47 protein-coding genes and 3 pseudogenes (2 of these 50 only partly in view) are annotated in these 57,518 nt (G+C 71.3%); 17 read left to right on the top strand and 33 right to left on the bottom strand.

The window, feature by feature from the left end:
* From A8W25_RS27905 to A8W25_RS34170, 9 genes are all read right to left on the bottom strand, one after another.
* Positions 1-532 carry the 5' portion of a TatD family hydrolase gene (locus A8W25_RS27905; protein WP_067166423.1) on the bottom strand. 317 nt of this gene lie to the left of the window's left edge, so the window shows 532 of its 849 coding nt (coding positions 1-532); it begins with the start codon at positions 530-532; the stop codon falls past the left edge of the window.
* 2 nt (positions 533-534) lie between these two features.
* A complete protein-coding gene (locus A8W25_RS27900; protein ID WP_067166421.1) occupies positions 535-1,143 on the bottom strand; it encodes an EboA domain-containing protein in 609 nt (202 codons plus the stop codon).
* Positions 1,144-1,145: 2 nt separating this feature from the next.
* Positions 1,146-2,012 carry a sugar phosphate isomerase/epimerase family protein gene (locus A8W25_RS27895; RefSeq protein WP_067166418.1) on the bottom strand — a complete coding sequence of 289 codons (867 nt, stop codon included), beginning with the start codon at positions 2,010-2,012 and terminating at the stop codon, positions 1,146-1,148.
* Positions 2,009-2,965 carry an SCO3242 family prenyltransferase gene (locus A8W25_RS27890; protein ID WP_199831843.1) on the bottom strand — a complete coding sequence of 319 codons (957 nt, stop codon included), beginning with the start codon at positions 2,963-2,965 and terminating at the stop codon, positions 2,009-2,011. Before A8W25_RS27890 ends, A8W25_RS27895 begins: the two co-directional genes overlap by 4 nt.
* Positions 2,962-4,104, bottom strand: coding sequence for an inositol-3-phosphate synthase (locus A8W25_RS27885; protein ID WP_067167331.1), 1,143 nt, complete (start codon positions 4,102-4,104; stop codon positions 2,962-2,964). The genes A8W25_RS27890 and A8W25_RS27885 overlap by 4 nt, the downstream gene beginning before the upstream one ends.
* Before the next feature lie 251 nt (positions 4,105-4,355).
* Positions 4,356-5,411, bottom strand: a complete 1,056-nt coding sequence (locus A8W25_RS27880; RefSeq protein WP_079126439.1) for a ParB/RepB/Spo0J family partition protein — start codon at positions 5,409-5,411, stop codon at positions 4,356-4,358.
* Positions 5,412-5,963: 552 nt separating this feature from the next.
* Positions 5,964-6,332 carry an antibiotic biosynthesis monooxygenase family protein gene (locus A8W25_RS27875; RefSeq protein WP_067166415.1) on the bottom strand — a complete coding sequence of 123 codons (369 nt, stop codon included), beginning with the start codon at positions 6,330-6,332 and terminating at the stop codon, positions 5,964-5,966.
* 38 nt (positions 6,333-6,370) lie between these two features.
* Positions 6,371-7,876 carry an FAD-dependent monooxygenase gene (locus A8W25_RS27870; protein WP_067166412.1) on the bottom strand — a complete coding sequence of 502 codons (1,506 nt, stop codon included), beginning with the start codon at positions 7,874-7,876 and terminating at the stop codon, positions 6,371-6,373.
* 124 nt (positions 7,877-8,000) lie between these two features.
* Positions 8,001-8,219, bottom strand: a complete 219-nt coding sequence (locus A8W25_RS34170; protein WP_158942752.1) for a hypothetical protein — start codon at positions 8,217-8,219, stop codon at positions 8,001-8,003.
* Between the two features lie 155 nt (positions 8,220-8,374).
* Here A8W25_RS34170 and A8W25_RS27865 point away from each other — a divergent pair, with 155 nt between their 5' ends.
* The 3 genes from A8W25_RS27865 to A8W25_RS27855 all read left to right on the top strand — a co-directional run bounded on the left by A8W25_RS27865 (position 8,375) and on the right by A8W25_RS27855 (position 10,680).
* Entirely contained in the window at positions 8,375-8,830 is a 456-nt protein-coding gene (locus tag A8W25_RS27865) for a VOC family protein (RefSeq protein ID WP_067166409.1), read from the top strand.
* A 251-nt stretch (positions 8,831-9,081) separates the two neighbouring features.
* A complete protein-coding gene (locus A8W25_RS27860) occupies positions 9,082-9,909 on the top strand; it encodes an NAD(P)H-binding protein (protein ID WP_067166406.1) in 828 nt (275 codons plus the stop codon).
* A gap of 6 nt (positions 9,910-9,915) precedes the next feature.
* Positions 9,916-10,680: a gamma-glutamyl-gamma-aminobutyrate hydrolase family protein gene (locus A8W25_RS27855; protein WP_324616341.1), complete on the top strand. Its 765-nt coding sequence runs from the start codon at positions 9,916-9,918 to the stop codon at positions 10,678-10,680.
* Positions 10,681-10,914: 234 nt separating this feature from the next.
* Here the strand turns inward: A8W25_RS27855 and A8W25_RS27850 are convergent, their stop codons facing one another.
* From A8W25_RS27850 to A8W25_RS27840, 3 genes are all read right to left on the bottom strand, one after another.
* Positions 10,915-11,787 carry a sigma-70 family RNA polymerase sigma factor gene (locus A8W25_RS27850; protein WP_067166403.1) on the bottom strand — a complete coding sequence of 291 codons (873 nt, stop codon included), beginning with the start codon at positions 11,785-11,787 and terminating at the stop codon, positions 10,915-10,917.
* A gap of 165 nt (positions 11,788-11,952) precedes the next feature.
* On the bottom strand, positions 11,953-12,717 hold the full coding sequence (locus A8W25_RS27845) for an SDR family oxidoreductase (protein ID WP_067166402.1): 765 nt from the start codon (positions 12,715-12,717) through the stop codon (positions 11,953-11,955).
* A 176-nt stretch (positions 12,718-12,893) separates the two neighbouring features.
* Positions 12,894-15,083, bottom strand: a complete 2,190-nt coding sequence (locus A8W25_RS27840) for an MMPL family transporter (protein ID WP_079126437.1) — start codon at positions 15,081-15,083, stop codon at positions 12,894-12,896.
* Between the two features lie 239 nt (positions 15,084-15,322).
* Here A8W25_RS27840 and A8W25_RS27835 point away from each other — a divergent pair, with 239 nt between their 5' ends.
* The 7 genes from A8W25_RS27835 to A8W25_RS27805 all read left to right on the top strand — a co-directional run bounded on the left by A8W25_RS27835 (position 15,323) and on the right by A8W25_RS27805 (position 23,986).
* On the top strand, positions 15,323-16,258 hold the full coding sequence (locus A8W25_RS27835; RefSeq protein ID WP_067166399.1) for a sigma-70 family RNA polymerase sigma factor: 936 nt from the start codon (positions 15,323-15,325) through the stop codon (positions 16,256-16,258).
* An 818-nt stretch (positions 16,259-17,076) separates the two neighbouring features.
* Positions 17,077-17,427 (top strand): 4Fe-4S dicluster-binding protein, encoded by a 351-nt coding sequence (locus A8W25_RS27830; RefSeq protein WP_067166396.1) that lies wholly within the window; start codon positions 17,077-17,079, stop codon positions 17,425-17,427.
* Positions 17,424-19,343 carry a hypothetical protein gene (locus A8W25_RS27825; protein WP_067166394.1) on the top strand — a complete coding sequence of 640 codons (1,920 nt, stop codon included), beginning with the start codon at positions 17,424-17,426 and terminating at the stop codon, positions 19,341-19,343. Before A8W25_RS27830 ends, A8W25_RS27825 begins: the two co-directional genes overlap by 4 nt.
* 33 nt (positions 19,344-19,376) lie before the next feature.
* The gene (locus A8W25_RS27820; RefSeq protein WP_079126436.1) at positions 19,377-20,756 is read left to right on the top strand and encodes an amidase; all 1,380 of its coding nucleotides are present in this window, start codon (positions 19,377-19,379) and stop codon (positions 20,754-20,756) included.
* Between the two features lie 3 nt (positions 20,757-20,759).
* On the top strand, positions 20,760-22,262 hold the full coding sequence (locus A8W25_RS27815; protein ID WP_067166392.1) for a glutamine synthetase family protein: 1,503 nt from the start codon (positions 20,760-20,762) through the stop codon (positions 22,260-22,262).
* Positions 22,263-22,314: 52 nt separating this feature from the next.
* On the top strand, positions 22,315-23,601 hold the full coding sequence (purB, locus tag A8W25_RS27810; protein WP_079126499.1) for an adenylosuccinate lyase: 1,287 nt from the start codon (positions 22,315-22,317) through the stop codon (positions 23,599-23,601).
* A complete protein-coding gene (locus A8W25_RS27805; protein WP_067166390.1) occupies positions 23,585-23,986 on the top strand; it encodes a GNAT family N-acetyltransferase in 402 nt (133 codons plus the stop codon). Before purB ends, A8W25_RS27805 begins: the two co-directional genes overlap by 17 nt.
* A 293-nt stretch (positions 23,987-24,279) precedes the next feature.
* On the opposite strand, the gene A8W25_RS27800 is transcribed toward A8W25_RS27805, so the two are convergent.
* The 16 genes and pseudogenes from A8W25_RS27800 to A8W25_RS27725 form a co-directional block, all read right to left on the bottom strand.
* On the bottom strand, positions 24,280-25,080 hold the full coding sequence (locus A8W25_RS27800) for a response regulator transcription factor (RefSeq protein ID WP_371655131.1): 801 nt from the start codon (positions 25,078-25,080) through the stop codon (positions 24,280-24,282).
* A 715-nt stretch (positions 25,081-25,795) separates the two neighbouring features.
* On the bottom strand, positions 25,796-26,092 hold the full coding sequence (locus A8W25_RS27795; protein ID WP_234386600.1) for an acyl-CoA carboxylase epsilon subunit: 297 nt from the start codon (positions 26,090-26,092) through the stop codon (positions 25,796-25,798).
* A 28-nt stretch (positions 26,093-26,120) separates the two neighbouring features.
* Complete coding sequence (locus A8W25_RS27790) at positions 26,121-27,701, bottom strand: acyl-CoA carboxylase subunit beta (RefSeq protein ID WP_067166384.1); 1,581 nt, start codon at positions 27,699-27,701, stop codon at positions 26,121-26,123.
* A 59-nt stretch (positions 27,702-27,760) separates the two neighbouring features.
* Positions 27,761-28,432: a 4'-phosphopantetheinyl transferase family protein gene (locus tag A8W25_RS27785; RefSeq protein ID WP_067166381.1), complete on the bottom strand. Its 672-nt coding sequence runs from the start codon at positions 28,430-28,432 to the stop codon at positions 27,761-27,763.
* Positions 28,429-29,718: an MFS transporter gene (locus A8W25_RS27780; protein ID WP_067166378.1), complete on the bottom strand. Its 1,290-nt coding sequence runs from the start codon at positions 29,716-29,718 to the stop codon at positions 28,429-28,431. The genes A8W25_RS27785 and A8W25_RS27780 overlap by 4 nt, the downstream gene beginning before the upstream one ends.
* A gap of 12 nt (positions 29,719-29,730) precedes the next feature.
* Positions 29,731-30,609: an alpha/beta hydrolase family protein gene (locus tag A8W25_RS27775; RefSeq protein ID WP_067166375.1), complete on the bottom strand. Its 879-nt coding sequence runs from the start codon at positions 30,607-30,609 to the stop codon at positions 29,731-29,733.
* Between the two features lie 145 nt (positions 30,610-30,754).
* Entirely contained in the window at positions 30,755-32,257 is a 1,503-nt protein-coding gene (locus A8W25_RS27770) for an FAD-dependent monooxygenase (protein ID WP_067166372.1), read from the bottom strand.
* A gap of 93 nt (positions 32,258-32,350) precedes the next feature.
* On the bottom strand, positions 32,351-36,043 hold the full coding sequence (locus A8W25_RS27765; RefSeq protein ID WP_067166369.1) for a ThuA domain-containing protein: 3,693 nt from the start codon (positions 36,041-36,043) through the stop codon (positions 32,351-32,353).
* A gap of 254 nt (positions 36,044-36,297) precedes the next feature.
* Positions 36,298-37,316, bottom strand: a pseudogene (locus A8W25_RS27760) (sugar phosphate isomerase/epimerase family protein).
* Positions 37,316-38,557: a Gfo/Idh/MocA family protein gene (locus A8W25_RS27755; protein ID WP_067166366.1), complete on the bottom strand. Its 1,242-nt coding sequence runs from the start codon at positions 38,555-38,557 to the stop codon at positions 37,316-37,318. Before A8W25_RS27755 ends, A8W25_RS27760 begins: the two are co-directional and overlap by 1 nt.
* A gap of 56 nt (positions 38,558-38,613) precedes the next feature.
* The gene (locus A8W25_RS27750; RefSeq protein ID WP_067166364.1) at positions 38,614-39,660 is read right to left on the bottom strand and encodes a substrate-binding domain-containing protein; all 1,047 of its coding nucleotides are present in this window, start codon (positions 39,658-39,660) and stop codon (positions 38,614-38,616) included.
* Between the two features lie 65 nt (positions 39,661-39,725).
* Positions 39,726-40,763 (bottom strand): ABC transporter permease, encoded by a 1,038-nt coding sequence (locus A8W25_RS27745; protein WP_067166361.1) that lies wholly within the window; start codon positions 40,761-40,763, stop codon positions 39,726-39,728.
* On the bottom strand, positions 40,760-42,322 hold the full coding sequence (locus A8W25_RS27740; RefSeq protein WP_079126435.1) for a sugar ABC transporter ATP-binding protein: 1,563 nt from the start codon (positions 42,320-42,322) through the stop codon (positions 40,760-40,762). The genes A8W25_RS27745 and A8W25_RS27740 overlap by 4 nt, the downstream gene beginning before the upstream one ends.
* 76 nt (positions 42,323-42,398) lie before the next feature.
* The gene (locus tag A8W25_RS27735) at positions 42,399-43,580 is read right to left on the bottom strand and encodes an ROK family transcriptional regulator (RefSeq protein ID WP_067166357.1); all 1,182 of its coding nucleotides are present in this window, start codon (positions 43,578-43,580) and stop codon (positions 42,399-42,401) included.
* A gap of 172 nt (positions 43,581-43,752) precedes the next feature.
* Positions 43,753-44,433: a GntR family transcriptional regulator gene (locus A8W25_RS27730; protein WP_067166354.1), complete on the bottom strand. Its 681-nt coding sequence runs from the start codon at positions 44,431-44,433 to the stop codon at positions 43,753-43,755.
* 144 nt (positions 44,434-44,577) lie between these two features.
* Complete coding sequence (locus A8W25_RS27725; RefSeq protein WP_067167320.1) at positions 44,578-45,516, bottom strand: beta-ketoacyl-ACP synthase III; 939 nt, start codon at positions 45,514-45,516, stop codon at positions 44,578-44,580.
* A gap of 233 nt (positions 45,517-45,749) precedes the next feature.
* Between A8W25_RS27725 and A8W25_RS33685 the strand changes: the two are divergent.
* The 3 genes and pseudogenes from A8W25_RS33685 to fdhD form a co-directional block, all read left to right on the top strand.
* Positions 45,750-45,896: pseudogene (locus A8W25_RS33685) on the top strand (oxidoreductase); the annotation flags it as partial.
* A 16-nt stretch (positions 45,897-45,912) separates the two neighbouring features.
* Positions 45,913-46,122, top strand: a pseudogene (locus tag A8W25_RS27720) (Fe-S-binding domain-containing protein); the annotation flags it as partial.
* A 32-nt stretch (positions 46,123-46,154) separates the two neighbouring features.
* Positions 46,155-47,003 carry a formate dehydrogenase accessory sulfurtransferase FdhD gene (gene fdhD / locus A8W25_RS27715; protein WP_067166350.1) on the top strand — a complete coding sequence of 283 codons (849 nt, stop codon included), beginning with the start codon at positions 46,155-46,157 and terminating at the stop codon, positions 47,001-47,003.
* An 87-nt stretch (positions 47,004-47,090) separates the two neighbouring features.
* On the opposite strand, the gene A8W25_RS27710 is transcribed toward fdhD, so the two are convergent.
* A complete protein-coding gene (locus A8W25_RS27710; protein ID WP_067166349.1) occupies positions 47,091-47,546 on the bottom strand; it encodes a MarR family winged helix-turn-helix transcriptional regulator in 456 nt (151 codons plus the stop codon).
* Positions 47,547-47,653: 107 nt separating this feature from the next.
* Here A8W25_RS27710 and A8W25_RS27705 point away from each other — a divergent pair, with 107 nt between their 5' ends.
* Positions 47,654-48,586: a quinone oxidoreductase family protein gene (locus A8W25_RS27705; protein ID WP_067166346.1), complete on the top strand. Its 933-nt coding sequence runs from the start codon at positions 47,654-47,656 to the stop codon at positions 48,584-48,586.
* On the opposite strand, the gene A8W25_RS27700 is transcribed toward A8W25_RS27705, so the two are convergent.
* Entirely contained in the window at positions 48,570-49,604 is a 1,035-nt protein-coding gene (locus A8W25_RS27700) for a bile acid:sodium symporter family protein (protein ID WP_067166344.1), read from the bottom strand. The genes A8W25_RS27705 and A8W25_RS27700 overlap by 17 nt on opposite strands.
* Positions 49,605-49,750: 146 nt before the next feature.
* On the opposite strand from A8W25_RS27700, the gene A8W25_RS27695 reads away from it, so the two are divergent.
* Positions 49,751-50,620, top strand: coding sequence for a LysR substrate-binding domain-containing protein (locus tag A8W25_RS27695; protein ID WP_067166341.1), 870 nt, complete (start codon positions 49,751-49,753; stop codon positions 50,618-50,620).
* On the opposite strand, the gene A8W25_RS27690 is transcribed toward A8W25_RS27695, so the two are convergent.
* Complete coding sequence (locus A8W25_RS27690) at positions 50,595-51,563, bottom strand: Lrp/AsnC family transcriptional regulator (RefSeq protein WP_067166339.1); 969 nt, start codon at positions 51,561-51,563, stop codon at positions 50,595-50,597. The genes A8W25_RS27695 and A8W25_RS27690 overlap by 26 nt on opposite strands.
* Positions 51,564-51,677: 114 nt before the next feature.
* Between A8W25_RS27690 and A8W25_RS27685 the strand changes: the two genes are divergently transcribed.
* Both A8W25_RS27685 and A8W25_RS27680 read left to right on the top strand, forming a co-directional pair.
* Positions 51,678-53,162: an MFS transporter gene (locus A8W25_RS27685; RefSeq protein WP_067166337.1), complete on the top strand. Its 1,485-nt coding sequence runs from the start codon at positions 51,678-51,680 to the stop codon at positions 53,160-53,162.
* A 242-nt stretch (positions 53,163-53,404) separates the two neighbouring features.
* Positions 53,405-55,204, top strand: a complete 1,800-nt coding sequence (locus A8W25_RS27680; protein WP_067166334.1) for an AMP-dependent synthetase/ligase — start codon at positions 53,405-53,407, stop codon at positions 55,202-55,204.
* 61 nt (positions 55,205-55,265) lie between these two features.
* On the opposite strand, the gene A8W25_RS35480 is transcribed toward A8W25_RS27680, so the two are convergent.
* Both A8W25_RS35480 and A8W25_RS27670 read right to left on the bottom strand, forming a co-directional pair.
* Complete coding sequence (locus A8W25_RS35480; protein ID WP_079126434.1) at positions 55,266-57,344, bottom strand: PQQ-dependent sugar dehydrogenase; 2,079 nt, start codon at positions 57,342-57,344, stop codon at positions 55,266-55,268.
* A 20-nt stretch (positions 57,345-57,364) separates the two neighbouring features.
* Positions 57,365-57,518: the 3' portion of a glycosyl hydrolase family 8 gene (locus A8W25_RS27670; RefSeq protein ID WP_107470803.1), read on the bottom strand. 1,112 nt of this gene lie beyond the right edge of the window; only the last 154 of its 1,266 coding nucleotides appear in the window; the start codon falls outside the window, past its right edge — the gene reads right to left on this strand; its stop codon occupies positions 57,365-57,367.

Here is a 57,518-nt window from a genome sequence, read left to right as displayed (position 1 = left end):
CCTTGGCCTCGCGGACCGTCGTCTCGTTGAGGTGGTCGAGCAGCACCCGGTCGGTGGCGAGCGCCGACTCGCGTACGACGTCGATGGTGCGGCGCAGACCGGTGAGCTTGTCGCGGTGCGGGGTGTGCACCATGGCGGGCAGCCCGTGCTCGGCGGCGAGCTGGAGCTGGGCGGCGAGCGCGTGGTCCTCGGCGGGCGTCATCGAGTCGTAGCCGATCTCGCCGACCGCCACCACGCCGTCCTTGACCAGATAGCGCGGCAGCTCGTCGATGACGGGCGTACAGCGCGGGTCGTTCGCCTCCTTGGGGTTGAGGGCGATCGTGCAGTGGTGGGCTATGCCGTACTGCGCGGCCCGGAACGGCTCCCAGCCGAGCAGCGCGTCGAAGTAGTCGAAGAAGCTCGCGGGCGAGGTACGGGGCTGGCCCAGCCAGAACGCGGGCTCCACGACCGCGCGCACGCCCGCCGCGTACATGGCCTCGTAGTCGTCGGTGGTGCGGGACGTCATATGGATGTGCGGGTCGAAGATGCGCATGGTCAGGACTCCTCGGCCCCGGTGAGGGCCAGTACGCGGTGCAGGTCGTCGGGGACGGGGCGGGCTGCGGCGATACGTTCCTTCGCGTAGTCGCCGAGCATCCGGGCGAGTTCGGTGTCGCCGTGGGCGCGCTCCCGCAGGGAGGCGACGGCGTCCACGGGCACACCGGTGAACAGGCACTTCAATACGGCGTGCCGCCAGGCGTGCGGGTCCAGGTGGGCCGCCGCGTAGGGGCCGACGGCCGCCGCCACCAGACGGGTGTCGTTGGCGCGCAGCGCGTCCTCGACGAGCGGCACCCCGGCCGCCGCGTCCAGGCCGAGGTCCGCGAGGGCCAGCAGGACGGCGCGGCGCTCGGCGGCGGTGCCCTGCTGGTAGATCCGGGTCGCGGTGGGCGCGTCCACGCGGGCGGTGTGCAGCAGCAGGACACGGGCGTCGTCCACGGCGTCGGCGCCGAGGTGGCGCCCGGCCGAGGCGAACCGCAGCTCCCAGGGGGCGGCGCCGTACCCGGCCACCGGGCGGGCGGCGCTGTGGGCCGCCTCGGCGAGCGCCTCGTCGAGCCAGGCACGGGCGGCACCGCCCAAGCGGGCGTCGAGTTCCGCACGAGGTATCACGGCTAGGCTCCCTTCGGGGGCGAGGCGGCACCCGCGATCAGCGGGCGCAGGAACTCCATGGAACGACGGGCCTGTTCGGGGCCCGCGTGGGAGTGGCGGGGCAGCTCGACGACGGTCAGACCGCCGTATCCGGTGGCGGCCAGCGCCTCCAGGACGGGCGGGAAGTCGATCTCGCCGTCCCCGAACGGCAGATGCTCGTGCACCCCGCGCCGCATGTCCTCGATCTGGACGTGCCGCAGCCAGGGCGCGGCGGCGCGTACGCACTCCGCGGGCGAGAGGGGCTCCAGGCACTGGCAGTGCCCGATGTCCAGGGTGAGCCCCAGCGGTTCCGGGTCTCCCAGCTGCTCGCGCAGCCGGTGGAAGTCCGCGAGGGTGGCCAGGAGATGGCCGGGCTCGGGCTCGATCGCCAGCGGAACGCCCGCGTCCGCGGCCGCGTCGAGGACCGGCGCGAGGGCCTCCCCGAGGAGCTTCCAGGCGGTGTCGTCGTCGGTGCCGTCGGGGGTGATGCCGCTGAAGCAGTGCACGGCGTGCGCGCCGAGGTCGGCGGCGACGCGGACGGCCGTGACGAGCAGCTCGGTGCGCCGGGTGCGGGCGTCCGGGTCCGGGTCGAGGAGCGACGGGCCGTGCTTGCGTCCGGGGTCCAGAACGTACCGGGCGCCCGTCTCCACGGTCACGCCGAGGCCGAGCTCACCGAGGCGGTCGGCCACCTTGCGGGTGCGGGCGGCCAGTTCGGGGGCGAGCGGGTCGAGGTGCATATGGTCGAGGGTCAGTCCGACGCCCTCGTACCCGAGGTCCGCCAGCAGCCCGAGGGCGTCGTCGAGACGCAGGTCGGTGAGGCCGTTGGTGCCGTAGCCGAGTCGGAGGCTCATGTGGGGCTGACCTTTCGTGCGAGCTTGCGGGCCACGGGGATCAGACCGGTCAGAGCTGCGGCGGTACGGAGGGATCCGGCCCGCGCCGCGAGCGCCGCCTGGAGCGGGATCATGGCCTTGATGCCGCCGCCGACCGCGCGTTGGGTGAGCGGGGGCGAGGGGTTGAGGGTGGCGTGGAAGTAGGGCTTGGCGGCGGTGCCCACGTAGACGGCGGCGAGGGCTGTTCGGGCCAGGTCACGTGGCGCGACCGGGGCTCCGCCCGGGACCCGGCTTCGGCTGCGGGCCGCGGGTGGGTGGTGCCCACCCGTTCCTCCCTGCCGAGCGCCCGGCCACAGGTGGTGGGGACGGCTGGCGAGGGCGCCCAGCACGGTGGTCAGCCCCAGCGCCGCCAGTGGTGCCCCCGCCACACCCCCCTGCGTCTCGTTCCGCGACACCGTCGTCACCGCATAGGTGTGCGCGCCCAGGGCCGCGGCCGGGAGCAGGGCCGGCTTCGCCACCTTGCCGCCGGTGGCCGTCGCGCCCAGGAGGAGGTCCAGGGAGCGGGCCGCGGCCATCGCCGCCGGGCCCGCGGCCGTGTGCTTCAGGCGCAGGTCGTACGCCCACACCGTGCCCGCGAGCGCCGTCGCCACCAGCCCGGCCGGACGGCCCGCGCGGTAGGCGAGTGCCAGGCCCGCGCCGGTGAGGCCGGCCGCCGCCGCCAGGGCCGCGGCGGGCTTCACGCGGCCGGACGGGATCGGGCGGTGCGGGCGGTCGACGGCGTCCTCCTCGCGGTCCGCCCAGTCGTTGAGGGCCATGCCCGCCTCGTAGAGACAGAGGGAGGAGCCCACCGCGAGCGCGGTGCGCGTGTTGGGCCGCAGCCCGGCGGACGCCGCCCCCGCGAGGGCGTCGCCGGGCACGGTGAACAGGGCCGAGACGCGCAGGAGTTCGGCCCAGTCGCGCAGCACCGGCTTCACCGGGCCTCCCGCAGGCGCTCGGCGAACGCCAGCAGGGCCGCGTACTGCTCGGCGAGCGCCGAGGAGCCGCCGTCCGGGTCCTTGAAGTAGAAGCCCAGCTCGGGGCGGGGGCCGCCGAGTCCGGCCTCGTGGGCGCGGGCGGTCAGCCGGGCCAGGTCCAGGACGAGCGGCGCGGCGAGCGCCGAGTCGCAGCCCTGCCAGATCGTCTGGAGCACCATCCGCGAGCCGAGGAAGCCCTCGAAGACGATGTGGTCCCAGGCGGTCTTCCAGTCGCCGAGCGCCGGGACGTCGTCGATGTGCACCTCGCCCTCGGGCAGCGTCCCGAGGTTGTCCTCCAGGACGCGGTTCTTGCCCGCGTTCTTGGCCGCCGCGGCCGCCGGGTCGGCGAGCGAGGCCCCGTCGCCGCCGCCGAGCAGATTGCTGCCGGACCAGGCCCGTACGGCCAGGGCGCGCTGGCGGAACATCGGCGCGAGCACCGCGCGGAGCAGGGTCTGGCCGGTCTTGCCGTCGCGGCCCGCGTACGGGACGCCGGCCGCGTCGGCCGCGGCCTCCAGGCGGGGGTGGCGCAGACCGGTCGACGGAGTGAAGTTGACGTACGCGCACCCGGCGCGCAGCGCGGCCGCCGCGTACAGCGAGGAGGCGGGCAGCCGGGTGTCGCCCTCGGCGGGCGCGGGCTCGGTGGAGGAGACGTTGACGACGACCGTGCGGGCCACGCCCGTGCGGCGGGCGAAGTCGGTGAGGTCGGCCGCGAACGCGGCGATCAGCTCCTCGTCGTCGCGGGTGTCGCCGGGCAGCGGGCCGCCCATGCGTATCTCCTCGTCGGCGGCGGCCAGTTCGGCGCGCACCGCGGCGGGCAGACCGTGCGGGAGCACTCCCCCGGCGGCCAGCTCCTCGGCCCGCTTGGGCAGCGGGCTGCTGGCCACGTCGTGACCGCCGAAGACGAAGGACGACAGCTCGGGAAGGCCGGTGCCCGCGAAGTCGGGGGTCTCGGTGACCATGCCGGTGGCGGGCTGGAGCCCGGCGGCGACGGCGGCGCATCCGGCGACCGCCGTGGTGGCGACCGAGCCTCGGGCTCCGATGAACCAGACCCCCGTCCGAGGGCCTTGGTCGCGGGTATCTGCGTAAGGGGACACGGACAGCCTCCTGGTTACGTCAGCGCGTTGAAGCCTTTCCAACCTGACGTTAGTGGCGGCTGGTTGGGCAGCTGTTCGAACGTATCGATGATCCGCCCGCCGACGGACGGATGCGGGTGTGCCGCAGTTGCACGGGCGAACGGGCGGAGTGCCGGCGCGGGCTTCGGGCCCACGACCAGCACTCCCCCCTCGTCGCTCGTCACCTGTGCGCGGTGTTCAGCGCTCACCGGCGCTGTCACGGCCGGCGCCCGGCCGGCTCACTCGGCCCGCTGCTGGAGCTGCTCGGCAAGGGTCTGCCAAGCGGCGGCGCAGCTGCGCGCGAGGTCGGCGACCTCGGGTGCCCAGTGCCCGGGCAGACCGCGGCCCAGGCTCTCCATGCCCTCGCCGTCCACCGTGTAGTGGTGGAGCCAGCGCAGGGTGCGCCGGCCCGCCTCGTTGAGCCGCAGCGAGGGGTCCTCGCTCAGCTTGGCGAGCAGCTTCTGGCGGTCGACGGAGGTCTCCCGCCGCTCGCTGCGGGCGCTCACCGCGCGCTGCGTCTGCCGGGGCACCACGGGGGTGCCCGGCGCCGGGCTCTGACCCGCGGCCGCGCGGTAGCGGCCCGGTACGGGGTCCTCGCCCCGGTCGATGCGCTGGCGCACGTCCCGCACGGTGGCCGGCGAGAGGCCGGTCGCCCGGGCCACCTCGCGCAGTCCCGCGGTGGGCCGCTCGTGGATCATCGCGGCGGCCTGCTGTCGGCGGTATCCGCTGTCCAGCGGGCGCAGGCGGCCGTCGCGGCCGAGGCGCGCGTTCGACTGCGGAGCGTCCGCCGAGGAGCGGGACCGGATCCGGGAAATGGTCTTGTCGGAGAGGCCGACGGCCGCGGCGACGGCGCGGTCGGACCACTGCGGGTGGGTCATGATGATGCGCGCGGCGGCCACCGAGCGGTCGGACCGCGAGAGCGGCAGACCGTGGGTGACGTTGGCCTTGACCGCGAGGACGTATGCGGCGCCCTCGTCGCAGTCGACCATCCGTGCCTGGATGCTCGTACGGCCGTTGAGGAGCGCGGCGCGCACCCGGTGGGTACCGTCGATGACGCGCATCGACGGACGGTGGACGGTGATCGGCGGCAGCGAGTCGCCGGCCTCGGCCAGCACGCGCACATGGTCCTCGTCCGCGCCGCCCAGACGGGGCGAGTCCTCGAAGACCAGGGAGTCGATGCGTACTTCACCGGCGGGATGCGACTCGATCCAGACCATGGAGGTCACGACCTCGTCGAGGTCCGCCGCGTGGATCTTCAGTAACTGATCGTCAATCGATTGCTCGGCCAGACTCACTTTGCGCCCCCTCGCAATGAATCGGAACCGGAATCCACTTCCGGTGTGCGAAATGAAAGGCGACGGGCGAAGCCTTGTCAACCACTCCGGAGCCGGTTCGCGAGGCCCGGATTCCCGTACCGGACAAGGTCGTTCACGCGCGCGCGAGCATCGCGCAGGGCAGCCTCAAGGACCCCCGGAGCGGTGCGTACCGCACTGCTGTACGAGGGCAAACGCCGGACCGCCAGAGCGGAAGTTCAGGTTCCGTCAAGCGCGGACAACCTTCTGTACCGTCGAAGGTGAACAGGCGGGGGAATCGGCCCACCGAGTGGGGCCGGACGTCAGGGACCGTCAGAAGAGGGGCCGGAATCACACATTCCGGCCCGCTGATCGGCTTCGCACTCGTGATGCGCCCGGGGCGGTCGCCCACCCCCGGGGTAACCGCCGGTCGCACTTCCGGCGCGAAGCGTCGGGGCAACTCCACCCCACTGGCGTGAAGTTGGCCGGTTTATTGGCCGAGAACAGACCCGGAACCCGTCACACCGGCGTGACGGGCCCCGGGCCTGCGAAGCGTCAGTCGGCGCAGATGCCGTCGACCGCGACCTTCTCGTACAGATGGGGCGAGACGGTGCACCCCTCCGGGTAGCCCTCACCGCCCGGACGGAACTCGGGGTTGCTGTGCGCCGCCGCCAGATGGGCGGCGGACTGCCAGACCGCGACGTTCACCAGGATCCGGCTGCCGGCGATGCCCCGGTGCATCTGCGTGGAGACGAAGCCGGGCTGCCGCGTGAAGTATGCGGCGTCCCGGCGCCAGAGCGCCAGGAACTCCTCGGCCCGGCCCTGCGGCACGGTGAACGTGTTGACGAGCACGACCTGGCCGGTCCGCTCCTTGAGTTGCTGTGTATAAGGAGTGGTCTCGTCGGCCTCCACGAATTCGATCACGGCACCTCCTGCGGGCCGGCGGGATGTGCGGTGCCGGGTCAGCGGGGCGAGCCGAACCAGCGGGCGAGCGCGTCGAGCAGCTCGCCGCCGTCCGGCGAGACCCAGGCGACGTGTCCGTCGGGACGGAGGAGGACGGCGTCGGGCGTCGTCCCCTCGGCCGTGTCCGCCGGAACCCAGCCGTCCGGGACGATGTCCACCCGGTCCGACCAGCTCGCGTCCGTGACGATGTCGATCCGGTCGGACCAGCCCGCGGCGAGCTTGGCCGGCCCGGTGCTGCCGTCCGCGACCACGAGCACACCGCGCGCCGGGTGCAGCAGTTCGGACACCCGGGTGGTGGAGCCGTCCCCGAGCTTGACCTCGCGGTCGGGCATCCGCAGCCCGAGCAGCGGGTGGCCGGTGGCGCCGCCCATGTCGTACCGGATGCCGAGCCCGCTGACGTGCCCGGCGAGGCGCCGCGCCGCCTCGGGCGAGCGCACCAGCTCGCGCATCACCTGGCGCATCGGCTCCATCTCGTCGCCGGTGAGATAGAGGGACGCCTGGGCGAGGGTGTTGCGCAGTAACTTCTCGCCCACCGGGTGCCGTTCGGCCTGGTACGAGTCGAGCAGGCCCTCGGGAGCCCAGCCATTGACGGTGGCGGCCAGCTTCCAGCCGAGGTTCACCGCGTCCTGGACACCGACGCTCAGCCCCTGGGCGCCGGCCGGGATGTGGATGTGGGTGGAGTCACCGGAGAGCAGGACCCGGCCGCGCCGGTACTCGGCGGCCTGGCGCGTGGCGTTGGTGAACGCGCTGACCCACTTGGTCTCGGCGCCGTGCAGCGACTGCCCGGTGAGCTCCTGCCAGGAGTCCGCGATCTCCTTGAACGTCAGCTTGCTGTTGTCGCGGGGAGTGAGCTTCGCCGGGTGGATGATGATCCGGGTCACCCCCTCCTCCAGGCGGATCGCCATCACCATGCCGCCGTCGACCCGCTCGCCGATCACCCGGGGCTTGATGTCGGGCCGGTCCACGATGTCGGCCACGTACATACCGCGAGTGGCCTCGCGCCCGGGGAACTCGATGCCGGCCAGCTTGCGGATCCTGGAGCGCCCGCCGTCACAGCCCACCAGGTACTGGGCGGTGTGCTCGGCACGGCCGTCCGGCCCTTCGACCACCACCGTGATGTCGTCCGGCCCTTCCCGGAAGTCGACCACCTCGTAGCCGCGGCGCACGTCCACGCCGAGGTCGAGGACCCACGCCTCCAGGATCTCCTCGATGCGGTACTGGGCCACTCCGCGGATGCCGAAGTGGTTGTCCTCCAGGGCGGTGAAGTCGATACGCACACCACCGAAGTGGCCCTCGTTGCCGATCTCGATGTTCCCGAAGCGGGCCAGCAGTCCGCGCTGGTGGAAGACCTCGGCGGCACGCCGGGTGAAGCCGACTCCGCGCGACTCACCGCTCGGGGTGGCTCTCTGCTCGTAGACAACGACGTCGACGCCGTTCAGCCGGAGTTCGCCGGCCAGCATCAGCCCGACGGGTCCGGCACCGGCAATGATCACGCCAGTTCCCATTTTTCGCCCTCCTGGATGAGATATGCGAGATCGAATTCAGCACTTCGGGAATCAACTCGCAGCGCCTCTCGATGCCGCTCAATCGGCCTACCGAGATCAAAAACGGAGCGTTACGCGATCATGTTCAGTGGCTCACCGAAAAGACCTTTCGGGCCGCCGAAGAAGTCTGCAACTCGTCGATCAGGGGCGTCAAGGGGAATGAGTCCTGCTGTTTTTCGCGATCTTTTCCTTGATCCCCATCCACCACTCGGGCAAGACTTATTGAAATGCGCACCAGATCTTGCCCATTGATCATTTTCCGCCCCTCGGAAAATGTCGGTGAAACGGAATAGGAATGGGCCATTCAGGAGACCGTAGTGCCTTGTTCCGGATAGCTCATGAGGTAGAAAGATCCACTGAGCCGCTCGACATCGACTTTCCGCGGTTGCCCTCTTGACTCGGAGAATTGGATGTTGGAAGGGTGATCCACGCAGAACACCAGACTTAATAAGGAGAGCGATGTCCTCCGCAGCCACCCAGAAGCTCACGGTTTTTCTGGCGTTTCCGCAGGATGCCGAGGAGGCGGTGACGTTCTACACGTCCCTCTTCGACGACTCCGAGGTGATCAACACCATTCGCGCCCGGGCCGGCGAGCCCGGCTGGGTGGAGGGGACCCTGCAGCACGCGATCTTCACCCTCGCCGGCCAGCAGTTCATGTGCATCAACATTCCACCGGACGGCGCCCGGGGCTCCGACCACGCCCCCTGGGCCAGTTACGCGTTCTCTCCCGCGATGGCCGTCTATGTGCAGTGCGACTCGGACGAGGAGTTCGACCGGGTCTTCGAGGGCCTCTCCGAGAAGGGTGAGGTGATCATGCCGATCGGCACCTACGGGTTCAGTGCCAAGTTCGCCTGGGTCAACGACCGCTTCGGGGTCTCCTGGCGGATCAACCTCTCCGAGAGCAAGGTCAAGTAACCGCACTCCCCCGCTTCACCGTCGGCCATGAGGCACTGCTGCCTCATGGCCGACACTTCCCTGCGAAAACGTTTTTCCAGATAGCTATTACTTACCAGTCAGTCACTTGAACCCGGCATCCACGACACGGTCGACATATGTCCGTCGGTCGACCGCGCGCTTTCCCCTGCCCGGATTATCCGCCCGTTGGTATTGCCTTCGCAAAATGCAAGACATCCGTCGGACGTCCCCCCTTGACCACGGGAGAACACATGATCTTGGTAACCGGCGCGACCGGGAACGTCGGCAGAAACATCGTCGACGAGCTGCTCAAATCGGGGGAGCAGGTGCGGGCCATCGCACGCGACCCCGCCAACTCCGCCCTGCCGAGCGAGGTGGAGGTCGTGGCCGCCGACCTGAGCCGGCCCGAGACCCTGGCCCGGGCGCTTCAGGGGGTGGAACGCCTCTACCTCTGGCCGGTGTTCGGCGAACTCCGGGGAGCGGTCGACGCCATCGCGCAAGCCGGGGTGCAACATGTGGTCATGCTGTCTTCCGAGGCGGTCACCTATGCTGCCGAAGAGCCACACATCGCGTGCGAGAAGGCAGTTGTCGAGTCGGGAATGTCGTGGACGTTCCTGCGGCCGAGCGCGTTCATGTCCAACGACCTCCTCTGGATACCCCAGATCGCCAAAGACGGAGTGGTGCACGGCGTGTACGGAAGTTCCGCGATGGCGCCGATCCACGAGCGCGACATCGCGTCGGTCGCGGTGAAGTCCCTGCTCGCGGCGGAGTCCGGGAGGATCCATGCGATCACCGGGCCCCAGTCGCTCAGCCCGCAGGAGCGCGTGCGCATGCTCGGTGCCGCGCTCGGCATCCCCACCCGCTTCCAGGAAGTGCCGCGCGAAGCGGTCCGCGCCCAGATGGTCAAGTACCTCTCCGGGTACGTGGCCGACCAGATCCTCGACCGGCGCCGCGCGCAGCAGGGCGAGGACGCGGAAGTGCTGCCCACCGTCGACGTCATCACCGGCCGGCCGTCCTACACGTACGCCGAGTGGATCACCCACCACGAGGCGGAGTTCCGCCCCGTACTCCAGCTCTGACACTTTGTGAGGTGCACTGTGCATTCCGCCGTCAATGAGACCTTGAACTCGCTGGACCGCACACCTCGGCCCGTCATCGGTATCACGGCCGTCGTGACCCAGATCAAATTCGCGATCTTCGAGATGGACGCGACGTTCGTACCCCAGACGTTCGTCCAGAAGGTCGCCGACGCCGGCTGCATACCGGTGCTGCTCGCTCCGCAGCCCGGCGTGGAGCAGACCATCGGCGGGCTCGACGGTCTGCTGCTGCTCGCGGGTCCCGACGCGGACCCCGCGCTGTACGGGCAGGAGAAGCACGAGAAGACCGGTTGGAACGACACCACCCGCGACCGGGCCGAACTCGCCCTGATCGAGGCCGCTTTGGAGGACAACCTGCCCACGCTCGGCATCTGCCGGGGCGAGCAGCTGATCAACATCCTCCGTGGCGGCACGCTCCAGCAGCACCTGCCGGACGTCGTCGGCCACGACAACCACTCCCCCGGCGGTAAGGAGTACGGACAGCAGAAGGTGCGGCTCGAACCGGGCAGCCACCTCGCCAAGTTCCTCGCCAAGGACGTCGTGCCCTGCCATCACCACCAGGTCATCGACGAGGTCGGCGAGGGCCTGACGGTGACGGCCTGGTCCGAGGACGGCACGGTCGAGGCCATCGAGGTCAACGACCACCCGTTCGCGGTCGGCGTGCAGTGGCACGCCGAGGAGTCCGACGACGACAGCCCGTTCACCGCGCTCGCCGAGGCGGCGCGCCAGCGGATGTCGGTACGGCGCGGATGACTCGCGGCGGATTCCCGGCCGATGCGCGCGGCGTGCGCACCGGCTAGGAATCCGCTCAAGGAACGACAGAGGCGCAGCACGGCCCGATGGCCGCGCTGCGCCTCGTGGTGTTGCATGGAACGTGTCGCGTGGAGTGGCGTTTCGGGGAGCAGGCACCCCGGGAAACAGGGAGCTTTCCCGGTTTCGCGGCTCCTTCGACGGCTGCTCCTACGCCACCCGCCGGGGCACGGGCCGCTACTCCGTCAGCACCTTCACGTCCATTTCGTCCAGGTACTCAGGGTCGGCGAGCATGTCGATCGCGGCGATCCGCCCGTCCACGACGATGAAGTCGAACACCACCTTCACGCTGCCGTTCGGTGCCCAGACCATGCCCGGAGCCCCGTCCACCAACGCGAGTTGGGCAACCTGGGCCCGGCCCGAGAACGTCTTGGCCACCGCCTGGGCACCCAGCGCGCCGCTCGCGCCCATCGCCAGGGCGGCGCCGTCGACGCGGACCACGACCTCCGGGTCGAGCAGGGCGAGCAGTTCGTCGAACCGGCCGCCGCGCGAGGCGGCGAGGAAGGCGTCGACGATCTGCCGCTGGCGCCCACGGTCGACGGTGGGGGCGGCCTCGGCGCCCTGCACCCGGCGCCGCGCCCGGCTCGCGAGCTGCCGGGTCGCGATGGTCGAGCGCCCCACGACCGGGGCGATGTCGTCGAAGGGCACGGCGAACATGTCGTGCAGCACGAACGCCAGGCGCTCGGCCGGGGAGAGCGTGTCGAGCACCACGAGCAGCGCCGGGCCGACCGAGTCGACCAGCACCGCCTCCTGTTCGGGGTCGGCGCTCTCGTGCGCACCGTGGTGGACGGGCGGTGGCCGCTCGCCCAGCAGGTCCTCGCGCCGCGACTCACGCGAACGCAGCATGTCCAGGCAGACGCGCGCGACGACCGTGGTCAGCCAGCCGCCCAGGTTCTCCACCGCGCTCACGTCCGAGCGGCTGAGCCGGAACCAGGACTCCTGCACGGCGTCCTCGGCCTCGCTCAGCGAGCCCAGCATCCGGTAGGCGACGGCCCGCAGATGGGGGCGGTACGCCTCGAAGCGCTCCGCCAGCCGTTCGGTCTCGTCCATGGGTCACATTCCTCCACCGGGCCCGTCGTCACACACTGCGAAACCCAGCCTATGGGACAAGTCACATCAAGTTCAGATCTTGGATGTTCGGTATCCAGTTCGGTTATTTCCTATGAAATTGTCTGAATAGGGGGCATGGCCCGATGTTCGCTGTCCCCGGCGCCGTCAGCCGAGCTTGGCGGTCAGGAACTCCTCCCAGGTCACCCGGGCCGTGTCGTACCCGTCCGCCGGGCCCTTCGGCAGCAGCCCGCCGGAGCGGATCCTGCCGATGCCGGGCATCCACACCGGGACCACCGGGGAGCTGCGGTGGACGGCCTTCAGATAGGCGCGGATCATCGCGACCGCGTCGGTGGCCTCGGGCCCCACCAGGTCGGGAACGCGCCCGGCCGGCTTGTCCAGGGCCAGCTCGGCGAGCCGGACCGCCACCTCCTCGGGGTCGATCGGCTGGACCTTGAAGCCCGAGGGCACCGGGACCAGCGGCAGCTTCTTCGCCTTCTGGGCCCCGCCCAGGATGAAGTCGTAGAACTGGGTGACCCTCAGCAGCGTCCACGGCACCGCGGACTCGGTGACCACCCGCTCCGACTCCAGCTTGGACTTGAAGTAGCCGAAGGAGACGTCCTCGACGCCCACGATGGAGATGTAGACCAGGTGCGTGACCCCGGCCGCCTCGGCCGCGCGGACCAGGTTGCGGGTGGCGTCGGCGTCGCCCTTCTTGTCGCTGGCGCAGTGCACGAGTGACCGGACGCCGTCGACCGCGGGGCCGATCCCCTGGTCCTTGGCCAGGTCGCCGGTCACATACGTGACGCCGTTCTCGGCCGGGCGGCTCTTCCTGCTGAGCACCCGGACGTCGGCGCCCGCGTCCCGCAGCCGTGAGACGACCAGTCGTCCCAGCGTGCCCGTGCCGCCGGTCACCAGAATGGGCGACGTCATGGCTCCTCCTCGGTTGAAGTGTCGCCACACTGACGAGGCGGCCCGCGAAAGTGTGACGCGGCGGTTCCGCACCGGCCCCGGACATACGCACGGGCGCACCGCTCCCGCTGGGGAAGCGATGCGCCCGCGATCGAGGACCGCACGTACGAGCCGGTGCGTGTGTCGTACGTACGGGGTCAGCCCAGCCGCGCCGATTCGGCGCGCGGCCTGACCGGAAGGTCCGCCTCGTCGCGCTCGGGATGCCCCGGGCGCCAGAACTTCGGGCCGAGCTCAAGTGCGAGCGCCGGGATCAGCAGGCTGCGGACGATGAACGTGTCCAGCAGGATGCCGACCGCGACGAGCAGGCCCTGCTGGAGCGAGGCCACGGTCGGGATCGCCGCGAGCACGCTGAAGGTGGCGGCCAGGACGAGGCCCGCCGAGGTGATCACCCCGCCGGTGACGGTGAGGCTGGTGAGGATGCCGTCGCGGTGGCCGCGCTTGCCGACCTCCTCGCGGGCCCGGGTCATCAGGAAGATGGTGTAGTCGACACCGAGGGCGACCAGGAACAGGAAGCCGAACAGCAGCAGCCCCCGGTCGATCCGCGGATACCCGACCGCGTGGAAGAGCAGCGCGGCGGCTCCGACGGCCGCGGTGTACGAGAGCACCACCGACAGCAGCAGCACCAGCGGCGCCACCAGCGCCCGCAGCAGGATGATCAGCATGATCAGGACCACCGCGAGGATGAGTGGGATCAGTACCTTCTCCTCCTTGCCCTGGGCGTCGGAGGTGTCCAGCGCGATCGCGGTCTGCCCGCCGACCACCGCGTCCCGGGCCTCACCGGAGGCGTGGTCGAGCGCGGTGCGCATCCGCTCGATGGTCTGCTTGGCGGCCTGGGTGTCCGGGGCGTTCTTCAGGACGGACTCGATATGCGTCCAGCCGTTCCTGGTGTCCACGGTGGTCGCGCTGGTGACACCGGACACGCCCTGGACCGTGGAGAGCGCGGTGGCCGCGCCGGCGTCCTTGACGTACACGTCGGCGGGCGCCGAGGAGCCGGCCGGGAAGTGCTGGGCGAGCAGCTCCTGGCCCGCCACCGAGTCGACCTTCTTGGTGAACTGCTCGGCCTGGGTCTGGCCGGTGGACAGCGACATCGCGCCGAACGCCAGGGCGGCGAGGACCAGCACCGTACCGATCCAGATCGGGCGCGGCCGGCGGCCGACGAAGCCCGCGATGCGGCCCCAGAAGCCGTGCTCCTTCTCGACGCCGGCGTCCACGTACTCGGTCGAGTAGCGCGGGGTGAAGGGCCAGAACACCCAGCGGCCCAGGATCACCAGGAAGGCGGGCAGCAGCGTGACCATCGCGAAGTAGACGATGACGACGCCGAGCGCCACCACCGGGCCGAGGCCCCGGGTGGAGTTCATCGAGCCGAACACCAGGCAGATGGTGGCGATGCCCACGGTCGCCGCGGACGCCGTGATGGCGGGCAGGCAGCGCTGCAGCGCGTACACCATCGCCTCGTGCTTGTCCTCGTGGCGGTGCAGTTCCTCGCGATATCGGGCGATCAGCAGCAGCGCGTAGTCCGTACCGACGCCGAGGACCAGGACGATCAGTACGTAGGCGCTCATTCCGTTGACCGTCAACCCGGCGTGCTTGGCCAGGAGGTAGACGACGGCGCTGGCGACCTGGCTGGCCACGAAGACCGAGATCAGCGGGATCAGCCAGAGGATCGGGCTCCGGTAGGTGAACAGCAGGAAGATCGCGACGAGTCCGATCGTGGCGCCCATCAGCGCGCCGTCCATGCCGGAGTAGACATCGATGAAGTCGGCGATGCTGCCGGCCGGGCCCGCGATCTTGACGTCGAGGCCGTCCGGCGCGTTCGCCTGTGCCGCCTTGCGCAGGTTCTTCACACCGTCGCCGAGGACCTTGTTGTCACTCTTGTCCGACTTGATGGGCACGCTGAGGAACGCGGCCTTCTTGTCGGCGGCGACCGTGACCGGCGGGATCTCCGCCGCCGCGATCCTGTCCGTGACGAACCGGCCGCGGTCGGCGTTCACCTTGGCCAAGTCGGCTTCGGTGAGGCCGTCTTCGCGCGCGTAGACGAGGACCGCGCCGAGGCGGCCCTTGTCCTGGAAGTAATCCTCGGCGATCTTCACCGCCTTGGTGGCCTGCGCGTTCTTCGGCAACCAGGTCTGGGACTCGTTGTTCTGGACGTCACCGAGCTTGGCCGCAAGGGATCCGCCCACGCCCATGAGCAGCACCCAGAGCACGAGGACGGCCCATTTGGAGCGGCGGCCGGCCACCGCTCGCGCGAACTTGTGGGCGAACGAGGACGTGGGTGGGGGCGGCGGCTCCTCGGTGGACTGCCTCGGTGATGGAGGATGCGTCGTCATGACTGCTCGCTAAGGGTCGGGAGTCCTGCGCGGCCAGTGCGGCGCTCAGGGCTCGGTCGAACTCTGGTTGTTCGAGGGGCCTCCCCTGTACGACCCGATCGCCTCGACTCGATCGGGGTACCTCTTCCTGTCACATGAGCTGGGTTTTGTTCGTCACTGCTATGACGGAACGTGGCCAGAGGGTGTGACCGTGACGCGTTCGTCACTCACTGACGGAGCGCGACGGAGGAATGTGACCGATGGACGACGGCGAATGGCTGGCGCGGCGATTCGAGGAGAACCGCCCGCATCTGCGGGCCGTGGCGTACCGGATGCTGGGGACGCTGAACGAGGCCGACGAAGCCGTCGAGGAAGCGTGGTTACAGATCATCGACAGCGGCGACGACGCCACGGACGAGGGTGTCCGGGGCCTGCCCGCCTGGCTGATGACAGTGGTCGCGAACGTCTCCCTTGACCGGCTGCGCACGCGCAGAACGGTTTCCCCGGCCGCTCCCCTGCTGCCGCGGGTGCCCGCGGCGCGCCGGGCGCCGGACGACCTGGAGGCCCCGCTGCCCGACGCGCTGGCGGCGGACCTGTCCCGGATGGGCCCGGTCCACGAGGAGTTGCTGGCCGACTCGGTGGGCCTGGCGCTCCTCGTCGTCCTGGAGACGCTGGACCCGGCGGAGCGGATGGCGTTCGTCCTGCACGACCTCTTCGGTCTGCCGTACGAGGAGATCGCGCCGATCGTCGGCGTCGCCGGGCCGGAGGCCGCCCGTGGCCTCGCGGGCCGGGCGCGCGTACGGGTGCAGAGCGTCGACCCGCTGCCGGACGACGGCCCGGACCGGCTGCGGCGGATAGTGGACTCATTCCTGACCGCCTCGCGCGGCGGCGACTTCGACACCCTGATCGCGATGCTCGACCCGGACGTGGTGCTGCACGCCGACCCGGAGGCGGTGGCGGCGGGCGCGCCGACGGAGGTGCGGGGCGCGCCCTCGGTGGCGCGGACGTTCTCGGGGCGGGCCCGCTATGCCCGACTGGCGCTGGTGGACGGGTCGGTGGGCGCGGTGTGGGCGCCGCGCGGCCGGCCGAGGGTCGTCTTCGGCTTCACGATCGTGGACGAGCGGATCACCGGCATCGACATGCGGGCCGCTCCGGACCGGCTCAGCCGGACCGATCTGACGATCCTGGGCGAATGAGGAGGGACGACTCCGCGTACCGCGGCCCTCGTTGAGGTGACGTCCGGCACCACCGCGGCGCGCCACCGGGTGTTCGACCCGGTGGCGCGCCGCTTGCGCGCGCCTCGAACACCGCTCGCGTCCGCGGCTCCCCCGGGCCTCGCCCGCACTTCGCTCTCGTTGAACAATTGACGTCCCGGGAAAATCCCCACCCGCCCGTCGACCGCATACCCGAGCGCCTCTTACCGGGTGGCGTCGATCACCTTTTGGACCGCGTCGATCACGGGATTCCTTTGCCTCACCCATAGGCCGGTGAAGCGGAAATGCGCACCGGAATGGATAACGGACACCAAGCCCAAAAAACGGTAAGGTGACACCAGTAAGCAGCCGCGCGTGAAGTTGCCGCGCGGCGCGGCGCGCACAAGGTGTTCGACTGCGAAAGTTCCGCGGTTGCACGGACGCGCTTCGCGTATACCTTCGTGCGTCGTGACCCCCAGGCCCTCGGCCGACCGGCCGCCGCCCCGGCTCACACTCCCAGATCCTCGCAGGTCAGATGGCCCATCGCGGGGTCCTTCGGGCCGCCGTACCAGCGTCTGCGGCGTGCTGACTTGAGCATATTGCGTCCCCTTGCGGAACCGGGGATTATCAAGAGTCCGCGCGATTCAAGATTCCCTCCAGCAGGAATCCACCACACGTTTTGATCCGCGCCTGCACACCGCTCGCCCGCCGTTCCCATGAAGCGGGCCTCCGTGTAATTCTGGCCGACGTCGCCGAAGTGCGGCGCGCTATTGATGCTCTCTTACGTGGTCACGAGCGAAACAGGACAAGAGGGGGGCCACATGCCCACGAATACTTCGGACGACTCACTCGACGAGGTGGAAGGCTCGGTATCCGGGCGCAACAAGGTGATCGCCGAGCGACAGCGCAGCGAGACGTGGAAGAAGCCGCCGCGCCGCATCGAGCGGGCCGAGTGCATCACCTGCGACACCTGCCTGCGTGCCTGCCCGCCCGAGTTCAACGCCATCTTCGACAACGGGCTCGACGTCGTCATCATCCCCGAGCTGTGCTCGGGCTGCCCCAAGTGCGTCCTGGAGTGCCCCGTCGACTGCATCTACGTGGACGAGGACTGGACCCCGACGTCCGACGAGATGTGGAACCACATCGGGCTTACCGCTGAGGGTGTGTCATGACAAGTTTCGCTGAGCGCAACGGCACTTCGCGCCGGGCCATCAACGCCAAGAAGCGGCAGAGCCGCCGGCCCAGCCGCCTGGGCGCGGTGGCCGGCGCCACGCCGAAGCCGGACCGGCTGAAGGACGAGGAGGCCGGTTTCCCCACCCTCCTCAAGCGCGCCTGGGAGAAGGCCGTCGACGCCCCCGATCTGCGGACGGCGGTGAACGCGCTGCTCACCCTGGACGGCCATGTCCCCGGCGACGTCCAGCTGCGCGCGCTGCGCACCGCCGACGAGGCGGCACTCAAGGTGCTCTGCGGCATCTCGTGGCGCGAGGAGGACCTGCCCGCCCCGGTGCGTGACACCAAGGAGCGCCCGGCGTTCCTGGGTGAGCTGGGTCTGACCACCACCGGCCGCATCGTCATCCGCGTCCCCTCCCAGGGCTCGCTCGCCGACGAGGAGAACCTGGTCGACGGCGTGATCGACGTGCCGTGGTCGGCGCAGGACCTGCTCGACTACGAGAGCGAGGTCAACCGCGCCGCCGCCCGCTACGCCGACCAGGTCGTCGACTGCCGCCAGTGGCTGGCCGCGCTCGGCACCCCGGCCCGCGACGAACTCCTGGAGACGGTACGGGAGTCCGCGCTGCGGACCGCCCCCTTCGTCCTCCACCAGGAGGGGAAGCTCTACACCAACTTCCGCGAGGGCAACAACCTCATCGGCAAGACCCTCTGGGCCGGCCACCCCAGCGAGACGTTCAGCAGCCTGCTCGGCGTCGAGATGGAGCGCTGGTCCGACCACGACGCGATGCTGGTGGTCTGCCTCACCCTGCTCGTGCGGTCGGCGGGCGCCGGCCGGATCGAGGAGGCCAACGGCACCCAGCTCACCCTGGACCACCTGGCGTTCATGCTGGAGCGCACCCGCGGGAACTACAACGCGGTGCCCGGCGGCGAGCCGGTCCCGGCCGCCCCCACGCACCGCGTCGAGGCGCTCAACTCCCTCGCCATGGCGCTGCGCGAGCGCCGCGTCGGGCACGTACTGCCCAACGCCCAGCTCTACCGCGAGATCCACGGCGCGCTGATGCACAAGATCGAGCGCCTGGCCGGGCCGTACGGCGAGGCATCGAAGCAGCGCGAGGCGGAGCTCAGCGAGCGCCTCAGCGAGCGGCTGCCGGTCACCGGCGCCACCTTCGAGGAGCTGAGCGCGAGCCTGGCCGCCTCTCCCGGCTGGCTGGCGCGGCCGCACGGCGACTTCGGCACCGGGCTCGAAGCCCTGGTGTACGAGACGGTGGCCGGTGCCACCGATGTCTTCGAGGCCGACTTCGCGATGAGCCGGGGCATGCGTTCCATCCCCGAACTCATGCGAGCCCTGCGCGAGCAGAGCTGGACCGAGATCACCAAGTGGGACATCACCGACTTCTTCTGCTGCGTGGTGCCCGCCCCGGCGGCCAAGCGCCACTACGAGGACTCGGTGCTCCAGCTCGCCGACAACGCCTGGGCGATGTCGTCGCGGATGCAGTACAACTCCTGGCACTTCATCGCCGGCAACCTGCCCAAGGTGCCCGCCGTGGTGGAGCGGGACCACTTCATCCCGCCGACCATCCCGGACGTCGCCTTCTACTCCGACCAGCACCACCACGGCCATGTCGCCACCAAGGTGCGCTTCAGCATCCGCAGCCCGCAGTCGGTCGAGGTGATGGACCGGAAGTTCAACGGGTTCATGGACCTGCGCCTGCTGCGCTGCGACGGCCGGCCGTTCGACGAGAGCGACCTGCTCGCCGCCCACCGGACCTCCGGGTTCATCGCCGGCGCCATGAGCGCCGCCGCCGCGCTGGTGGCCGAGGGCGAGGACATCGAGGTCACCGCCTTCGACTCCGAGTGGCACCTCCAGTCGGTCCAGGCCGCGGCGGCCAACGCCAGGCAGCCGCACCAGGTGTCGTGACCGGCGTCCCACCTGTCCTTGCAAGGAGATCCGTTGACCTCCATCGGTGACATACGCGAGCTCCTCGCCCGGGGCGAGCTCACCGCGGCCGAGCACGTCCAGTCGGTCCTCACCGCGATCCAGAAGACCGACATCGAGCTCGGGGCGTTCGTCTCGGTCGCGGGCGACGAGGCCGTACGGGAGGCCGAGCTGGCCGACGCCCGGATCCGCGAGCTGGGCCGGGCGGCGTTCGAGCGGCAGCCGCTGCTCGGGATCACCGTCTCGGTGAAGGACCTCATCCAGACCGGGGACCTGCCCACCGCCCGCGGGTCCCTCCTGGAGAACCGGCGGGCCCGGGCCGACGCGCCCTCGGTCGCGCGGCTCCGGGCCGCCGGTGCGATCGTCGTGGGCAAGACCACGACGTCGGAGTACGGCTGGAGCGCCTCCACGGTCAGCCGGGTGGCGCCGCCCACCCGCAACCCGTGGGACCCCGACCTCACCGCCGGCGGCTCCAGCGGCGGCGCCGCGGCCGCGGTGGCCGCGGGCCTCGGCTCGGGGGCGCTCGGCACCGACGGCGCGGGCTCGATCCGCATCCCCGCCGCGTTCTGCGGCGTGGTCGGCTACAAGCCGTCCTTCGCCAAGGTGCCCTATGTGCCCGCCTGCGCCGACCGGCTCTCCCACCAGGGGCCGATCGCGCGGACCGTGCCGGACGTCATCGAGCTCGCCTCGGTGATCACCGGCGGGCACCCGGGCGACCCGGACTCGCTGATCGGCGCGGCCGACGTACCGGGCGAGCGCCGCTCGCTGCGGATCGGCTGGATCGAGTTCCCTGGCACCTCGCCGGAGATCCGCCGGGTCAGCGAGCAGGCGTTGCCCGCGCTCGCCTCGCAGGGCCATCACGTCGAGCGGATAGAGGTGCCCTTCCGCGACCCGTATCCGGCCCTCGTCGACATCCTCGCCGCCAGTGACGCCGCCTCCACCTCGCCCGCCGACGAGGAGTGGTGCGACCCGGGCCGCCTCGCGATCGTCCGGCACGGGCGCACCCTCAGCGGCGCGACGGTGATGCGGGCCGAGGAGGTGCGGCTCGCGCTGCGCACCAGACTGCACGAGATCTTCGACCGGTACGACCTGCTGGCCATGGCCACCGTGCCCATCGAGCCGTTCGACCCCCACGCGATCGGCCCCCAGTGGGCGAACCGTCCACAGGACCTGCTCTGGCTGGCGTGGACACCCGCCACGTATCCCTTCAATATGACTGGCCAGCCGGCCGTTTCCCTCCCGGCCGGACTCACCCGCGCCGGTCTCCCGGTGGGGCTCCAACTCGTGGGCCCGTTCGGGGCGGACGATCTGGTCCTGTCAGCCGCACGCCGTCTTGAGGCGGACCTCGGGCCCCTGCCGGCCGCACCGGACCGAGTAACCGAAAGGATCCTGTAAACCATGTTCTCCCGGTCGTGGTCCAGCCCCTTCTCCGAGTCGGGCGGTGTCGGACGCCCCGCGTTCGTCACCGAGTTCGGCCTGTGGACCGATGAACAGGCCGCCGCCGCCGAGCAGATCGAGGCGTCGCTCGACGAGGTCGACCTCGTCCGCCTGGTCTTCGGCGACCCGCACGGTCTGGCCCGCTCCAAGACGCTCACCGTCGACGCGTTCCGCTCGGTCCTGCGCAACGGCATGGACTTCAGCTCGGGGCCCTTCATCTTCGACACCGGCCACGCGGCCGCGCTCGACTACCTCTCCGACCCGGGCGTCGGAGTCGACGAGATCGCCGGCGCGGGCAGCTTCGTCCTGGTGCCGGACCCGCTGACCTTCCAGATCCTGCCGCACGAGGGCCCGCGCACCGCCTGGGTGCTCGGCGACGAGTATCTGCGCGACGGCTCCCCGCACCCGCTCTCCGCGCGCAACGTGCTGCGCCAGGTGATCGCCCGGTACGCGGCCCGCGACCTCACCCCGGTGCTCGGCCTTGAGGTCGAGTGGTACCTGACGAAGCGTCTGCCCGGCCCTCCCGGGAACGCGGGCAACGGCTTCGGCCTCCAGGGCGCGGCCCCCCAGGTCGAGGCGGTGAACGCGGGCTACCAGTTCAACCTGGACTCCAACTACGACTCGGTCGCCCACTTCACCAGCCCGCTCGCCCTCAAGCTCCTCGAACTCGGCCTGCCGCTGCGGTCGATCGAGCACGAGTCGGGCCCGGGTCAGATCGAGACGACCTTCAACCCGATGCACGCGCTGGACACCGCCGACGCGATGCTGCTGTTCCGCACCATGGTCAAGCAGACCGCGACGCGACAGGGCTACCACGCCACCTTCATGTCGCTGCCGCGCGTCGACAGCTTCGACCCCAGCGGCTGGCACCTGCACCAGTCGGTGATGGACGCGGCCGGCCGCAACATCTTCGCGGCCGAGGGCGGCGGCATCTCGGACCGGGGCAGGGCGTACATCGACGGCCTGCTGGCCCGCGCCCGCGACCTGTGTCTGCTCTCGGTGCCGACGATCAACGGCTACCGCCGCCTCAGCTCGGAGTTCACGCTCTCGCCGACCCGGATCGGCTGGAGCTACGAGGACCGCAGCGTGATGCTCCGCGTGGTCGGCGGCGGCTCCGCGACCCACATCGAGAACCGGACCGGCGAGCCCACCGCCAACCCGTACCTCGCCATCGCGGCCCAGCTCTCGGCGGGCTTCGACGGGCTCACCGCCACCCCCGGCGCGGCCCCGCGCCCGGCCGGCGGCGAGGGCGTGTACGAGACCCTGCCGCAGTCGCTCGACGAGGCCCTGGAGGCCTTCCGGGCCGGTCAGGGCGCCGAGCTGCTCGGCAAGCCGCTGGCCGCCACCCTGGCCAAGCTCAAGGAGAGCGAGGTCTCCCGCTTCGAGGCCTGGCGCGCCCAGGAGCGCCCGGCCGAGGGCCAGGTCACCGAGTGGGAGCAGCGCGAATACTTCGAGGCCTACTGATGCCCCGTCCGAACCACCTGTCCACGAGCTCACCCTGGGGGTGCTGGCCCACATGATTCCCCGCTATACCCTGCCCGCGATGGCGGACATCTTCTCGGACCAGGCGCGTTACGCGACCTGGGTACGGGTGGAGATCCTCGCCTCCGAGGCCCAGGTGCGCCTGGGCCGGGTGCCCGAGGACGCCGTCGAGGACATGCGGCGGGCCAAGGTCCCGACGCCCGAGCGGGTACAGGAGATCGAGCGGGAGCGGGACCACGAAGTGCTCTCGTTCCTCGCCGCCTACTGCGAGGACATCCCCGACGAGTCGGCCCGCTGGGTCCACCTCGGCATGACGAGCTACGACCTCGTCGACACCTCCCTCGGCCACAACCTGGCCCGCGCCACCGACCTGGTCCTCGCGGCCGGCGTGGAGCTGCGCAGGACCCTGGTCGAGCGGGCCCTGGAGCACTGGGAGACGGTCATCGTCGGCCGCACCCACGGGGTGCACGCCGAGCCGACGTCCTTCGGCCACAAGCTGGCGCAGTTCGCGTTCTCCGTGGACCGCTCGCTCACCCGGCTCAAGGCGGCCCGCAAGGCCGTGGCGGTGGGCACCATCTCCGGTTCGGTCGGCACCTACGCGCTGATCGACCCCTCGGTGGAGGCCTACGTCTGCGAGGAGCTCGGGCTCGGTGTGGAGCCGGCCCCCAGCCAGGTCGTCGCCCGCGACCGGCACGCCCAGCTGCTCCAGGCCATCGCCCTGCTCGGCGCGAGCATCGAGCAGGTCGCCCTGGAGCTGCGGCTGCTGCAGCGCACCGAGGTCCGCGAGGTGGAGGAGCAGCGCACCTCCGCGTACCAGGGCTCCAGCGCCATGCCGCACAAGCGGAACCCGACCACCAGCGAGCGGCTGAACGGTCTGGCCCGGCTGCTGCGCGGTTACGCGGCCACCGCCCTGGAGAACGTGGCGCTGTGGCACGAGCGCGATCTGGCGCACCAGTCGGTGGAGCGGGTGATCCTGCCGGACGCGCTGGCGGTGGGGCACTTCCAGGCCACCATGGCGACCCAGCTGGTCCGTGACCTCAAGGTCTTCCCGGACCGTATGCGGGCGGGCATCGACCGCACCGACGGCCTGGTCTACAGCTCCGCCGTCCTCGCCGACCTGCTGGCGGACGGGGTGGAGCGGGAGAAGGCGTACCGCACGGTCCAGGCCGCCGCGAACCGTACGATCGCCACGGGCGAGCACTTCGGGGACACGCTGCGCCAGGAGGGCATGGACATCGGCCAGCTGCGCCCGGAGCGTTTCCTCGTCAACCACGGCGTGATTCTCGATCGATTGGAGCAACTTCGTGACCTGGAAGATTGAGCGTGTGGAGGGTGCGGACCTGGACCTGGAGGAGGTCCTTGAGGTCTACCGCTCCTCCGGGCTCGGTGAGCGCCGTCCGATCGAGGACGTGACGCGGTTCGCCGCCATGGTGCGGAACGCCAATCTCGTGGTCGTGGCCCGTGCGGAGGGCAGGCTGATCGGCATAGCCCGCAGCATCTCCGACTTCAGCTACGCGACGTACCTCTCCGACATCGCGGTGAGCGGCGACTACCAGCGCTCGGGCATCGGGCGGGCGCTGATCGACGCCACGCAGAAGGAGGCCCCGCAGGCCAAGGTCATCCTGCTGTCGGCGCCGGCGGCGGTGGACTACTACCCGCACATCGGCTTCGTCCAGCACAACTCCGCCTGGGTTCTCAACCCGTAGGAAACCGGCGGCAGTTCACCCGAAGGCCCCCGCGGCCCGGCTCGGCCGGGCGCGGGGGCCTTTCGTGTGTACGGGGTGTGCAGGACGATGTTGCACACAATTGATGTTCTGGGGAATCACTGATATGGCAGCGGGGCCTCCGGAGGTAATGCCATCACCTCCGGAGGCCCCGGCCCAAAACCCGCCCTACTCCTGGTAGCCATTACCGGCTGCCGCGCCAAAGAATTCTTGGGATATATGACGGTTGTTCAACTTGTTTTTCTCTTGTTGCGCTCGGGTGGAAAGGCGGAAATTCACCCGTTGCCGAGCTTGAAACCGACCCCGCGCACGGTAATGATCCATCCGCTGTCACCGAGCTTGCCGCGAAGACTGCTGACATGGGTGTCGACAGTGCGGCGCGACCATGAGTCGCCCCAGACCTGCTGAAGCAGGCGCTTACGCGGAATGACCGTGTCCGGATGGGACGCGAGCAGGCAGAGGAGATCGAATTCCTTGCGGGTCAGCCCCACCTCTCGGCCGTCCAGGCTCACCTCGCGGGAGCTCACGTCAATGCGCAACCGCCCGTGCAAGATCTCTCTGGCAACAGGCGGCTGGAACCTAGCGCGGCGCATGACGGCTTCGATCCGTGCCATTAATTCCCGGAAGCCGTACGGCTTGACCACATAGTCGTCCGCGCCGGCCTGGAGGCCGAGGACGCAGTCGAGCTCGGAGCCGCGGGCCGTGACGATGATCACCGGGATGCCGCTGACCGAGCGGATGGCCCGGCAGACCTCCAGACCGTCGAGGTCCGGGAGCTCAAGGTCCAGCAGGACGAGATCGACGTCCTCGTACGCCTGCAGGGCCGTGCTGCCGCTCTTCACGCCGATGGCTTCGTGGCCGTGCCTGCGCAGTCGGCACACCAGGGACTCCGCGCCGTCGACGTCGCTGTCGACCACGAGGATCCGCCGGCCCCGGGAGAGGCCCGCCACCCTGCGTACCGCTTCGGACACGCCCTCTTCGATCAGGTGTGGTCCCCCTGGACCACGCTGGACAGGTATATGAGGCTCCAGCACTGCCTCTGACGAACTCTGAGTCATGCCTCCCCCGCGAGTCATGTCCCTCCCCCATCTGAGTGAGTCCCATAGGAGATCCGATCCGGATCTCACCGACGAACACCGACGAACCTACAGACCGCTGCTACGGAATTCAAAGAGGTTCGAGCAAATAACAAATAAACTGTGTCGGTTATTGAGTGAGATCGGACAGAGCGCCTCTTCGTTTCCATACGTGATCACGACGGGGAGCCCCCGTCAACCAGTGCTCGCCATGCGGAAGCGGAACACTGGTGGATCCGTTGATTCAACCAAGGGTAACTCGCCGCGACTCGTATAAACCGGCCATCTTGGCGCGCCTCTGACGTTGACGTAGCCATGACATGATGTTCGCCACACCCGCCTGGATGTTTACGGAATTCAGGCGAGTCTGCTGACAACTAGTTAACTAACAGGTGTCCAAGTGGCGTCACTCTGGCCGGTGGCTTGAATTCGCCGGTACTGCGCCTCAGTCGGGCGCGGCTCGCGCCCCCCAGCGCTCCCTGTGATCGGGCTGTAGCTTGCAGTACGGCAACACCTGCATGACGAAGACCCCCATTCACCGCACAGAATGGTCTTCGGGGAGAGTGTGTGTCAAGTAAAGTCCGGGCGGCCTGAACAGCGGCGCGCCCCGGGCGGGGCCGCCGGGTCGGGGCGGCCCGCTCGGGGCGCTGCGCACTGCTCTTCACGGCAGAATCCGTGGTGCTGACGGTAATTGACGAATCGTCAGGACCTTCCGTCAGGCGAGCACGGGGCCGCCCGCCCGCCAGGTGCGCGGGCCGTCGAAGCCCGTCGCCCGGTCGGTACGGCGCCAGCTCGCGGAGCGCCGCTGCCTCGGGATCATCACCCGGGCCGCCTCGGCCCGGGCCTCCATGGCGGAGAAGTGCGCGAAGAACAGCGCGGCCAGCGCCGCCAGTTCCTCGGGATCCGGATTACCGCGCTCCACTCTCAGCAGCTCACGGCAGTGCTCCAGGGTCATCTCGGCAGGCTCGGCGGCGGTCTCGGCGGGCTCGGTGATCTGGGTCATCTCGCTCATGTCGGTCACCTCTCTACGGGAGTCGGGCCTACTGGGGCGGGTTGCCGTGCTTGCGGCGGGGCAGTTCGGCGTCCTTGGCGATGAGCATCGCGACCGAGCGGCACAGCACCGAGCGGGTCTCGCGCGGGTCGATGACGTCGTCGACCAGACCGCGCTCCGCCGCGAAGTAGGGGTGCACCAGCTCGTTCTTGTACTCGTCGATCTTCTGCCTGCGCATCGCGTCGGGGTCCTCCGCGGCGGCGATCTCCCGGCGGAACACCACGTTCGCCGCGCCCTCGGCGCCCATCACCGCGATCTCGTTGGTGGGCCAGGCGAACGCGAGGTCGGCACCGATCGAGCGCGAGTCCATCACGATGTAGGCACCGCCGTACGCCTTGCGCAGCACCACCGAGATACGAGGCACGGTCGCGTTGCAGTAGGCGTAGAGCAGCTTCGCGCCGCGCCGGATGATGCCGTCGTGCTCCTGGTCCACGCCCGGCAGGAAGCCGGGGACGTCGACCAGGGTGATCAGCGGGATGCTGAAGGAGTCGCAGAACTGGACGAACCGCGCGCCCTTCTCGCTCGCCTTGATGTCGAGGACGCCCGCCATGGCGGAGGGCTGGTTGGCGACGATGCCGACGACATGGCCGTCGAGCCGGGCGAGCGCGACCACCAGGTTGGGCGCCCAGTTGGCGTGGATCTCCATGTACTCGCCCTCGTCGACGAGCTCCTCGATCACCGAGCGCACGTCGTACGAGCGGTTGCCGTCGGCCGGCACCAGGTCCAGCAGGGCCGTGCCCTCGCGGTCCACCGGGTCCGAGGTCTGCGCCAGCGGCGGCATCTCCCGGTTGTTGGAGGGGAGCAGCGAGAGGAGGTAGCGCACCTCGGCGAGGCAGGTCTCCTCGTCGTCGTACGCGAAGTGCGCCACGCCCGAGATCCCGGCGTGCACGTCCGCGCCGCCGAGGCCGTTCTGGCTGATCTCCTCGCCGGTCACCGCCTGCACCACGTCCGGGCCGGTGATGAACATCTGCGAGGTCTCGCGGACCATGAAGACGAAGTCCGTGAGCGCGGGCGAGTACGCGGCGCCGCCGGCGCACGGGCCGAGCATCACGCTGATCTGCGGGATGACGCCCGAGGCCCGCGTATTGCGCTGGAAGATGCCGCCGTAACCCGCGAGGGCGCTGACGCCCTCCTGGATACGGGCGCCGGCGCCGTCGTTCAGGGACACCAGCGGCGCACCGGCCGCGATGGCCATGTCCATCAGCTTGTGGATCTTGGAGGCGTGGGCCTCGCCCAGCGCGCCGCCGAAGATCCGGAAGTCGTGCGCGTAGACGAAGACCGTACGGCCCTCGACCGTGCCCCAGCCGGTGATGACACCGTCCGTGTACGGCTTCTTCGCCTCCAGGCCGAAGCCCGTGGCGCGGTGCCTGCGCAACTGCTCCACCTCGGTGAAGCTGCCCTTGTCCAGGAGGAGTTCGATCCGCTCGCGCGCGGTCAGCTTGCCCTTGGCGTGCTGCGCCTCGGTCGCCTTGTCGCTCGGGCCGCGGACGGCCTGTTCCTTGCGCTCGCTGAGTTCGTCCAGCCGGTCGGAGACCTCGGCGGAGGACTGTGTGGTCGGCGTGGTCGGCATGGTGTTCTGTTCCCCCTGTAGGTTGCGGATCCTTGGTGCGGAGTCGACTGCCTTCACGGTCACGTCGGGTGGTTGCGCAGTGCGGCCGCGGCGGCGTAGCCGGGCTGTACGGGCACATTGCGCACCGTCCAGCCTTGCGGGCGGCCCCGGGCGTCGCGGTCGCCCAGGTAGTCCGCCGCGGGTGAGCGGGTGAGTCCGGTGCCCAGACCCTTGAGATAGGCCTCCTTGCGGGTCCACAGCCGGGCGAAGGCCACCGTCCGCTCGTCGGCGGGCAGCGCGCGCAGCTCCTCGCGCTCCTGCGGGTGCAGCCGGGGCAGCACCATCTCGACGGCCTCGGGCGAGGGGACGCGCTGGACGTCCACGCCCACCGGGTCCGCCGCGACCCCGATGGCGATCAGACCGTGGCTGTGCGAGAGGTTGAAGTGGAGCGGCACGGGCGGATCGACCAACTGCGGCTTCCCGTACGGCTCCTCGCTCCGGCCGAGGACGATCCGGCCGGGGTCGAGACCGGTGTACGCGGCGAGCAGGCCCCGCAGGGTGGCGTGCGCGGCCACGTACTGGATCCGGTCGCGCGCGGAGACGTAGGACTCGGCGCGCGCCGCCTCCATCGCGTCCAGGGCCCGCATCAGCGGGCACACCTGCGCCACCTCCTCGGCGGGCGGCCGGAACACCAGCAGGTGCAGCCGTCCGGCCGCGGGGGCCGCCCGCAGCGGCGTACGGGTCGCGTTCACCGGCCCACCGCCTCGTGGACCGGGCCGTCCTGCTCCGGCTCGCCCTCGACGGCCTTCGGGGCCCGGGCGGGCTCCGTGCGCCGGCCGCGCCGGTCGTACGCAAGCGCGGTGAGCGCCGCCGCCAGCGAGACCAGACCGCCGACGTAGAAGCCCGAGCGGGCGCCCAGGTGTTCGGCGAGCCAGCCGATGAGCAGCGAGCCCAGCGGGGTCGAGCCCTGGAGGATCAGGGTGTACAGCGCCATCACCCGGCCCCGGTACTGCGGGTCGCTGCCCAGTTGGACGCGGTGGTTGACGGCCTGGACGAAGAAGATGGTGGCGCCGCCGGTGAGCGAGAGCAGCACGATCGCCGCGGCGAAGTTCGGCGCCCAGCCCGCCACCGTCTCCAGGACCGCGAAGACCAGCGCCGCGCCCACCACGAGCCGGCTGGAGGGGCGGCTGCGGCGCGCGGTGGTGGCGAACGCGGCGATCAGCGAGCCCGCGGCGAACCCGGTGGTGAGCAGCCCGAAGGAGGCCGCGTCGGCGTGGAAGACGGTCTTGGCGTACAGCGGCAGGGTGAGCTGGAAGTTGAGCCCGAAGAGCGAGATCACCCCGACGAGGGCGAGCGGCAGCTTCAGGTCCGGGTGGGAGGCGACGTATCTGAGCCCGTCGACCACCCGGGGCCGGGTGTCCTGCCGGGTGCCGAGGAGCAGTTCGCCGGGCCGCATCATCCGCAGCCCGACCACGGTCGCCAGATAGCTGACGGAGTTGAACAGCATCACCCAGCCGGTGCCGAAGCCGGTGATGAGCAGCCCCGCGAGGGCCGGTCCGACCACCCGGGCGGTGTTGAAGTACGCGGCGCTCAACGCCGAGGCGTTGGGCAGCAGTTCGGGCCCCACCAGCTCGCTGACGAACGACATCCGGGTCGGCACCTCGACGGCGTTGACGACGCCGAGGCCGAGCGCGCACAGCCAGATGTGCCACAGCTGCACGGCGTCCGCGAACGCCAGCATCGCCAGGACCAGGGCCAGCACACCGGACGCCAGATTGGCGCAGGTGAGCAGCAGCCGCTTGTCGTAGCGGTCGGCGAGGCGCCCGCCGTACAGGGTGAGCAGCAGCAGCGGCGTGAACTGGAGCGCGGTGACGACGCCGAGGGCGGTGCCGGAGTTGTCGGCCAGACCCAGGACGATCCAGTCCTGGGCCACGACCATCATCCAGGTGCCCGCGACGGAGACGACCTGCCCGGCCGCGAACAGCCGGAAGTTCCGTACGGCCAGGGAGCGGAAGGGATGGGCGAAAGTGCTGGTCATAGGCTCGGATGGTCAGGCATCGCGTCCCGCCCTGGTGATGCAGTCCTCCAGGAACGCGAGCGTGCGCAGGTGGTAGGAGCGGGCCGCCCAGCCGAGGCTGATGTTGTGGCCGGCGTCCGGCTGGCGGTCGACGACGATGCGGGGTGCGGAGGTGAGCTGGGCGGCGAGGTCGGCGAGGTCCTTGTCGCCGTGGAGCCACCACCCCTCGTGCTCGGCGAAGGTGAGCCGGACGGGGATGCGGACGCGCGGCGCGAGGGTCGCGAACAGCTCGGGCCAGCGCTTGAGTTCACTCGCCTCGCGCTCCGGCATCGGCGCCACCAGGGAGCCGCTGCTGCGGAAGGTGTTCGGCGGGTAGAGCCGCAGCGGGCCCCAGTGCCGGGCGATGTGCTTGAGGCCCTTGCGCAGGACGCCCGGGGTGACGGCGTAGCGGTGACCGCAGCCGGAGATGTCCAGGCCGAGGAGTCCCTCGCCGGTGCAGTGGGCCGCGGCGGAGAGCGCCAGCTTGCCGCCGAAGGAGTGGGCGACGAGCAGGATGCCCACGCCGGTCGGGTACTTGGCGGTGAAGTCGTCGATGCCGGCGCGCAGCACATCGGTCTGCTCGGCGACGGTGAGGCCGTCGGGGAGCTGCGCGGCGGAGTGCCCGTAGCCGGGCCGGTCGACGGCCAGGACCGTGTACCCCAGACGGGCGCCCAGGGTGAGCAGGGACAGCTCGGGGTGGGCCTGGCCGTCGAAGTACCCGGCGCTCATCCCGCCGCCGTGGACGGCGACGACGGTCGCGCGGGGGGTGCCTTCCGGCTCGCACAGCAGCGCGGACAGGGTGACACCGCCCGCGTCCAGGGTGATCCTGCGAACGCCCTGGGAGACGGCCGCCGGTGCGAGCGTGCTTTCCATCAGTGCCCCTGTCTGGGTTGACTGTTGAGCGGACGACTGTTGATCGACCGCCCACCCTCGCCCCGATAGGGGCGCGGGGAACTGCGCGACCTGCCAGAGCCGGTCCGCAGACGCAGATCCGCCTGACGGACCGAGCTCGTCCGCGTCACGACTTGGCGGGACCGAACCACCGGCTCAGGGAGTCCGAGAGACCCTCGGCGGTGTTCCCGGCCCAGGCGACGTATCCATCGGGCCGTACGAGCACCGCGCCCGCGCCGGCGAGCGGGTCGGCGCCGCCGTCCACCGGCTTGGCCGACGCCGTCACGACATCGACCCGTCCCGACCACCCGGCGGCGGCGTCCCGTACAGCGGAGTCGTCCGCGAGGTCGAGCAGCACCCCCCGAGCCGAGTGCAGCAACTCCGTGGTGCCGGTCTCCCCCGCCGCACCGACCAGGGTGCGCGGAGCGATCCGGCGCCCCGCCAACGGGTGCCCGTCACCCAGCTCGTACCGGATGTCCAGACCACTGACGACGCCGGCGAGGTGCCGCTTCACGTCGTCGTACTGGATGAGCTCCCCGAACAGCTGCCGCAGTGGATCGGCCTCGGGGCCGCCGAGGAAGACCATGCCCTGGGCGCGGGTGTTCATCAGCAGCCGCGCCCCCACGGGGTGCCGCTCGCCGTGGTACGTGTCGAGCAGCCCCTCGGGCGCGGTCCCGGCGATCTCCGCCGCCAGCTTCCAGCCGAGGTTGGCCGCGTCCTGGACGCCGGTGCTCAGCCCCTGGCCGCCGGCCGGGAGGTGGATGTGGGCGGCGTCGCCGACCAGCAGGACCCGGCCGCGCCGGTACTCGGAGGCCTGGCGGGTGGCGTCGCTGAAGAAGCTGACCCACTCGGCGCCGCCGTGCGAGATGTCCTCACCGGTGATCGACTGCCAGGCGGCGGCGACCTCCTCGAAGGAGACCGACTCGCCGCTGGCGCGGGCGGGCGCGTTGTCGGGGCAGACGATGATCCGGTCCACGCCCGGGGCGAGCGGGGCCGCCATCACCATGCCGTTGTTGAGCCGCTCCCCCAGGAAGCGCGGGCGCAGCTCGCAGCCGGTGACGTCGGCGAGGAACATCGCCCGGGTCGCGGAGGTGCCCGGGAACTCGAACCCGGCGGCCTCGCGCACCACGCTGCGGCCGCCGTCGGCGCCCACCAGGTAGGAGGCGCGCAGCTTGCGTACCGCGTTCGGCGTCTGGACGGTGATCTCGACGTCCTCGCCGTCCAGGAAGCCGTCGGTCAGTTCCAGGAACTCCCAGCCGCGCCGGATGTCGACGCCCAGCTCGGCCGCCCACTCCTCCAGGACCGCCTCGGTCTTGTACTGCGGGATGCCGCGCGCCCCGAAGTGCCCGCCCTCCAGGACGGTGTAGTCGAACTGCACCCCGCCGAAGTGGCCCATCGGGCTGATCTCCAGCGTCTCGCCCTGGCCGAACCGGGGCAGCAGCCCGCGCTGGTCGAAGATCTCCATGGCGCGGGCCGTGAAGCCCAGGCCGCGGGACTGCCCGGTGGGCTCCGCCAGCCGTTCGACGACGACGACCCGCGCCCCGCCGAGGCGCAGCTCGGCGGCGAGCATGAGACCGGTCGGACCCGCGCCGACGATGATGACATCGGTGTCCACGGCTGTCCCCTCCATAGTGTTCCCTTTCCTGGACGTGCCCTGTGGTGCCCTGTCGTGCTGTGGAGTCGTGCGGTCGTGCGCGGGGGTGGGGGGTTGGGTGTGCCCGGCCTAGGCCGGGGGCAACTCCTTGACCTGGATGTTCCGGAACGACACATGGTCGGCGGAGCTGTGGTTCTGGAGGCCGATGTACCCGTCCTTCAGGCTGCGCGCGGGATCGGTGTTGGTGAAGTCGTTGATCTTCACTCCGTTGAGGAACACCTGCATCCGTTCACCCTGCACGCGGATCTCGTAGCTGTTCCACTGCCCGGGCGGGCGCAGGGCGCGGTCGCGGGCCGGCAGGTCGGCCGACTTGAACGAGTAGATCGCGCCCGTGGTGCGGTCGGGGGCGTCAGTGGCGTCGATCTGCACCTCGTAGCCCTTGTCCACCGCCGACCAGGGGTCGTCGGACTCCGGGAAGCCCACGAAGACACCGGAGTTGTCGTCGCCGGTGAGCTTCCAGTCCAGCTTCAGGGAGTACGAACCGAGCTGCTTCGCCTGGTACCAGAGCAGCCCCATGCCTCCCTGGGAGCGCAGTTCGCCGTCGACGACGTCGAAGGTGCCGGGTCCGGCCTGCTTCCAGCCCTCCAGGGTGTGGCCGTTGAACAGCGGGCGGTAGCCGGTGCCCGGGGTGCAGTCGGCCTTGACCTGGCCGGTGGCGTACCCCAGCCCGCCGAGCAGGTGCCGGCGGAAGGCGGGGTCGGCGTAGGACTCCTTGGTGTGGCCGCCGCCGGTGTAGAAGGAGCGCCCGCCCTGGTAGCTCTGGCACCAGGCGATGGGGTGGTCCCCCCGCATGGTGCCGCCCTGGTAGGTCGTCTCGTCCAACGTGGCGAGGATCCTGGCCCGACTCCGGGGGTTGGTCCGGTAGTTGTACCACTCGTCGCTGCGCTGCCAGGCGTCGCCGAGGTGCGAGGTGGCCGGGTGGGCGTGATCCTCGACGCGTACGGTGGCGGGCTGGATCTGCGGGTGCGAGGAGAAGTAGGCACCCACGAGCCCGCCGTAGAAGGCCCAGTCGTACTCGGTGTCGGCCGCCGCGTGCACCCCCATGTAGCCGCCGCCGGTGGCGATGTAGTGCTCGAAGGCGCTCTGCTGGTCGCCGTTGAGGACGTCGCCGGTCGTGGACAGGAACACGACGGCGTCGTAGCGGGCCAGGTTGCTCGTGGTGAACTGGGCGGGCTCCTCCGTCGCGTCCACGGTGATGCCGTTGGCCGAGCCGAGCTCCTTGAGGGCGGCGATGCCCGCCGGGATGGAGTCGTGACGGAAGCCCGCGGTCCGGGAGAAAACCAGGACCCGCTTGGCCGTGCGGTCGGGCGGGCTGCTGGAGAGCTCGAAGTCGTCGACGTCGAAGAGCGCTCCGGCGCCGCCCTTGAAGACCAGGAACAGCTCGGTGGCCTTCGACGGCACCCCGTGCAGCGGCACGTCGACGTCCTGGAAGGTCTCCCAGCCACCCGTCACCGGCACCGGTGTCGAGCCAAGGAGCGTCCCGGTCGCGGACCCGGCGCGCACCTCCAGGAAGCCGCCCGCGCCGCCGGAGGAGATCCGGGCGGCGAGCTTGGTGGTGCCACTGAGGATGTACGGCTTGAAGGAGATCCAGTCGCCGTTGTCGATGTCCCCGACGGTCCTGCCGCCGTGGGCCGCCGCCTTGTCGTACGTACGGATGCCGGACGAGGCGGTGAAGTGCTCGGCCTGGCGGTGGCGCGGCTGGAGCTGGGACTGCGCGTGACCGCTGAGCGCGGGCTGGCCGCCGCCCCCGTTGTCCGTGTACGAGGCGTCGATCACCCCGAAGATGTTGGCGTTGGGGTCGTGGCCGCCGTCGATGGCGGTCTTGATGGTGCCCGAGCACCCGTTGACCGTGGTGACGGGGTGGCCGTGGCTGTCGTGGCCGAGGACGAAGCGGACCTGGACCTTGGCGCAGTCGACGGTGCCGTCCTCGGGGTCGGTGACGCTCACCTTGAAGGGAATGTCGTCACCGAAGCTGAACAACTGCCCGTCGCCCGGGAGTTGCAGGACCACCTTGGGCGCGGTGTTGCCGACGGTGACATGGACACTGGCCGAGCCGGTGCGGCCGCCCGGGTCCTTGGCGGTGACGGTCGCGGTGTAGGTGCCGTTCTTCCGGTAGGTGTGCACCGGGTTGGCGGCCGTCGAGGGTGCGGTGCCGTCGCCGAAGTCCCAGGCGTAGGTGAGCGCGTCGCCGTCGGCGTCGGTGGTGCCCGCCGAGGAGAAGGCGACGCGCAGGGGCGTCTGGCCGGAGGTCCGGTCCGCCTTCGCCTCCGCGACCGGGGAGTGGCCCGCGGTGGCGTTCTCGATCCGGTAGAGCGCGGAGTTCTCGTCGCCGCCGAACCAGGCGGTGCCGTAGTCGAGGACGTAGAGCGCGCCGTCCGGGCCGAAGGCCATGTCCATCACCTGGGTCCCCGTCCAGGGGACGGGGTTGATGGACTGTACGGATCCGTTGGCGTCCTGCCGGATGTGCTTGATCCAGCGCCGGCCGAACTCGCCCGCGAAGAACTCCCCGTCGTAGGCCTGGGGGAACTTGACGGGCGAGGCGAGGGAGGCGTCGTAGTGGTAGACGGGCCCGCCCATGGGCGACTCGGATCCGCTGCCGAACTCGGGCACGGACCCTCCGTCGTAGGGGATCCACGCGGGCTGCGCGGGCGGCAGGTCGACCAGGCCGGTGTTGTACGGCGAGGTGTTCTTCGGCGCGGCGCAGGTGAAGGCGGCGCCGGAGGTGCGGGTGGCGAAGTCGTAGTCGACGTAGGGGTCGTTCTTGCCGGCGCAGAAGGGCCAGCCGTAGTTGCCGGGCTTGTCCACCCGGGCGAACTCGACCTGCCCGCCGGGTCCGCGTCTGGGGTCGGCGGCGCCCGCGTCCGGGCCGTAGTCACCGACGTAGGCGATGCCGGTCGCCTTGTCGACACTGAAGCGGAAGGGATTGCGGAAGCCCATGGCGTAGATCTCGGGGCGGGTCTTCGCGGTGCCGGGGGCGAAGAGGTTCCCGGCCGGGATCGTATAGCTCGCGTCGTCGTTCACCTTGATGCGCAGCAGCTTGCCGCGCAGGTCGTTGGTGTTCCCGGCCGAACGGCGGGCGTCGTAGGCCGGGTTGCGGCCGGGGCGCTGGTCGATGGGCGTGTATCCGTCGGAGGCGAACGGGTTGGTGTCGTCGCCGGTCGACAGGTACAGATTGCCCTGCGCGTCGAAGTCGATGTCGCCGCCGACATGGCAGCACAGGCCGCGCGAGGCGGGGATGTCGAGGATCTTCTTCTCACTGGCGTTGTCGAGCGTGCCGTCCGCCTTCAGGACGAACCGGGAGAGCCGGTTCACCCCGTCGAACCTGGCGAAGTCGGCGGGGGTTCCGGTGTCGGGCGCGTCGCCGGACGGCGTGCTGAGCGGGGGCGCGTAGTAGAGGTAGACGAACCGGTTGGTGCTGAACCTGGGGTCGATGCCGATGCCCTGGAGGCCCTCCTCGTCGTGCGAGTAGACCGGCAGGGTCCCGGCCAGGCGGGTGTTGCCGGCCGCGTCGGTCAGGCGCAGCTCGCCGTTGCGCGAGGTGTGCAGGACGCTGCGGTCGGGGAGCACCGCGAGCGACATCGGCTCGCCGGTCTCGGCGGCGCCCTTGGCGAGGGTGACCTGCTGGAACTGTTCGGCGGCGGGATTCGGGGCCGGGTCGGCGGCCGCCTGACGGGGTGCGGTGAGCGTGAGGGACGCCGCGGCGAGGAGGCCGCCGGTGAGGAGTGCGAGGGCGTTCCTGGCTCTGGACCGTTTTCTGTGCACGTGTGTCCTCCGGTAGTGGCCGGTGGCCGGTCGTACGGGGCGGGTTGCCAGGGTCCCGGGGTGCGCCGTCACTCCATGGGGACCCACCTATGTCCTGAACACCTCAAGGACGCTAGCGGCGTTCGTCCGGACCGGAAAGCCCTTGTGCGGAGGTTGGGTTGAACTTCTTCCTGCTGCGGGACAAAGCGGTGCGAGGGCGCCAGGGACCGGCCCGGCGGCCTCCCGCCGCCGGGCTTCGGACCTGCGTGGACGCCCTATTCAGCGGCTCCGAAGGCCGCGTCGAACGACGCCGAGGGCGGCTCGAAGTCGTACCGCTTCAGCGTGGAGAGCGCCTCCGGGGCGCCGTGGAGCCGGTCCATCCCGGCGTCCTCCCACTCGACGGAGACCGGCCCGTCGTAGCCGATGGACCGCAGCATCCGGAAGACGTCCTCCCACGGCACGTCGCCGTGCCCCGCCGAGACGAAGTCCCAGCCGCGCCGGGGATCGCCCCACGGCAGGTGCGAGCCGAGCCGCCCGTTGCGGCCGTCGAGCCGTTTGCGGGCCTCCTTGCAGTCCACGTGGTAGATCCGGTCGCGGAAGTCCCACAGGAACCCCACCGGGTCGAGGTCCTGCCAGACGAAGTGGCTCGGGTCGAAGTTCAGCCCGAAGGCCGTCCGGTGCCCGACCGCCTCCAGGGCGCGGTGGGTGGTCCAGTAGTCGTAGGCGATCTCGCTCGGGTGGACCTCGTGGGCGAAGCGCACGCCCTCCACGTCGAAGACGTCGAGCACCGGGTTCCACCGCTCGGCGAAGTCCTGGTAGCCCCGTTCGACCATGTGCGGCGGGACCGGCGGGAACACGCCGGCGGGAACATCGCCACCAGATGCCAGATGGACGAGCCGGTGAACCCGACGACGGTGCGCACCCCGAAGGCGGCCGCCGCCCGTGCGGTGTCCGCCATCTCCCGGGCGGCCCGCCGCCGTACGCCCTCCGGCTCCCCGTCGCCCCAGATCCGGGCGGGCAGGATGCCGCGGTGCCGCTCGTCGATCGGGTCGTCGCAGACGGCCTGGCCCACCAGGTGGTTGGACACCGCCCAGCACCGCAGGCCGTACTTGTCGAGGAGCGCGTGCCGGGAGTCCAGATACCCCGGCTCGGCCAGCGCCCTGTCGACCTCGAAGTGGTCGCCCCAGCAGGCCAGTTCCAGGCCGTCGTAGCCGAAGTCTCGGGCGTGTCGGCACACCTCCTCCAGCGGGAGGTCGGCCCACTGGCCGGTGAAGAGGGTGAACGGTCGGGGCATCAGGGAACCTCCCGGTCCGGTGGAGTGGCCGCCGACGGGGGGTGCGGGGCCGGTACGGGCGTGTAGACGGCGTTCTCGGCGGCGCTCTCCTCCACCGCGGCCAGTACTCGCTGCACCTGGAGCCCGTCCGCGAAGGAGGGCTCCGGATCGGTCCCGGCGGCGATGGCCGCCACCAGGTCGCGGGCCTGGTGGACGAAGGTGTGCTCATAGCCGAGGGCGTGACCGGGCGGCCACCAGGCCTCCAGATAGGGGTGGTCGGGCTCGGTGACCAGGATCCGGCGGAAGCCCGCCGAGGCGGCCGGTTCGGTGTGGTCGTGGAAGGACAGCTCGTTCAGCCGCTCCAGGTCGAACGCCAGCGAGCCGCGCTCGCCGTTGAGCTCGATCCGCAGCGCGTTCTTGCGCCCGGACGCCATCCGGGTCGCCTCGAAGGACGCCAGCGCCCCGGAGGCGAGCCGGCCGGTGAACAGCGCCGCGTCGTCCACCGTCACCGGCCCGCGCCCGGCGCCCGCCGCCCCGGACAGGGCGCCGGACACCCCCGCGAGCAGCGGACGTTCCCGTACGAAGGTCTCGGTGAAGGCCGACACGCCGACCAGCGGCTCGCCCGCCAGATACTGGGCGAGGTCGACGATGTGCGCCCCCAGGTCGCCGAGCGCCCCGGAGCCCGCGTGCTCGCGCCTGAGGCGCCAGGTGAGCGGGAACTCGGGGTCGACCAGCCAGTCCTGGAGATAGGTGACCCGCAGATGGCGCAGTACGCCGAGCCGCCCCTCCACGATCATGCGGCGGGCGTGGGCGACGGCCGGGACCCGGCGGTAGTTGAAGCCGACCATCGCCAACTGACCGCGCTCGCGCGCCTTCTGGGCGGCCGCCGCCATCGCCTCGGCCTCGGCCACCGTGTTGGCGAGGGGCTTCTCGCACAGGACGTGCTTGCCCGCCTCCAGGGCCGCGATCGCGATCTCCGCATGGCTGTCGCCGGGGGTGCACACATCGACGAGCTGGACGTCGTCGCGGGCCACCAGGTCCCGCCAGTCCGTCTCGGCGGCCGCCCAGCCGTGCCGGGCGGCCGCCGCCCGTACCGCCGGGGCGTCCCGGCCGCAGAGGGCGGCGAGCACCGGCCGCAGCGGCAGGGGGAAGACGCGCCCCGCGGTGCGCCAGCCCTGGGAGTGGGCGGCGCCCATGAAGGCGTATCCGACCATGCCGATGCCGAGCTCCTCCAGCGCGGGCTCGCTCTCCGTCCGTGCCATGCGGGTTCCTCCTCCTGGTGCGGCGACTGGGGTGAAAGCGGCGGGGCCGGGGCCGCTCAGCTGAACCCCGTGGACAGGTACTGGTCGACGTTCTCCTTGGTCACGACGGCCGAGTAGAGGGTGATCGAGGCGGGGATCTCCAGTTCGGAGAGGCCGCCGACGCCCTTGGCCTGCCCCAGCGCACGGGCCAGGTCGATCGCGGAGGCCGCCATGGTCGGCGGATACAGGACGGTCGCCTTCAGGACCCCGCTGTCGGCCTTGATGGCGTCCATGGCCGATCGGGCACCGGCCCCGCCGACCATCAGGAAGTCCTTGCGCCCGGCCTGCTGGATGGCGCGCAGCGCTCCCACGCCCTGGTCGTCGTCGTGGTTCCACAGCGCGTCGAAGTCGCCCTGGGCCTGGAGCAGTTGGGCCATCTTGGCCTGACCGGACTCCACGGTGAACTCGGCGGCCTGGCGGGCCACCTTCTTGATGTTGGGGTAGTTCTTGAGGGCGTCGTCGAAGCCCTGGCTGCGCTGTCTGGTCAGCTCCAGGCTGTCGAGCCCGGCGAGCTCGACGACCTTGGCGTTGGACTTGCCCTTGAGCTGACGGCCGATGTAGTTCCCGGCGTTGAGCCCCATCCCGTAGTTGTCGCCGCCGATCCAGCAGCGGTAGGCCTGCGGCGAGGCGAAGATCCGGTCCAGGTTGATGACGGGGATGCCCGCCTTCATGGCCTGCAGGCCGACCTGGGTGAGCGCCTTGCCGTCGGCCGGCAGGATCACCAGGACGTCGACCTTCTTGTTGATCAGCGTCTGGACCTGGCCGATCTGCGCGGCGGTGTCATTGGAGCCCTCGGTGATCTCCAGGGTCACCTCGGAGTACTTGCGCGCACGGGACTTGGCGTTCTGGTTGATCGCGTTCAGCCAGCCGTGATCGGCCTGGGGGCCCGCGAACCCTATGGTCACCGGCTTGCCGGGCTTGTCGTCGGCGGCGGGCTGCCGCTGGGCTGCCGGATCCGCCTCCTTCGCCTCTTTCGGTTCGTTGCTGGTGCAGGCGGTGAGCAGCGCGCCCGCCGACACGGCGGCGGAGCCGAGCAGCAGACCTCTGCGACTGGTTCGTGGCATGGCGAGGGAACCCCTTCGATCGGCCGTGCGTTGGATAGGCAGTACGGGTGGGGCGAGCGGGGCGGTCAGCCTTCTCCGGCGGTGCGGCGCTGGACGAGGACGGCGGCCACGATGATGGCGCCCTTGGCGATCTGCTGTACGTCGCTCTGGAGGTTGTTGAGGGCGAAGATGTTGGTGATGGTGGTGAAGACGAGGACGCCGAGCACCGAGCCGACGATGGTGCCACGTCCTCCGCTGAGCAGGGTGCCGCCGATGATCGCGGCGGCGATGGCGTCGAGTTCGTAGAGGTTGCCGTTGGTGTTCTGACCGGACCCGGCCAGGACGATGAGGAGGAAGGCAGCGATGCCGCAGCAGAGACCGGAGAGCAGATAGAGGTAGAGCCGCTGGCGGCGGACGTCGATGCCCGCGAGCCTGGCCGCCTCCGCGTTCCCGCCGACCGCGACCGTGCGCCGTCCGAAGGTCGTACGGTTCAGGAGCAGCCAGCCGAGGACCGTCACCCCCGCGAAGACCAGGACCAGGGGCGGGATACCGAGGACATAGGAGTCGGGGACGCCCAGGTCCAGGACCGACTTCACGGTGACGATCTGCGTCTTGCCGTCGGTGATCTGGAGCGCGAGGCCGCGCGCGGAGGCGAGCATGGCGAGCGTCGCGATGAACGGCACCAGACCGCCGTACGCGATCAGCAGCCCGTTCACCAGCCCACAGCCGAGGCCGACCACCACGGCGGTGAAGAGGATGCCCGCGAAGCCGTACTCCTGAGTGGCGAGCGTGGTGGCCCAGACCGAGGAGAGCGCGACGATCGCGCCGACCGACAGGTCGATGCCGCCGCTGGTGATCACGAAGGTCATACCGACGGTGACGACACCGATGACCGAGGCCTGGGTGAGGACGAGCTGGAGGTTGCTGGTGGAGAGGAAGGTGTCGGGTTCGGTGATGCCGCCGACCGCGACGAGCACGGCGAGCACCCCGAGCAGGGAGAGGTTGCGCACGTCCGCCCGGAGGCCGAGGCCCCGCCAACCTCCGCTCCTCTCCCCGGACTTGTCGGATACGGCGGCCGGGACCGGGGCCTGCTGCTGCGCCGGCGAGACGGGCTGCTGGGTCACGGGGTCGGGCTCCCTTCCATCACGAGGTCGAGTACGCGGTGCTCGTCCAGCTCCGCCGCCGGGGCCCGGTGCACCACGCGCCCCTCGCGCAGCACGAGCACCCGGTCGGCGAGGCCCAGGACCTCCGGGACCTCGCTGGAGACGAGCAGCACGGCGAGCCCTTCGTCGGCGAGCCGGCGGATGACGGCGTAGAGCTCGGCACGGGCGCCGACGTCCACACCCCGGGTCGGCTCGTCGAGCAGCAGCACCCGGCAGCCGCGCAGCAGCCAGCGGGCCAGCACCGCCTTCTGCTGGTTGCCGCCGGAGAGGGTACGGACGCGGGCGTCCGGGGCGTCGGGGCGCAGCGACAGTGCGCGGGTGGCCTCGCGGGCGGCGGCGCGTTCGGCCCGCCGGTCCAGCCAGCCCGCGCGCGAGAAGCGGGAGAGGGAGGAGAGGGAGACATTGCGCGTGACGGACTCCAGCATCAGCAGTCCCTGCGCCTTGCGCTCCTCGGGGGCGAGCCCGATCCCGGCCCGGACCGCGGCGCGTACGCTGCCGGGCCGCAGGGGCCGCCCGTCCACGAACACCCGTCCGGCGCTGGGACGCCGTGCTCCGTACACCGTCTCCAGGACCTCGGAGCGTCCGGAGCCGACCAGACCGGCGAGCCCGACGATCTCGCCGGCCCGCACCTCCAGGTCGAAGGCCGCGAACTCGCCCTGTCCGGCGAGCCCTTCGACCCTCAGGACGGGTGCGGCACCGGGGCCGGAGGCACTGTCGGCGCGCGGACGCGCGGGCCGGGGCGGGAAGACGTACTCGACCGTACGGCCGGTCATCATGGCAACGATGTCACGCGTCGGGGTCTCCTTGGCCGGGAGGCCGACGGCGACCGCACGCCCGTCCTTGAGGACCGTGACCCGGTCGCCGATCCGGCGGATCTCCTCCAGCCGGTGCGAGATGTAGACGACGGCGACCCCGGCGGAGGTGAGGCCGGCGACGATACGGAACAGATTGTCGACCTCGTCGGGGTCGAGCGCGGCGGACGGCTCGTCCATCACGATCAGCCGGACGTCGTGGGAGAGGGCGCGGGCCATGGAGACGATCTGCCGCTGGGCGGCGGAGAGCGCGCCGACCAGCCGGTCCGGCGGGATCTCCGGGTGGCCGAGCCGTCGCAGCAGGGCGGCGGTCGCGGTGCGGGCGGCTCTGCCGCGCACGACGAACCCCGCGGTGGTCGGCTCGTGGCCGAGGAAGACGTTCTCGGCCACCGACAGGCCCTCCACCAGGTCGAGTTCCTGGTAGATGGTGGCGATCCCGCGCCGCATCGCGGCGATCGGGGACCTGAGCGAGACCGGCTCGCCCTGCCAGACGATCCGGCCGCCGTCGGGCTGGTGGACCCCGGCGAGGACCTTGATGAGGGTGGACTTCCCGGCGCCGTTCTGGCCGAGCAGACAGTGGGTCTCGCCCGGCAGCACCTCCAGGTCGACGCCGTCCAGGGCGCGCACTCCGGGGAAGGACTTGGTGATGCCGGACATGGTGAGCAGGGGCGGGGGCGGGACGGGTGGTGAGTCGTGCGCTGGTGCCATGGCGGTTCCCCTCGGAAATCAGGGCAGGGCAGGGCAGTACGACGTACGAGGACCGGCGCGGGGGCGAGCGTGGGGATCAGGCCGGTGAGAACAGGTGGTCGCTGATGAGCCGGGCCGCGCCGGTGACCCCGGCGACCGGCCCCAACTCGCCCAGGACGATGGGGAGGTTGCCGGTCGCGAGCGGCAGGGACTGGCGGTAGACCTGGGTGCGGACGCTGGCCAGGAGGGTGTGGCCGAGGCCGGTCACCCCGCCGCCGATCACCACGAGGCCGGGGTTGAAGAAGGAGACCAGACCGGCGATGACCTGGCCGACGCGGTCGCCGCCGGCGCGGATCAGCTCCAGGGAGACGGCGTCCCCGGCGGACGCGGCCACCGCCACGTCCGCGGCGGTCAGGCGACCGGCCGCCGCGAGCCGGGCGGCGAGCTCGGCGGAGCGTCCGGAGTGTGCGGCGGCCTCGGCGTCACGGGCCAGGGCGGCACCGCTGAAGTGGGCTTCCAGACAGCCCTTGTTGCCGCAGGCGCAGGCGCGGCCGTCCGGTTCCACCTGGATGTGGCCGATGTCGCCGGCGCTGCCGGTGGTGCCCCGGTAGACCTCTCCGCCGACGACGATGCCGCAGCCGATGCCCGTGCCGATCTTGACGCAGAGGAAGTCGCCCACCGAGCGCGCCACGCCCGCGTGCTGCTCCCCCATCGCCATCAGGTTCACGTCGTTGTCGACCATGACCGGGCAGCCGAGTTCCTGGCTGAGCGCCTCGCGGACCGGGAAGCCGTCCCAGCCCGGCATGATCGGCGGGGCCACCGGGACGCCCTCGGGGAAGCGGACCGGCCCGGGGACGCCGATCCCGGCCCCGTCGAACCCCTCGGCGAGCCCGGTCGACCGCAACTTGGCGGCCATCGCGAGGACTTGCTCGAAGACGGCGACCGGTCCCTCGCGTACGTCCATGGGCTGGTTGAGGTGGCCCAGGACCTCCAGCTCCGCGTTGGTGACGGCGACGTCCACCGAGGTGGCGCCGATGTCCACGCCGAGGAAGCGCAGGCTCGGTGCGAGGCGGATGTTGTGGGAGCGGCGCCCGCCACGCGAGGCGGCGAGGCCGTCGGCCACCACGAGACCGGTCTCCAGGAGCCGTTCCACCTCGACGGCCAGCTTCGACCGGGAGAGGTCGACCTGATCGCCCAGCTGGGCCCGGGAGTTGGGCCCTCCGTCGCGCAGCAGCCGCAGCAGCCGCGCCTGATGGGCGTTGGCGGGTCGTGCCGTCATACGTCTCACGCGCCCCTCCCTGCCGTCGCGGCCGTGTGGCTTCGCAGGGGAACGTAGCAGCGCCGCTCCGGGGTGGGAAGAAGTTACGCAGGAATCGATGACGACTTTCCCCACACCGAGGACAAAGCCTGGACCGACGACAAGTCCCGGGTGCGCGACCGGACTTGGGCGGCTACGCCTGCCGCACCCGCTCGTGGTACGTGGTGCGGGTGTGCTCGGTGTGGGTCCGCATGACCGAGGTGGCGGTCTGCTCGTCGCGTGCGGAGATCGCCGCGGTGAGCTCGCGGTGCTCCACCCAGGACTGCCTGCCGCGACGGCGGGCCACCGGTGTGCAGTACCAGCGCACCCGGCGGTCCACCTGCGCCGCGAGCTCCGCGAGCACCGGGTTCCCGGCGAGCTCCATCACCTTGGCGTGGAACTCCGCGCTGGTCGCCACCGCCAGGTCCACGTCGTCGTCGGCGACCGCCCGCTCGCCCTCGGCGCACAGTGCCTCCAGGGCGGCGATCCCGGCCGAGCCGGAGTGGGCGGCGGCCAGCCGGGCGGCCTCGGCCTCCAGGAGGGTGCGGACGGAGAGGAGGTGGTCGGCCTCGTCCTCGGTGGGCTCGTGGACGAACGCACCCTGCGCGGGGCGCAGATCGACCCAGCCCTCGGTGTTCAGACGCTGGAGCGCCTCGCGGACCGGCTGCCGCGACACCCCGAGGTGCCCCGCCAGTTCACTCTCGACCAGGTGCTGGCCGGGGCGCAGCACGCGTGTGGTGATGAGTTCGAGCAGCGCCTCGTACACCCGCTCGCGCAGCGGTCCCGGCCGCTCCAGCTTGGGCACGGTTCCCTGCGGCAGTCCTGCGGACGACATCGGGCCCCCTCAAGGTCGGCCCCCGGCTCGCTCCACCGGCGACGCGATCGTCACGCTCGATTGGCTATCGTCTACAGTCTACCGATCGCGAAGTCCAGCGCGCCCGGTCCCCCGCGGCCGGTTCCGCGCCCCGCGCCCGACCGGCTACGGGCAGCGGATGACCTGGCCCGCGTAGGACAGGTTGCCGCCGAAGCCGAAGAGCAGGACCGGGTCGCCGGTGCCGATCTCGCCGCGTTCCACCAGCTTGGACAGGGCCATCGGGATGCTCGCGGCCGAGGTGTTGCCGGACTCCACCACATCGCGGGCGATCACCGCGTTCACCGCGCCGATCTTGCGGGCCACCGGCTCGATGATGCGGAGATTGGCCTGGTGCAGTACGACGGCGGCTAGTTCCTCGGGGGTGACCCCGGCCCGCTCGCACACCCGGCGCGCGATCGGCGGCAGTTGGGTGGTGGCCCAGCGGTAGACGGCCTGGCCCTCCTGGGCGAAGACCGGCGGGGTGCCCTCGATCCGTACGGCGTGGCCCATCTCGGGGACCGAGCCCCAGAGCACCGGGCCGATCAGCTCCTCCTCCGCGGCCTCCACCACGGCGGCGCCCGCGCCGTCGCCGACCAGGACGCAGGTGGTGCGGTCGGTCCAGTCGGTGATGCCGGTCATCTTGTCCGCGCCGATGACCAGGGCCCGGGTGGACGAGCCGGCCCGGACGGCGTGGTCGGCGGTGGCCAGGGCGTGGGTGAAGCCCGCGCAGACGACGTTGAGGTCCATGACCGCGGGCGAGCCCATGCCGAGGCGGGCGGCGACCCGGGCCGCGGTGTTCGGGGAGCGGTCGATCGCGGTGGAGGTGGCGACCAGGACCAGATCGATGTCGGCGGGGGTCAGCCCGGCGGCGGCCAGCGCCTTGGCGCCGGCGTGCGCGGCCAGTTCGTCGACCGGCTCGTCGGGCCCGGCGACATGGCGGGTGCGGATGCCGACCCGGCTGCTGATCCACTCGTCGCTGGTCTCGACCATGGCGGCGAGCTCGTCGTTGGTGAGCACCTTGGCGGGCTGGTAGTGCCCGAGCGCGACGACGCGTGAGCCTCGCATGCCGGTCATGCCGCGGTTTCCCCTCGTAGGACATCAGGAGCCATCCAGTCTTCGTGGCTACCGACCGGTACAGAGGCAAGAGATCCAACAGGCTTCCCGGCGCGCCTTTGGAGCCTTGTGTCAGCCGCCGTGCGTCCTGCCCCCGCAGCACGCCCGCTCCCTTGACCGCTCAAAGGCATACTGTCGACAATATTCTGTCGACCAGGCCCCTCCGCCGTGCGCCTCCGGTGCACCCGTACGCGGGGCGGCGGATCGAGAGCGTCGCCCCGGGCGGGGCCGTGAGCGCCACCCTGCCGCCCGAGCGGGCGATCGGCTGTGCGGTGTACGCGGCCACCGGGATCGAATCCCCCGGTGTCGTACGGCACTTGGAGGGGACCCGCAGCCTGGTCGAGGCCCATGCGCGCGGCGGGCACCTGGGACGAGGCGGCGCGGACGGCGACGACGACGGTGTGCGCGTACCGCGGCGTCGGCTGCAACCTCACCCTCCATGTGCAGGACAATGAGATCGTCAAGGTCACCTCACCGCACGACAACCCGGTGACCCACGGCAACCTCTGCATCAAGGGCCGCTTCGGCTTCCAGCACATACAAAGTGCCGGTCAGTAACGAATGCCGGTCGGAAACGAAGGAATTGCGTCATGGGACGGGTCACCGAGCGCCGCCGCGTCATCCGCATCCGGGACGGGGCCGTCTCCGCCCGGCCGGACACGCTGGTGGCCGAGGAGCCACTGGAGATCCGGCTGAACGGCCGGCCGCTCGCCATCACCATGCGCACCCCGGGGGACGACTTCGCGCTGGCGGCCGGGTTCCTGGTCAGCGAGGGCGTCATCGCGGCGGCCGACGAGGTGCAGTCGATCGTCTACTGCGCCGGGGCGACCGCCGACGGGGTCAACACGTACAACGTGGTGGACGTGAAGCTCTCCCCCGGTGTCGAGGTCCCCGACATCACGCTGGAGCGCAACGTGTACACCACGTCGTCCTGCGGGCTGTGCGGCAAGGCCAGCCTGGACGCCGTCCGTACGCAGGCGCGCTTCCCGATCGCCGACGCTCCCCCGGTCCGCGTCACGCCCGAACTGCTCGCGAGCCTCCCCGACCGGCTGCGCGCGGCCCAGCGGGTCTTCGACCGGACCGGGGGCCTGCACGCGGCCGCGCTCTTCACGGCGGAGGGCGAGCTGCTCGACGTACGGGAGGACGTGGGCCGGCACAACGCGGTGGACAAGCTGGTGGGGCGGGCCCTGCAGGACGGGCGGCTACCGCTGTCGCAGGCGGTGCTGCTGGTCTCGGGGCGGGCCTCGTTCGAGCTGGCCCAGAAGGCCGTGATGGCCGGGATCCCGCTGCTCGCCGCCGTCTCCGCGCCCTCGTCGCTGGCCGTGGACCTGGCCGCCGAGACGGGTCTGACCCTGGTCGGCTTCCTGCGGGGAGCCAACATGAACGTGTACGCGGGCGAGCACCGCATCGCCCTGGAGGCTCCGGCCGCCCAGGGCTGACGGGCCCGTTCCGCCGCACGGGTACCGGGCCCGGCCAGCGGGGAGCGCCGGCCGGGCCCCGCCGTTTCCCTGCGGCCCTCGCGCCGCCTACTCCGGCTCCTCCACCCCGATCCGCCGGAGCAGCGCCATCAGTTGCCCGCGCTCGGCCGCGCTCAGCGGTGCCAGGAGCTCGTCGTTGGCCCGCTCGGCCGCCGTCGCGCAGCGCGCCAGCATCGCCTCGCCCCGCGACGTGACCGTGACGGCGTTCTTGCGGCGGTCGCGCGGGTCCGGCTCTCGGACGACATACCCGTCGGCCTGGAGGTCGTTGAGGACGCCGACCAGGTCCTTGGGGTCGAGCGAGATCCGGCGCCCGAGCTCGGCCTGGGCGAGCGGCCCGTATTCGGAGACGGCCGCCAGCACGGCGTGGTGCCACATCTTCGCGCCCTCGTGCGCGATGGCCGCCGCCACCAGGCTCCGGCCCCGGGTGGCCGCCCGGCCGAGGACCCAGCTGGGCAGGGCCTGGATGCGCTGGAGTGCGGGGAGGGAGTCGGCTCGTCGGGTCACGGCACCGATCCTATCCAGAAACCATTGGACTTCCCAACGACTTCTTGTCTATCGTTGGGACATCCAACGAATTCCCCCATCCCCCTTCATCCACCCCGGGAGAGTCCATGCGCCGTGTTCGCTTCGAGGTCAACGGCGGCCCCGAGGTCCTGTTCACCGAGGACGTCGAGGCCCCCGCGCCCGGCCCCGGCGAACTGCTGGTCCGCACCGACGCCATCGGCGTCACCCTGCCCGTCGTCCGCAAGGTGCGCGAGGGCAGGGAGCCGTTCCCGCTCGGCGGCGAGGTCGCCGGCACGGTGGTCGCCCTCGGCGCGGGCGTCACCTCCTTCGCCGAGGGCGACCGGGTGACGGGGCTCTGCTTCTCGCACGGATACGCCGAACTGGCCGTCCTCCACGAGACCATGGCCTCCCGCATCCCCGGGCACGCCACCTCCGTCGAGGCGGTCGCGCTCGTCCGCAGCGGTCTGGTGGCCCGGGGCGCCTACGAGTCGGCCCGGCCGCAGCCGGGCGAGTCCGTCATGGTGACGGCGGCGGCGAGCGCGGTCGGCCAGCTCGCGCTCCAGCTGGCCCGGGGCGGCGGCGCGAGCCGGGTCGTGGCAGCCGTGAGCTCGGCCGACAAGGCCGATTTCGTACGGGAGAGGGGCGCCGACGAGGTCGTGCTCTACGGCGACGCCTCCTGGGGCGAGCCGGTCGACGTGATCCTCGACGGCGTCGGCGGCGAACTGCTCACCCCGGCGGTGAAGGCGCTCGCGCCCGGCGGCCGACTGGTCGCGTTCAGCTCGGGCGGCGGCACGGTCGAGGTCTACGACCTGCTGGTCGGCGGGAAGTCCGTGATCGCCTTCCAGATGGCGATGATCGCCCGCGGCAAGCCGGAGCTGTACGCGGCCTGGCGCGACGAGCTGTGGGAGCTGCACCGGAGCGGGAAGCTGCGCGCGGCCGTCCACGCCGAGCTGCCGCTGGAGGAGGCGGCCCGCGCCCATGAACTCATCGACTCACGGCGCAACCTGGGCAAGGTGGTGCTCGTCACGGGCGGCGCGTGAGGACGGGCGCCGCCCCGCCCCGGGCGAGCGGGCCGGGCTCCTCCAGCGGGTCGCGCGCCCGCCGCCGGGCGATGACCGCGCAGACCATCAGCTGCATCTGGTGGAAGAGCATCAGCGGCAGCACCGCCAGGGCCGCCTGGGCTCCGAACAGGACGCTGGCCATGGGCAGCCCGGCCGCCAGGCTCTTCTTGGACCCGGCGAACTGGATCGCGATCCGGTCGCCCCGGCCGAACCCGAGCCGCTTCGCCCCGTACCAGCTCAGCGCGAGCATCGCGGCGAGCAGGACCGCCTCGACCCCGAGCAGCGCGCCGAGGCGGCCCGGGCTCACCTGGTGCCAGATGCCCCGGACCATGCCCTCGCTGAACGCGGCGTAGACGACCAGCAGGATCGAGCCCCGGTCCACCAGGCTCAGCACCTTCCGGTGCCGGGCGAGGAAGCCTCCCACCCAGCGCCGCAGCAACTGCCCCGAGGCGAACGGCACCAGGAGCTGGAGGGCGATCTTCAGCACCGAGTCCGCCGAGACGCCTCCCGCGCTGCCGCCGAGCAGCAGCGCGGCGAGCAGCGGGGTCACGAAGATCCCGGCCAGGCTGGAGAACGAGCCCGCGCAGATCGCCGCGGGCACGTTTCCGCGCGCGATCGAGGTGAAGGCGATCGAGGACTGGATGGTGGAGGGGACCAGGCAAAGGAACAGCAGCCCGTGGAACAGGTCCGGGGTCAGCACCACCGGCACCAGGCCCCGCGCGGCGAGCCCCAGCAGCGGGAAGAGCACGAACGTACAGGCGAGGACCGTCACATGGAGCCGCCAGTGGCGCAGCCCGTCGAGGGCCTCCCGGGTGGAGAGCCGGGCCCCGTACAGGAAGAAGAGCAGGGCGACGGCCCCGGTCGACGCGCCGCTCGCCACGTGCGCGGCGCCGCCGGAGACCGGGAGCAGCGCCGCCAGGGCCACCGTGGCGATCAGCGTCATGATGAACGGGTCGATCGGCAGCCAGGACGGCAGCTGGGGCGTGCGGCGGTTCATCTGCTCCACTTCGCTCTGTGCTCGGCGCCGTGCTTCGGCTCTGCGTACGGGCGGGTCGTGCCCTCTCGATGATTCACCTCCGGCGGCCGATCGGGAATCCCGTACACCACTCTGACTGTCATCACGTTCCGCGATAACCTGCTGCCGTGTACGAGCCGCAGCAGCTCCGGACCTTCCTCGCCGTCGCGCAGACGCTGAGCTTCACCCAGGCCGCGCGGCGGCTGGGGCTGCGGCAGTCCACGGTCAGCCAGCACGTGCGGCGCCTTGAGGAGGCGACCGGGCGGCCGCTGTTCAGCCGGGACACGCACAGCGTCCGGCTCACCGAGGACGGCGAGGCGATGCTCGGCTTCGCCCGGACGATCCTGGCCGCGCACGAGCGGGCCGCCGCTTACTTCACCGGGACCCGGCTGCGCGGGCGGCTGCGGTTCGGCGCCTCCGAGGACTTCGTGCTCACCCGGCTCCCCGAGGTCCTGGAGTCCTTCCGGCGCGACCACCCTGAGGTCGACCTGGAGCTGACGGTCGAGCTGTCCGGCACCCTGCACCGCCGCCTCGAGGCGGGCCGCCTCGACCTGGTGCTGGCCAAGCGGCGCCCGGGCGACACCCACGGCGAGCGGGTCTGGCAGGACGCCCTGTGCTGGATCGGCGCGCCGGGGCTGCGCCTGGACCCCGACCGGCCGGTGCCACTGATCCTCTTCCCGCCGCCGGGCATCACCCGGGCCCGGGCGCTGGAAGTCCTGGAGGAGCACGGCCGGGCGTGGCGGATCGCCTGCACCAGCGGCAGCCTGAGCGGACTGGTCGCGGCGGCCCGGGCGGGGCTCGGCGTGATGGCCCACACCCGCGGTCTGGTCCCGCCGGGGCTGGCGCCGCTGCCGGCGAGGTCGGGGCTGCCGGAGCTGGGGCCGGTGGACTTCGTCCTGCTGCACGGCGGGCGCCGCCCCTCGGCGCAGGAGGCGGCGGACGCGCTCGCGGCGGCGATCCTGGCGAGCGGTCTCAGCCCCCGTACGTCAGCTGCTTGACCTGGCGCAGTAAAGGGGCGGTCTCCACGTGCTGGACCCCTTCCAGCGTGCCGAGCTTCTCGCTGAGATACGTGTAGAGCCCGGCCGGATCGCGGCAGATGACCACCGCGACGAGGTTGGCGGGGCCCGAGGTGGCACCGGCGAAGGCGACCTCCGGGTGCGCGGCGAGGGCCGCGCCCACGGTGGCCAGCGCCGAGGGAGCCACCGTGATCCACAGCAGCGCCCTGGTCCGGAAGCCGAACCGGGTCGTGTCGAACTCGACGTCGATGAACAGGGCGCCGCAGCGCAGCAGCTGGTCCAGGCGCCGCTTGACCGCGGACTCCGAGCGCCCGGTGGCCTTCTGGAGCTCGGGGTAGCCCGCCCGTGCGTCGCGGGCGAGCGCGGCGATGAGAGCCTCGTCCTCCGCGTCGAGCCGGATCGGCCCGGCCGGGGGCTCCACCGGCGCGGGCAGCAGCGCGGCCCGCTCCTCGGCGGTGAGGACCGAGTCCTTGGCGAACCAGCCGAGCGGGCCGCCGTAGAAGCGGTGGAGCAGCTGGTGGGCGCCGATCTCGACGATGCTCGGGGTGCGCGGCAGCTTGCCGAGCAGCAGCGCCTCGTGGTCCTCGGGCCGGCGCGCCTCGGTGGTGCACACCACCTCGGTGCCGCCCGAGGTCAGCCCGATCCAGGCGGTGTCGGGCCGCCGGGCCAGCGCCGTGGCGATGGAGACGGACGCGTCGGGGGTGCAGCGCAGCCGCAGCATCCAGCGGGTGCGGCCGAGCCGTTCGGGGTCGCGGACCCCGACGACCCTCAGCTCGCCGTCCGCGTACAGCCTGCGGTAGCGGCGGGCGACGGTCTGGTCGGAGACACCGAGCACGGCGGCGATCCGGCTGAACGGGGCCCGGCCGTCCAGGGCGAACGCGCTCACCAGCCGCTGGTCCAGCTCGTCGAACTCGGGTGAATCCATCGCCCTGAACCCCTTCGGTGTCGGATTCCTGCGTGCTGAGCGGGCTGGGTGGAGCTTTGGCCCGGCCGCGACCGATCGTACGGGACGTCGAACGAACAAGGTCGGAGGAATGAGATGCGCAAGTGGGGACCGTTGGTCGCCGTGTGTCTGGGAACGTTCATGCTGCTCCTGGACGTGACCATCGTGACGGTCGCTCTCCCGGACATGGCGAGTTCACTGGACGCCTCGCTGTCGAGTCTGCAGTGGGTGATCGACGTGTACGCGCTGGCGCTGGCCGCGCTGCTGCTCGGCGCGGGCGCGGGCGCCGACACGGCCGGGCGCCGGAAGTTCTACGCGGCGGGCACGGTGCTCTTCGCGGGCGCCTCGCTCGCCTGCGGGCTGGCGGGCGACGCGGGGACGCTGATCGCGATGCGCGCGCTCCAGGGGGTCGGCGCCGCCGCGATGTTCGCGACCACGCTGCCGCTGCTCGGCGCCGCCTACCAGGGCCGCGACCGCTCGGTGGCGCTCGGGGTGTGGGGCGCGGTCAACGGCGCCGCCGCGGCCCTCGGCCCGATCCTGGGCGGGCTGCTCACCGAGGGCTTCGGCTGGCGGTGGATCTTCTTCGTCAACCTGCCGGTGAGCGCCGCCGCGGTGTGGCTGACGGTCCGGGTGGTCCCGGAGTCCAAGAGCCCGGCGGCCGGCCGTACCGACTGGGCGGGCACGGTCCTGTTCGCGCTCTTCGCCGCGGCCCTCACCTACGGGGCGGTCAACGCGGGCTCCGACGGCTGGGGCGACTCGCGCACCCTGCTCTCCTTCGCCGTGTCGGCGGCCGCGCTGCTCGCCTTCGCCGTGGTGGAGAGCCGCACCGAGCGGCCGCTGATGGATCTGTCGCTGCTGCGGCGACCCGCCTTCGTCGGCGTCCTGGTGGCGGCCCTCGCGCTGAACTCGGCCGCCTTCGGGGTGCTCCCGTACACCTCGATCTGGCTCCAGACGCTCCTGGACATGAGCCCGGTGACCGGCGGTCTGGCGCTGGTGCCGCTGGCGCTGGCCTCGTTCGTGACCTCGGCGCTCGGCGGCCGGTTCCTGCACGGCGTCTCGCAGCGGCTGCTGATCTGTGCCGGGCTGCTGCTCATCGCCGCCGGTCTGTTCGGCCAGGCGCTGCTCGACGCGGGATCCGACTGGACGGCGCTGGTGGCCGGTCTGGTGGTGACCGGCATCGGGGTGGGCCTGGTCAGCCCGGCGCTGGCGTCGGCGGCGCTCGCCTCGGTGCCCCAGCGCAGCAGCGGCATGGCGACCGGCGCGATGAACACCGTGCGCCAGCTCGGCTACGCGGTGAGCATCGCGGTGTTCGGCACCCTCGCCACCTCCCGGATGGCCGACTCGCTGGACAGCACGCCCGAGGCCCGGGCGCTGGCGGGCGGCGCGGCCGGTTCGCTGCGCGGCCGGGTCCCCGACGAGGCGCTGCACACCGCCTTCGCCTCGGGTCTGAACGGGGCCGCGGTGGCCGCCGGGGCACTCGCCGTGGTGGCCGGTCTCGCCGTGTTCGCGCTGGTGCGGACGCCTACGGCCGCACCCACCCAGGTACGTACCAAGGGCGCGATCCCGGTAGAGCGGGCGTGACCAGGTCGTACAGATTCCGTGGAGAAAAAACGGCCCGCTACTGACTCCAGGGTCAGAATGCGGGCCGTACGGCCCCTACAGGGCCGCATCCACGGTGCTGACCTGTGGTGATGGGCGTCACTGTCGCACTTGACCGGATTCCTTGAGGCCCCTCCCGTCGGGACCCCCGTTGGGGTACCGTCACCGGCGCTGTGCGGAGCGCCACAAGGAGCAAGGTATTGCGCGAGTTCACTGTCCCACCCATGGCGATGGCGCCTCACGTCGGCGGGCTGGCGGACGTCGTGTTCGACCACGCCCTCGACGATCCGGACCGGGTCGCCCTGGCCCGCAAGGACGAGGCGGGCCAGTGGCAGGACGTGACCTCGGCACGCTTTCGCGACGAGGTGCTGGCGCTCGCCAAAGGGCTGATCGCGGACGGTGTGCGGTTCGGGGACCGGGTCGCCGTGATGTCCCGCACCCGCTACGAGTGGACGCTCTTCGACTTCGCGCTCTGGTCCATCGGCGCCCAGCCGGTGCCCATCTACCCGACCTCCTCCGCCGAGCAGGTCTTCTGGATGCTGCACGACTCCGAGGTCACCGCGTGCGTGGTCGAGCACGAGGACCACGCCATGACCATCGGCTCGGTGGTGGACCGGCTGCCGCACCTCAAACGCCTGTGGCAGCTCGACGCGGGGGCGCTGGCCGAGCTCCTCGCGGCGGGCGCGCAGATCGAGGACGACGTGGTGCACCGCCACCGGCGCGCGGTCACACCCGAGTCGACCGCGACCGTCATCTACACCTCCGGCACCACCGGCCGCCCCAAGGGCTGTGTGATCACCCACGCCAACTTCATGTTCGAGGCGGACACCATGGTCGCCCGCTGGGAGCCGGTGTTCCACTCGCGCCCCGGCGACGAGGCGTCGACCCTGCTGTTCCTGCCGCTGGCGCACGTCTTCGGCCGGATGGTGGAGGTCGCCGCGGTCCGGGGCCGGGTGAAGCTCGGCCACCAGCCCGCGCTCTCCGCCTCCGCGCTCCTGCCCGACCTCCAGTCCCTGCGGCCGACCTTCATCCTGGCGGTCCCCTACATCTTCGAGAAGGTCTTCAACGCCGCCCGCCGGCGCGCCGAGGCGGACGGCAGGACGGGGCCCTTCGACAAGGCCGTCGAGATCGCGGTGAAGTACGCGGAGGCGCTGGAGCAGAAGGCCTTCGGCCTGGGCCCGGGTCCCTCGGCGGCGCTGCGGATGCAGCACCAGTTCTTCGAGAAGGTCGTCTACGGCAAGGTCCGCGAGGCGATGGGCGGGCGGGTGCGGCACGCCATGTCCGGCGGTTCCAGCATGGGCCGCCGCCTCGCCCTCTTCTTCGCCGGCGCGGGCGTGACGATCTACGAGGGGTACGGGCTGACCGAGACCACGGCCGCCGCCACCGCCAACCCGCCCGAGCGCACCCGGTTCGGCACGGTCGGTCTGCCGGTGCCGGGCACCACCGTGCACATCGCCGAGGACGGCGAGGTGTGGCTGCACGGCGGCCAGGTCTTCTCGGGCTACCTCAACGAGCCCAAGGCGACCGAGAAGGTCCTCAAGGACGGCTGGCTGGCCACCGGCGACATCGGCGCCCTCGACGAGGACGGCTATCTGACCATCACCGGCCGCAAGAAGGAGATCCTGGTGACCTCCGGCGGCAAGAGCGTCTCGCCGGTGGCCCTGGAGGAGCGGGTCAGGGCGCACCCGCTGGTGGCCCAGTGCATCGTCGTCGGCAACGACCGCCCCTACATCGCCGCCCTGGTCACCCTCGACCAGGAGGGCGTGGACCACTGGCTGGCGATGCGCAACAAACCGTCGATGACCGCGTCCGAGCTCGTACGCGACCCCGACCTGGAGACCGAGGTGCGGCGCGCGGTGGTCGCCGCCAACACCCTGGTCTCCCAAGCCGAGCAGATCCGTACCTTCCGGATCCTCGCCCATCAGTTCACCGAGGAGCACGGTCTGCTCACCCCGTCGCTGAAGCTCAAGCGGCGGGCCATCGAGGAGGCCTACACGGTGGAGGTGGACGCCTTGTACCGCTGAGCCGTCGCGGTACAGGGCGCGCCACCCCCGTGTCAGCCGGTCGGTCCGCCTCTCACTCGGGTCACTTGATCAGCACCTTGAAGACCTTGTCCGAACCGTCGGGTGCGTGTCCGTTGTTGTCGCAGTTGGTGGTCGACAGCCACAGCGCGTCCTCGCCCGGCACCTTGGTGACCGTGCGCAGCCGTCCGTAGGAGCCGACGTAGTACGCGGTCGGTGTGCCCACGCTCTCGGTGTCGCCGTTGATGGGGATGCGCCACAGCCGTTCGCCCTTGAGCGCCGCCATGTAGATGACGTTGCGGACGATGGCGATACCGCTGGGCGAGGCCTGGGCGACGGGCCAGGACGCCTTCGGGTTGGTCATCCCCGCCGTGGAGCAGGAGCCCTCGCACACCGGCCAGCCGTAGTTGTTGCCCGGTTTGATGAGGTTGAGCTCGTCCTTGGAGCTGTTGCCGAACTCGGCCTCCCACAGCCGCCCGTCGCGGTCGAAGGCCAGGCCCTGCGGGTTGCGGTGGCCGTAGCTGTAGAGATGGGTGCCGAACGGGTTGCCGGGAGCCGGCTTGCCGTCGGTGGTCATCCGCAGGATCTTGCCGTTGAGGGAGTTCTTGTCCTGGGCGAGGTCGGGCGTCTGGGCCTCACCGGTCGCGGCGTACAGATACCCGTCCGGGCCGAACGCGAGCCGTCCGCCGTTGTGGTACTTGCTCTTCTTGATCCCCTTCAGCAGGACGGTGTACCCGCCGAGCGCACCCCCGTCGTACGTCATCCGCACGATCCGGTTGCCCTCGGAGGCGCTGTGCATGAAGTAGACGTAGTGGTCGGTGGCCCACCCGGGGTCGACCGCGACGCCCATCAGACCGCCCTCACCGTCGGTGGTGACGGCGTTCGGCACGGTTCCCACCTGCGTCTTCGTGCCGGCCGGGGTCAACTTGTAGACCTTGAAGCTGTCCCGCTCGGTGACCAGCGCGCTCGATCCGTCCGGCATCCAGAAGGTGCCCCACGGGATCGTCCAGCCGCTGGAGAGCGTGCTGATGGAGGACGGGACACCGCCGTCGCTCCGGCAGGCACCGGTGGTGAAGGTGACCGCGTTGCCCGCCGGTGAGGTGTTGCCGCCCGCGTCCCTGGCCACCACGGTCAGGGTGTACGGGCTGTCGCAGGCGAGCCCGGTCACGGTGGTGCTGGTGGCGGGCGGTTTCCCGGTGACGGTCTGGTAGACGCCGGCGCCGCTGCGCACCTCGTACGCGGTGACGCCCTTGTCGTCGGTGGAGGCACCCCACTTCAGGTCCGCGCTGGTGGCGGTGATGTGGGAGGAGGTGAGGGTGCCGGGTCTGGTCGGCGGGGTGGTGTCGGTGCTGGGCCGGGTGGTGCAGTCGGCGGCGGGGCTGGCCGGGGAGACGTTTCCGGCCGCGTCCCGGGCGAACACCGTCAGGTTGTACGGGGTGTCGGGGCGCAGGCCCGTGAGGGTGTCGGAGGTGAGGTTGCCCGCCACCTCGCCGATCTTGTTGCCGTGCTCGTAGACGTCGTACATCGAGACGCCCACGTTGTCGCTGGAGGCGCCCCAGTTCAGGGTGAGCGCGTCCTCGGTGATCGCCGAACAGCTGGGCGCGCCCGGCGCGGTGGGTGCCTGGCCGTCGCCGCCGGAGGCCTGGACGTCGAGGTAGTCGATGTTGGCGAGCCCCGCCGCGGAGGTGGCGCTGAGCCGGATCCTGTTGCTGCCCGCCCTCACCGGCGCGGTGAGGGCGGAGGTGGCCCAGGTGTCCCAGTCGGCGGTGGCGCCGAAGGCGCGTGCGGCGGACACGGCGGTGCCGTTGACCAGGACGTCGGCGGGGCGGTCGGCGGTGGTGCCGTTGGAGTAGCGGACACCCACCGTCGCGTTGCCCGCGGCGGCCGCGTCGACCGTGAACTCGACGTACGCGCCCACCGCGTTGCCGGAGTTGACGAACCCGGTGCCCGAGTAGCCGGTGTGGTTGGCGTCGACCGTGGAGCCGGCCGAGTAGGCGCCCTGCTCCGCCTCGTAGCGGGTGGGGGCGGCGGACGCGGACTGCGGCACCGTCTGCACCAGCGCGGCGCAGAGCAGCAGCACGGCACTCGCGGCGGTCTTCCTCGTCAGGCTTCTCGCAGGTCGTGGGGGTGGTGCGAGACGCATCTGATCCTCCTTCACCCTCTTCACGGCACCCAGTGGTTGCCGGATGCGACGATCATGGACTGGAGCTGGACGCTGGCTCCGTAGTAGAGCTTCGGGTTCACCGGGGTGGCGGCGAGCTTGCCCCAGAGCGCGTCGAGCCAGGCCTGCGAGCCGGGGTCGGTGAGCGCGGTGACG

This window comes from Streptomyces sp. ERV7, assembly GCF_001653515.1.
In the GTDB taxonomy this organism is placed as follows: Bacteria; Actinomycetota; Actinomycetes; order Streptomycetales; family Streptomycetaceae; genus Streptomyces.
The sequence above is the reverse complement of the archived record's forward strand: the minus strand, read 5'-3'. Positions and strand labels throughout refer to the sequence as shown.

Excerpts from the sequence above, each read along its gene's own strand:
- A8W25_RS27770 (WP_067166372.1), bottom strand. The coding sequence starts at position 32,257 with ATGGAGGGGACAGCCGTGGACACCGATGTCATCATCGTCGGCGCGGGT.
- A8W25_RS27685 (WP_067166337.1), top strand. The coding sequence starts at position 51,678 with ATGCGCAAGTGGGGACCGTTGGTCGCCGTGTGTCTGGGAACGTTCATG.
- A8W25_RS27725 (WP_067167320.1), bottom strand. The coding sequence starts at position 45,516 with ATGCGAGGCTCACGCGTCGTCGCGCTCGGGCACTACCAGCCCGCCAAG.
- A8W25_RS27835 (WP_067166399.1), top strand. The coding sequence starts at position 15,323 with ATGGACGACGGCGAATGGCTGGCGCGGCGATTCGAGGAGAACCGCCCG.
- A8W25_RS27815 (WP_067166392.1), top strand. The coding sequence starts at position 20,760 with ATGTTCTCCCGGTCGTGGTCCAGCCCCTTCTCCGAGTCGGGCGGTGTC.
- A8W25_RS27800 (WP_371655131.1), bottom strand. The coding sequence starts at position 25,080 with ATGACTCGCGGGGGAGGCATGACTCAGAGTTCGTCAGAGGCAGTGCTG.
- fdhD (WP_067166350.1), top strand. The coding sequence starts at position 46,155 with ATGGGACGGGTCACCGAGCGCCGCCGCGTCATCCGCATCCGGGACGGG.
- A8W25_RS27735 (WP_067166357.1), bottom strand. The coding sequence starts at position 43,580 with ATGACGGCACGACCCGCCAACGCCCATCAGGCGCGGCTGCTGCGGCTG.
- A8W25_RS27690 (WP_067166339.1), bottom strand. The coding sequence starts at position 51,563 with ATGGATTCACCCGAGTTCGACGAGCTGGACCAGCGGCTGGTGAGCGCG.
- A8W25_RS27750 (WP_067166364.1), bottom strand. The coding sequence starts at position 39,660 with ATGCCACGAACCAGTCGCAGAGGTCTGCTGCTCGGCTCCGCCGCCGTG.
- A8W25_RS27780 (WP_067166378.1), bottom strand. The coding sequence starts at position 29,718 with ATGACCAGCACTTTCGCCCATCCCTTCCGCTCCCTGGCCGTACGGAAC.
- A8W25_RS34170 (WP_158942752.1), bottom strand. The coding sequence starts at position 8,219 with ATGGCCCATTCCTATTCCGTTTCACCGACATTTTCCGAGGGGCGGAAA.
- A8W25_RS27825 (WP_067166394.1), top strand. The coding sequence starts at position 17,424 with ATGACAAGTTTCGCTGAGCGCAACGGCACTTCGCGCCGGGCCATCAAC.
- purB (WP_079126499.1), top strand. The coding sequence starts at position 22,315 with ATGATTCCCCGCTATACCCTGCCCGCGATGGCGGACATCTTCTCGGAC.
- A8W25_RS27700 (WP_067166344.1), bottom strand. The coding sequence starts at position 49,604 with ATGAACCGCCGCACGCCCCAGCTGCCGTCCTGGCTGCCGATCGACCCG.
- A8W25_RS35480 (WP_079126434.1), bottom strand. The coding sequence starts at position 57,344 with ATGCGTCTCGCACCACCCCCACGACCTGCGAGAAGCCTGACGAGGAAG.
- A8W25_RS27705 (WP_067166346.1), top strand. The coding sequence starts at position 47,654 with ATGCGCCGTGTTCGCTTCGAGGTCAACGGCGGCCCCGAGGTCCTGTTC.
- A8W25_RS27830 (WP_067166396.1), top strand. The coding sequence starts at position 17,077 with ATGCCCACGAATACTTCGGACGACTCACTCGACGAGGTGGAAGGCTCG.
- A8W25_RS27755 (WP_067166366.1), bottom strand. The coding sequence starts at position 38,557 with ATGGCACGGACGGAGAGCGAGCCCGCGCTGGAGGAGCTCGGCATCGGC.
- A8W25_RS27860 (WP_067166406.1), top strand. The coding sequence starts at position 9,082 with ATGATCTTGGTAACCGGCGCGACCGGGAACGTCGGCAGAAACATCGTC.
- A8W25_RS27840 (WP_079126437.1), bottom strand. The coding sequence starts at position 15,083 with ATGACGACGCATCCTCCATCACCGAGGCAGTCCACCGAGGAGCCGCCG.
- A8W25_RS27680 (WP_067166334.1), top strand. The coding sequence starts at position 53,405 with ATGGCGATGGCGCCTCACGTCGGCGGGCTGGCGGACGTCGTGTTCGAC.
- A8W25_RS27730 (WP_067166354.1), bottom strand. The coding sequence starts at position 44,433 with ATGTCGTCCGCAGGACTGCCGCAGGGAACCGTGCCCAAGCTGGAGCGG.
- A8W25_RS27895 (WP_067166418.1), bottom strand. The coding sequence starts at position 2,012 with ATGAGCCTCCGACTCGGCTACGGCACCAACGGCCTCACCGACCTGCGT.
- A8W25_RS27850 (WP_067166403.1), bottom strand. The coding sequence starts at position 11,787 with ATGGACGAGACCGAACGGCTGGCGGAGCGCTTCGAGGCGTACCGCCCC.
- A8W25_RS27740 (WP_079126435.1), bottom strand. The coding sequence starts at position 42,322 with ATGGCACCAGCGCACGACTCACCACCCGTCCCGCCCCCGCCCCTGCTC.
- A8W25_RS27775 (WP_067166375.1), bottom strand. The coding sequence starts at position 30,609 with ATGGAAAGCACGCTCGCACCGGCGGCCGTCTCCCAGGGCGTTCGCAGG.
- A8W25_RS27845 (WP_067166402.1), bottom strand. The coding sequence starts at position 12,717 with ATGACGTCGCCCATTCTGGTGACCGGCGGCACGGGCACGCTGGGACGA.
- A8W25_RS27865 (WP_067166409.1), top strand. The coding sequence starts at position 8,375 with ATGTCCTCCGCAGCCACCCAGAAGCTCACGGTTTTTCTGGCGTTTCCG.
- A8W25_RS27870 (WP_067166412.1), bottom strand. The coding sequence starts at position 7,876 with ATGGGAACTGGCGTGATCATTGCCGGTGCCGGACCCGTCGGGCTGATG.
- A8W25_RS27790 (WP_067166384.1), bottom strand. The coding sequence starts at position 27,701 with ATGCCGACCACGCCGACCACACAGTCCTCCGCCGAGGTCTCCGACCGG.
- A8W25_RS27795 (WP_234386600.1), bottom strand. The coding sequence starts at position 26,092 with ATGAGCGAGATGACCCAGATCACCGAGCCCGCCGAGACCGCCGCCGAG.